The sequence below is a fragment of the Ewingella sp. S1.OA.A_B6 genome (genome assembly GCF_049889095.1).
In the GTDB taxonomy this organism is placed as follows: Bacteria; Pseudomonadota; Gammaproteobacteria; order Enterobacterales; family Enterobacteriaceae; genus Ewingella.
Genome location: NZ_JBLJFK010000001.1, coordinates 516,847 through 573,682, shown reverse-complemented (window position 1 = coordinate 573,682; position 56,836 = coordinate 516,847). Strand labels below are relative to the sequence as shown.

Genomic DNA, 56,836 nt, shown 5'->3' with positions numbered 1-56,836 from the left:
TCTTGCGTATCGATACCGGCAGTGATAGCGGCCACACCATCTGGTACCTCCGCTGCATAGACCTCACAGCGCTCAATGAGTTTTCGTTCACTCAGCGCTTTTTCACCACGGTCCTCATAGACTTCCCCCAGCACCAGGTTGATAAACGTCTGCCGCATCAGCGCATCGTCTTTGACCCTTAACCATTCGGCCACCAGATATTTCCACGCGGCATTGGGGAAAAGGCTATAACCCGCCCAGATATGAAAACCAGCATGCCCCTTGAAAGGTCTGGTCGCTCGCCACTCACCGCGTTTCACCATCACCGACAGATCGTTATGATGGATCACACAGCCTGTATGTCGACACACGTAATAGGCCGTTTCCGGCAAACCGTTACCCTCTTCGTCCTTCTCCCATTTAATGCCATAAGGCGTATCCGGGCCACCCCACTCAAGAACCTGAAATTCAGCACAATGTGGGCAGGGAACGTAAAAACGTCGCTGGTCACTTTCGCCATACGCTTTCTCAATACGCGAAATGCCTTTCACGGTGGGGGTGGAGCCCAGCACAATCTTGCGGTTCCAGAATGTTTCGGAACGCTTGATACCCAGGGCGATCTGGTCGCCCTCGGTACCAGCACCGCCGGATGGATAACCATCGACTTCATCAAATAAAATGACACGACAGGTGATACGGCGGAAACCGCCAGGGCTATTCGCCCCAACCAACGTGAGGTTTGCCCCATTGAGAAACTGTTTTTTGAGAATGGTTTGATTGCTGTCCTTTGCTTTACTATCCCCGGCAATCGCCGCCAGTACCGGTGTATCACGCAGCATGGGGGCAATTTCTGTTTTACTGTAATCCTCGGCATCTTCAACGCGGGGCTGAACAACCAGGATAGGGGATGGGTCGTGCTGAAGGTAATAACCAACAACATGATCGAGAATTTTGGTATAGCCCACGCGGGCTGATTTCATCACTGAAACCTGAGTCACCAACGGGTCGGTGATGGCGTCCATCATGCCATCCTGATATCCAAAGGAGCGGAATCGACCAGTCTGTGCGCTGGTTTCTTTTGACAGTACGGCGTAAGTATTCGCCCACTGACTCAAAGAAAGCGGTTCTGGTGGAGCAATATCAGTGCGACGCTGTTTTAGTTCACGAACAAAGTTGCCCCATGCTGTGGAATTAGTCGGCACCCCGTTTGTTATCTGCATCAAGGCTCAATTCCTCCATTGCCTCATGAACCACCTCCTGCAGTGCCGACACGAATTCCGCATCACTGGTGGTTGAGGCAAGCACCCGCAGGCGAGGTCCATGTTCAGGAGCAATCGCAATAAGACGGGTGCGCATGCGGGAATATTCCTGCCCAACGGCGGAGATCATATCTTTGTAGGGCAGCACCTGGCCTGACTTGATCTCGAACTCAAGCTGAGTTAGTAACGCCAGAAAGTTTTCTTTCAGCGTTCTGGCCTCGTCGAGTGTCATTGTGGCGCCACTGTCAGCGATCATGCGCTCTACAACTTTCGTCGGTGAATCTTCCGGATCACTCGCAGGTTTGTTACCCAAGTTGTTACCCTTGGACTTGTTACCTGCTTTGTTACCCTGTTTGTTACCTACCGCACTTTTATCGTTTTTTTTCTCTGCACGGGTAACAGTTTTTCGGTAGCGATCAATGTTGGCATTTGATGCTTCAACATTGATGTCATCACCATCAAGAATCAGCCAGCCACGGGCCTTCCAGGTGGTAGCCGTCTTTCGACTGACGCCATGAAGTTTTGCAAAATCTGACTGATTCATCTGTTACCTCAGTTGTTACCTGTTACCCAAATTTCAAAATTTCATAGCTAGACGCAGAACGCGGCGCGCAATGCCCGTGCAATAGAAAGGACCGGGGAAGGACCCATTTTTTTATTGATAACTATTCTCAACTGATTGCCTGCATTGCTCTTTCGATCGCCTGCAGATGTTCTTCCCTTAGTCGCTTATACTGAAAGCGAAACCGTCGCAGTGGAGATATGCAACTAGAATACCCGATAGGCAGCCATACCGGTGCGTTCAGATCAATTATATCCGCAACTTTTAGATGGTTGTTGTTCCCTGTTTTAGCAGGGATATACATACAGGACTCGAGGATAATTTTACCGGGATAGGATTCAGAATCTCGGTATAACCTCATCTTTAATTTGCTATTAATCACTTTATCTTCCCCTTATTTAGCTGTCTTCAATGCCTCATCGATCGCCTTGCTGATAGCGCCAGGCATCAGACCTGCGGCCATCTTCTCGGCCCTCTCCATGTAACCAAGTGTGGGTTTAACGGGCAGTGCATCCCCGAACCTGATTAGCAGCTTAGGCATGGGGTTCTTATCGCGGGCACGCCGTGTGCCATTGGCTGACCGCTTCTGGCGCTTCTTACCTTTACGTCCCTTCTTCGGCTTAACCCGCTGCCATACGCCGTTGATGCCATCAACATCACCAATGAAGACGTTTGACTTAGCTTTGAGTTGGGAGAGTTTATTGCGTGACAGGTTGCCGTACTTGTTCAGCTTAATGTCTTTGGGGTTAAGCAGCGCCTGGCCATTGAGCTTGTGCACACCGCCAAACTCGAACGGTTCGAGATAACCGGCAGCAATGTCACGAACATAAACTTTCGCTGTCAGGCTATCCCTGCGTGCCCCAATAGAGCCCACGGAATTAACCGTAAATGGTGTGGGATTTTCCAGTTTGCGCTGAAAGGCTATTTTCTCCGCCGCTGCTATTTTCCTCGCCACACTGGTTAAGGCCTGCGACGCTGCGTATGGGATTTGTTTTTTAAGCGATTGGAGTTGTAATGAAAGCTCTTTTAATCCGACCATCGCCATTCCTCATAATGAAGCCGTCAGATATTTAATTCTGTTTATTTTTAAATTCCCTTCAAGTTTTTATGTTATTTGCCGATGAAAGTAAAAAATACCCAAAAGGATAAGTATGAATTTAACTAATGCATTTTTTATTTTATCAATAACGCTGTGTTTCGTTGCGCTCTACTTAGTCAAAACTTTCACCTACAAGATGAATCTATACTCCGTGTCACCCAAATTGATAGGGCCACCAACACTTCATATGCGATTCAAAAAATGTCCAATAGGACCTGGTGCATATAAAGAAATGTACTCAGACCTTTGTGCATCTCTGATTGACTTACAGAGCAAGGGATACGATAAAATCTCATTCAAATCCCATCTGATCCGCAGAGGAGGGGTGAAAGAACTTTTAAAATTTATTGAGGAAAACGCAATGTTTTGTGAAAAACTGATTTTTCAAAAAACACCGCTGTACCATAGAATATCGAACAAACGATTAATGCTTGTACATAAAAATACTAAAATTAAGGTACATCATGAATCTGCGTACATGACGATCAGGTTATCTAAGGCATGAACTTATGTAAGGGTGCATAAAAAACCGCCCGTAGGCGGCTTAGCTTTATCAGAAAGATTTGGCCTTATTGTCCAATCTCCAGCGATGAAGTTCATCAAAAGGAACCCATTCAGTAGCCACAATGTTTATTTTTCCTTGACATGCTTTACTTACAGACTCTGCTGTAACTAAGCTAGGCCAAAGCATCCAAACTACTGTCTCTGCTCCCACATGAGAAGGTATCTTTGAGGTTCGGCTTATTGTGATTCCCTGGATATCGAATGGTGCTGTTTTCTTGAGCTGTTTAGCAAAGGCATCGCCAAGTGCGCTGAGGACATGGCCATTTTCCAAATGCTGGATGTTAGGAACAATAACTAAGATTTCTCCACCAATTTCCTTAGCAAGTTGATGGGACATTGCAAGGCCTTTTTTTACAGCAAGGTCACGATTTTGGACTGTATCCTCGCCGTTTATAACGGAGTGTGTAACAAAGCACGGCATATCAAATTCCTTGTATATTATTGAATACACAGGTTACCGTGTTAGCAACGCTCAAAACAGCGTAATCCCTTATTTTTTAGAGGGACTTCAAAAATTAATTGTTTATATGATTTTTTATCTTTCTGATCCTCGATTTGTCTATATTTCACTGCCCCGCAAGTATCACACCTAGCTGTTTAAGGTGATCCGGCTTGGCCTGAATACGCTTATTGAGCTCGGCTAATTCGTGAGGGCGAATAGCATTGACAAATTCATTGTCCTGATACTGCGACTGAACCGTTACCTCTAACCCGCCGCCAGCAGCAACAATGTCTTGCTCACGCTTAAGTTCGCCTATCTTCTGCAACAAACCGTGCGCCTGGCTTAAATTCTTAACGTCCATCGCTCCACCTATTTGAGTTTGCACTGCTTCACAACATCCGTGATGTAGCCTTGAAGGTATTGGATCACTTGGTCGTCTTTGATGGCGCTGGCTCGGAGATCGAGAACAGCCCGTCCACCAGCGCCAGAGAGTTCGACTTGTGCTGCATCGCCCACGCCGCCGGTACCGGAAGTGCTGTTCCTGATAAGCTGGCTGGTGGCAATGTTTGCGGCGGCGATTTGCACCCGGCGATTACCAGCAGCAACATCAACGCGCAACCTCTCATTCTTAGCAAGTTCATCTGCCATTTCCTTCGTGTGCTTAGCATCCAGCGCAGCAATTGCAATCTGAGCTGCCTCTGCGCGCTTCTTCTGGTTATTCAGGTCAATCACAGCCTGATCGCTTTGTTTCTTCAGCTCTGCTGTGTGCGATTCATTCAACTTGGAAACATCAGCATCCCAGCGTAGCCCTTCAATCCACCAAACCAGCGCGGCGGACATTACGACCGCAACCGCTGTTTTCCAGTAAGCCTTCAACACTTGAGCGAACAACGATGCTCCCATAGTGCGCCTCTCAGTTGCACAATGCTTTTTTGGCTACAACCAAACGTGCACGGCGATCAGCCAGTCCGTTATCGCCGCCGTTTATCTGCTTGGTCAGGCCCGTAAAGTCACCAGAATCAGCAAAACTGTTGCAGTTATTGGCTTTCCAGAACCAGCCCGCCGACCGCGCCGCGTATTCATCTTTCAGCAGCAAGTCCGGATCAGTGATTAGGTCAATGCCCAACGCGCGGCCACAAGCCAAATAGTTATCGAGGAACGTGATTTGTTTCAAACCACGACCTCGGAATTTATAGCCATCACCTGCCGCTTTGTTGCCGTAGCGGCCACCGTAGGCCAGATTGGCGATGGCGCGCTGGCGCTCAATAGGAAGCGGACCTTCGCCATTGCGACGGCCAAGCTGTTCACGCTGTGAAGCCGTGAGTCGGTTACCGAAGATGGAGAGGCCAGCGATCGAATAGTTGAACGACTCGGACAGAGTTTTAAAGCCGCCTGACTCCGTACCTACTTGCGCTATGAATGCTGCCTGACGCACAGTTGTGCAAATATCGGATTCAACCATCGCGGCCACTACATGTGGATACCAGCGCGCGGCTAAGTCGGCGCTCAGTGAAGCCGCCCGTTGAAATTGGTCTTTTGTCATTGCTGATGCCTCAGGACACTGAATAGTTTGGCGACGTTACCGCCGGCGCGAAATACAGCGACGCAGATAATGGCGTTGAGGGCGAACGCCGCCCAATGCGTGTGGTGGTAGTGATCAAACCAGAACCGCAGCGGGACACTGCCGTAAGCTAAAATAAGCAGGTAAGCCAGCCATGCCGCCCAGCGCCGATGAACAGAACCGTTCTTTCGAAAAAAGCAGAGCCGCACAACAACCAGGCTGCACAACACCACGTTCGAGATAACTAGCGGGTCATTTATTACCACTTTGCCCCCTCCACCGATCAATCAGTGATGTTGGGTTTTTTGCCCGGTTGCTGGCAAACGTCAGCAGTTGCACCGCCAGTGCGGAGATGATCACCGCTCCCAGGGCATCCAATGGTTTATCAGGGTAACTGAGCCAGGCCGCCAATTTAGCGCCAGCAACACCGGCACCGAGCAAGCCACACATGAATGAAACACCGAAGTACGAGATGCGCCGCCATGCTGACAAATCAACAGCTGACGTGACATAGAAGACAGCGCCAGCAAACGCGCCAAACACTACGCCATAATCCAGACCGGTAAACCAGCCGAACAGGCCAACCGTGGCGAGTGCAGTTGAAGCCGCTGTAGCTGATACCGGCTCAGACATTGATAAACCCCTTATCGCTGTTGTTGTCCTCCGTCAAATTGAGGGCATAAAAAAACCACTTCAGTGGTTTGATAATGAATAAGTGTAATTTTTGTGATAAATAACGGTCCACAATGCGAAAAATCTTAAAAGGGAATAATATGCATATTAAGTGGATTCTTAGCGCCGCCTTGATTAGCAACGCGTTCGGCGTACAGGCACAAACCCCTCCTGAATATCAAGGATGGACGTACTTTGCGAAAACCGACGTCTCAAATTTTTATTTCAAGAATGGTTCCGGCAGATTCGAAAATGGAATACGAACGTTGTTCATTCAGCAAGTACCAACTGAAAAATCCAGCGACACTGTAGTCGATTACAAAAAAGTAGCTATTTCAGAGAAAGATTGCAAAAACGGCTACGGTTCTGTCTTGCTCTATACGCCATCTGGGAAGTTAACGGACACAGTGGATTATGTAAAAGGTGGAGTTAGTATCGCCTCAGGTCTGGTAGACCATCTTTGTATTCTGGACTTTTCTAAATAATATTTTATCGCCTCTTTTAATAGGGGCTTTACCACACTCTCGCAGTGGCCGCGCTCATGCACTTGAGCCTTGTTTTGGGCTCGTCTTTGCTCGCCTTCAGCAATCAACGGCGCATAGTTGGCTTCTAAACTGCTTTGCCGCCATAATCTTTTTTCATGATCCTAAGCAGCGTGCATACATCCTGTACCTTGCCCCCTCTTGGGGAATCGGGAGCATCATTACTGTTGCATAATCTTTCGCTGGCGGTCTATTTGATGAATGATGCATTGCGTAGCACCCAAATATTTTGTTTAAAACCCGTATAAAGAAGACCTCTGAATAATAATATGTAAGTCTAAGGCCGGGTTTACAGAGATTCATCTAAATTTTCATAATATTAGGGACATTGAAATGACTTATAGAATTCACCGACGAGATGAAATTAATAAAGGAGATTGGTACTTTACTGTTGAGTGTAAAGGATGCGCGCAAGCTATCTATGTATTAGATGATAATTCAAAGGGAGCGATTAAACTTCCTATCATAGATGATGGTACTTTGAGCATACCTTGCATGAAATGCCTTCATGAAGGTATTTATTCCTTTGATGATTTGAAAGGGCAGCAAGCACATGAATCTCGTTCTGCTTCATATCCAGCAAGAACACCAATTTCGAACTCATCAAGAAAACCGATTAAAAAATTCTATCCAGGTGTGCGAGTTACAATGGGTGTCGGTTTTATTGAAGATAGGCCGAAAGCCTCTATGTTAGTAGGGAGAATTGTCACCTCATGGGCGGATATTGAAATTCAATATGCGCGCTTACTCGCTGAACTTATGCAAACTAATGTTCCAGCAGTTTTAGCTGTGTTTAGCACTTTAAGAACAAGTCAAGCTCAGTCAAATGCTGTCACGGCCGTAGGAGAAATTGTCCTAGAAAAAAATGATCTTAAACTTTTACATGCCTACAACAATAGGAAAGCTGCATTAGCTAAAGAACGAAATGACTTAGCTCACGGATGCTTTGGAATATCTGTGGCAATACCTGACCATATCATATGGATATCTCAAGCAGACTTTATTGCATGCAATGCAGCAATTGCGAATGGAGAGGATTTGGATCTTTCTAATAAACAATACGTTTATGAACTTGGCACATTAGAACGCATAGCCCAAGAAATCATTGAGTTTCATCATCAAGTTAGCTTTTATATAGGTTACTTAAGTAGCCGTAGTCGTGGGACTGAAAGCCAAGCATTTAGAAAAACTCGGTATCCTCAGCTTTGCGATCAGCCACATATAAAACAAGAAATACAAAAAATAAACAAAAAAAATAAATTAATTTGAAAAGTCATGCTTAAGCGTATTTTGTAAGCTTTGTGGCTACGTGACCACTCTTAACAGGTTACAAGAGTTTTCGCGTAGCGCACTAGAGTTATTTTACGCAACTTTCGCCACTCGAATTTTCTGGGTGTAAGCGTCCATCTCAAGCACAGCACCGGTCATCGCCAGACAACCATCAACGAATCCTTCAGCCACCTGCAGCTGCTGGCGGATAAGTCCCTCACTTACCTTGTGTATCTTCGCTATTTTCCGTTTCGACAGACCCATACGGTAATGCAACATAATGAGCGTAACCTCTTCCGGTTTGCGTACAGCAGCCAAGCGGCCGACGGCGGCGTCAACGATCAGCCCATCATCGTCACAGCAGGTTTCCACTTTACTGGATTCGGTAGGCAACAGCCCTTTAAACCCTGCTGCGATTGGTGGCCAACTCACGCCGGAATTATCTCGAGCCCAAACACCGTAGCGGGCCAGTACCAGTTGAATATCTCGCATTATTCTCTCCACACTTATTTTTGCCTGCCGGTAGCGATAACACCCATCGCCAGCGCGCTATCGATTGTCTTCAGCACCAATAAAATCTGGTTGCCGTTCTCTTCTTCCCAGCCCTTCGTATTCGCATGTAGTGCGTCATGGCACCGCCTGCACAGCGGGATAACAAACAGGTCATGCGCTTTTGTCGCCATACCGCCCAGCCCGTTTCCGGTTATATGATGCGGATCATCAGCCTGATCACCACAACCGCAACATGGCTGACGCTTTACCCATTGGGTATATTTGGCGCTTTCCCAGCGTCGGCGCTTCGGTCGAAGCATCAATGATTCAGGTGTTTCCGGGTCAACGGCTATATATAAGACGGCTTTAACTGGTTCAGTACGCTCGGCCAGGACTTTAGCTGGTGGATCTTCTGGCACTATGTCGGACTCGCGGCCCACTGACTTAATGGGCTCTGCTGGCTTCCAGCGCAGGGCATGGCGCGCTGCTGAGTCGGGCATCACGTCTATTACCCCAATGGTTACAGCCCACCAGCAGAGTTCAAAGAAACTTAGCTGGTGGCCCTGCGGTAACTTCAATCGGTGCAGCGCCGTATGCACTACCCACATGGCAAGATTCTGGTAAGCCAGCCGGTCAAGCTCAGGCAGGATCATTTGTCCAAGTTTGTGCTCATGATGCCAGCACAGGCGAACGGCGCTGTTGTCGTAGTCCAGTACCCCCAAATTGTTATCATGATAGCCGTCTGGCGCGTTCTTCCACTGACAGCACGGCATAGCTTCCAACCAGCTTTTCATGCCCCAGATACCACCAGCTGCATTGATCACCCGATCATTGGTGAAGAAACCGTGAAGCCGCTGATCGTCCACCAGCGACTGAGTTACTGCGGGGATCTCACCAATCGGAAAATCCTTCAGTTCTTCTGGCACTGTCGAGATCAGCAGTCGTTTATGCGCAAACAATCCCATCAATGCGGTACCAGGCTTGAATATCACAATGCTTGCGTCGCGCTGCGGGTATGGCGTTAATAATGCTCTCACGCGACCTCCTGTTTCTGTCGCAGATAATCAGCCCATAGGCCCGCAATCCACTGCACACCTTTCGGCGTAAATCTTGCCTGACGGAAAGCATGCTGATTGATCTGACTGGTGCCGGTTTTCATCTCAAACCGTCCGGCATCAGTGTGAGTGCTGTATGGCGTGAATTGACCGTCCTGACGGTACACAATCCCTTTATCAAGCAGGAATAAACGAAACTCCGGCTCTTTGGCCTGAAGTAATTTGCAGACCGACCGGAAGCCCATCGAACCTTTTGCAGTGACATACTGATCGACAAATTCTACCTTCGGGGCCGCTAGCGCTAGTTGGCATTCAAGAACCTGCTTCTCTTCGGCCAGATCTGCCGCCAACCGCAAAGCCTCTGGTAACGACTGAGGGACCACGCTCTTTGCTTCCAGTTCTTGCCACCGGTCAATAACTGCGGCGGTGAACTGAGGTGATAGCTGCGCCACCAGCACCAGCGAATCACGCTTATTGAACCAGTATTCCTGATATTCCTGACCGTTCTGTTCATGCAGATAGGGGGTGTGCGCCAATGGCGCGCTTAAAACTTCACCAATTACCAGCCTTTCCGCCGACCGCTTCACGTCGCTGTGCTTGCTCTGCACCAGCTTCGCAATTTCACGGCTCGACATCGTTACCACTTTTCCTGACAGCAAACTGTTCGACATAAATACCCCACACATTAAGCCGGCTGCACACCGGCTGGTTTGAAATCAATGATTCTTATTTCTGCTTTCCCTTCTTTCGTTAAGTCTCCCCACTCAACGGTCATTCGCTTCACCTGGCTGTCGTCGGCCCACACTCCGGCATGCGTCAGGCTGTCGAACAACGCTTTTTGGAAGTTATCCAGATCACGGCGTGCACGGGTCGGCGGGAACAGAACAACATGCACTTCGAGTTCAGTGGTCAGTGGCTGCGGCTTGCGCTTCAGTTGCTCATACACTGCGGCGATAGCGTTTGACCGGTAAACCCGACCGCGTGCGCTGATCAGCATGCCTTTGCTGGTGGCGCGCCAGTAGCCGTTTACACTCGGTGGGAATGGCAGGGTCAGTTGCATACCGCACCACCGTTTAAATCAAGCAGGCTTTTGAGGACGCTATCAGCGAATTCCTTCGCTTCGGTGTAATCACTTGGGGAAAGCTCCCCCAATGGGGAAGCTGCCTGAAGCCAATTGCGGTATGAAGATAACCAAAGGTTTTGTAATTCGTTCACGCTGCCACCTCATTCCGATCGACACACATCTCTGGCAGGTTTGCCCGGACAAGCGCTTCGGCGAAGGGTGGAGGTACAGCATTGCCACAGCGCGCCACTTGCTTGTCTTTTGCATATTTCGTTCCACGGTAGTCCTGATCGATGATGTACCAGGAAGGGAAACCCTGCGCCGCGTAGAGCTCATGCGGTTGAAGCATGCGCATGCCGATGTCCACTATTTGATAATCCACACCCTCAACAGTGACCAGGCCAAACCGGTCATTCGTGGTGACGGTATGCAGGGACTCGTCTAGGCTGACTCCCTCTTTCTCGTTGCCGTAGTACTTGAGTAGGAAAGCGCGAACCTCACCGATGTGCAGGCCGCCGGCCGTAATAGTCGGCGCTGGTTGCGTGACAGGCTGACCATCTTTGCAGGTACCGCGCAGTTTGATCAGGTTGGAAGTGACCAGTGCATGGTGATCGGTTGTCGTGACGGTGTGCGCCGGTGTATCCATCGCAGCGCCAGCGCCGGTGTAATTTCCGCCAAAATGCTTCGCGAGGAACGCAGCGCATAACTGGCTTTTACCGCCGCCGCCCGCCGTAATTGTCCCGTTTGGCTCGTCGGCAGCATGGCCTACGCTATTACCAAACTGACGAGCGATCACCGGTGCAACTAATAAATGCTCGGCTTTGCTTGTGATTGTTGTCAGCGGCTTGCCCGCTTCATACGCCATCCGATCACCGCCAAAACCGGTCTGGCCGATCCGGGCAATGATTGGCGCAATAAGTGCCGAATGTGATTCTTTCATGACAGTGTGAAGCGGGACATCAGCAGCACGCGGTTTACCCTGATATTCAGAGCCACCAGCGCCAGCAATGAAAGGCGACAGAGTTGCTTCAACCATGCCGAGAGCATGACCATTCCCGCCTGGGCGCTCAGAACTTCCAGCGGTGATCGTCGGTAATGGCTCATTGCATTCTTGCCCAGTTGCGCCTGTGCGGAATTTTGTGATGTGCGGCGTAACGACCGCGTAACCGTGGGTTTTAGTGATCGTCTGCAGAGGCTCATCCAATGGCTGGCCACGGAAGCAGTCGTAACTGGTTTTGGTGCTGGTGTGATTGCACTTCACGATAAACGGCGTCGGGTTATCGATCACAAAACGCTGAATTCCTCGAGCAATACGCTTTAGCGTGTTCTCTGCCAGAGGCTTTTTACGCTCGAAGATACTCGGGCATGGGATAGACCAGTCAATGCACTCGGCGGCGGTGCGGTATGGCGCCAGCTTGCCGCTCTGCACATCGAGAGACTTGGGATCGCCGTGGCTGGCCACTGGCCACTGAACCGGCTGGCCATCGCAGCGCATGACCATAAAGAAGCGTTTTCTGATAGTCGGCGCGCCGTAGTCGCACGCCCGCAACTCGCGGTGATCAACAACGTAGCCCAGACCGGCGATCAGTCGACGGACGTCGTCGCTGCTCACATCGATGTTTAGCACTTCGCAGCATTCAGCGATAGCCGGATGATCAGCGGCAATGCCGGTTGTCAGCATCGCAATGAAAGCAGCGAAGGTTTCCCCTGCCCGCTCCCGATCCGGATGTTCGGTGCCGTCTTCAGCAGTTAGCAGCGGACCCCACGTTTTAAACTCTTCGACGTTTTCCAGCATCATTACACGCGGACGTTTGGCCAGCGCCCAGCGGATCACAATCCACGCCAGACCACGGATTTCTTTCTTAACGGGTTTGCTGCCCTTAGCTTTGCTGAAGTGACGGCAATCCGGGCTGAACCATGCAAGACCAACAGGACGGCCGGCGGTCGCAGCTATAGGGTCAACATCAAACACGGACTCGCAGTAATGCAAGGTTTCAGGATGATTGGTGCTGTGCATGGCAATAGCGTTCTCGTCGTGGTTGATCGCGATATCAACGCTGCGGCCCGTTGCCATCTCAATACCTGTACTCGCACCGCCGCCGCCAGCAAAATTATCTACGATGATTTCTTTCATGCTTTAGCTCCCATGACAGCAGCTAGCGTGCTGGCAGTGTTGATAATTGCGGCCATTGGATAGCCTTCGATTTTTAAACGGTTGATGTGATTGCGCAGCTTGTTTTGAAGATGGTTGGCAAGGTCACCAGCAGATGGAACCTGATCGAAAATCTGATTAACTTCAAATGGCCACACAGTGTTGCTTGTGTCTGCCAAAAGCGGCGTGGGGGTGAGTTTTTCAACTTCGCGGCGGATCTGCGCAAGGAATGCTTCCCCATGCGCTAACAGCCGCTGGCGATCAATATAGCTGAAAGCACTGCCAGACCAAGATTTATCAAACACAACAATAGCCGCACCGAAACCCGCTGATGATGCTACTGGCTGCCCTTCTTCTGGCCGGTACCATGTCGGCAGGTCAAAACCGATACGCCCACGGATAAATGCAATGTGATCCGCATGCTCTGGCCACCATGTTTCGCCTGTTGCCGCTTTAAGCAGGAAGACATACCGCCCACCTTTCTCACGCATTTCGCCCAAGTGGCGGATAATATGAGTCATCCCAGTGATGTACTGGCCTTCATGTTGAGTGGCGCGGGAATACGGTGGGTTGCCGAATGCGGCACCGTGTAATTCAGCGAGCCGCGCCGACCAGTCCTGATTCAACGCATTATCTTCAGCTGTATAAAATGCCTGGCACTTACTGTTTTCACCGTCAGTGAACAGATCCAGAACAAATGGGCCAAACATTGCGTTGATACCCCAGAAAAGTGAGTCAGGCGTGCGCCACTGATCACCCACCTCTTTCAGCTTGTGAGTTGATAATTCTTTTTGCTCAGAGAGTGCCAGACAATATGGATTACTCATGCTGTTGCCCCTTGCTGCTGGCGCTGTGCGCACTCTTTCCAGATTTGGTTCCAACGCGGCTGCGAATACGCTGGACCCATGTTTCTCACGTTTGCTTTGCCGGCTTCGGCACAGACTGCTTTCTCCAGTTCGCTTGGCTTCTTCGTTGCGCCTACACCAGAGGTAAAACGGCGATAAGCAGCATCGCGCTCAGCGGTATCTTCCAAAGCCGGATTATCAGCTTTGGCTTCACTGGAACACGCTGGGCGTCCAGCGGTATCCCAGGCTTTCGCCGCCAGAAGATTTGAAGAGAATTTGTCGGATGAGAAGATGGTCGACGGGTTCAGCCCGCGAGCGTACTTCGTACCCAGCCAGCAAGCAACGAGGTGATCAACAACAACCAGCATTTCAGCTTTGGTGGCCGTTACGTTCCGTAGACGGGCGCGAATATGTTGCAAATTGCCGTCGGTCAATTCGAACGTCACGCTGGTCAGCTTCGATAAGTGCTGCACGACTTCAATGGCTTCTCTCGTCAACCGTTCAGAAATAAATTCCTCCCCGTCTGTCGGCGCAGCCGGCGGACAAGAGGGTTTAATGATCTGTTTGTGTTGATCTGTGTAGTGATCTGTATAGAGAATAGGTTCGGCAATATTGCCGTTCCCTGTCGGCAATACTGCCGTTCCCGTTTGGCTTATTTGCCGTTCCGGTTTGGCAATATCGCCATTCCCATTCGGCAATACTGCCGAACCCATAGCCGGTGCGGGTTGAGGCGGGAAAATCTTTATAATTAACGCGTCACCATCAACGCGATAATGCTTCTTCACTGTGCCGTTAACTTGGCGTTTTGCTTCCTCAATGATGCCAGGCAAGTACTTGGTGATCAGCTTGTCGACGGCCTTACGAACCTGATCGGGTTTAACGCCACGAATCTCTGCGGCAAGCTCTTCGTGTGTCTTATAGAACCAGCCATTGTCCTGAGACGATGGCTTACCTGACCAGAACACAAGCTGGTTCAGAATAGCGCCCAGCAGGTGCGCCTGAGGGTCACCGAAAACAAAGTCCAGATATGGGGTAGGAATGGTGATGCAATTCCCCTGCCCTGACATGGCCTGAACAATTTCAAATATCCGGCTCATAAATCAACCTTCCCTTTCTGACTTAGCCTTGAGTGCCGCGCGGCGGCACCAATTCCAATACCGATCAACCACAGCGTTAGGCTTGGGGATGTGGTTGATGGCTTTTCCGGGCTCCCGTACTATCTGGACATACCTGCACGGGCACTGCGATATACATTGAAATTGCACTGCTGGTCGAACACGGTTTACACTGTTCATGCGTTTAATTACTCCACACGTTTAATTGATGCGCACGACGCCCCAGGCTGCACACTTGGGGCGTCACCCTCTCCGAATAGCATCTCAGTCACGACCATGATCTCCGCCACCAAACTCTGAACCCTATAACCCTTGATCCGCATACGCTTACTTTCATCGCGATCCAGCACACCATCCGCGGTGAATTCGTTGTGCACCTGAGCGAACTGTCCAAGAGCAGTCAAAAGTTCATTGAACTTGATCAGAAGTTCTTCATTTCCCATTTCCGCAATTTCTGGAAATTTGACGAATGTTCCGCCGTTTCTCTTGCACATTGCTTCGGTGATATCCGAACGGCCGGAAATTGACTCCATATCGATAGCCATGCCGAATGGCACCATCTGGCCTCCAACTTGGCGAACGCGGTTACTTAAGGCGTTATGAGTGCCGTCATGTGCCAAACGCTCAGCCATCGCGCTATATCCACCAGCAAAAGACGTGATCATCTTGTGCATTGCTGTGGTTATGTCGTCCGGAACTGGAAAGTTTTTGTTGTCCACAATGTGTTACCTCGCTTTGTGGTTACGCTTATGCCGCAGGGGCTATAGAATTCAATTCAGGCCAGATTCCCTGCCAGTCATCAGGATGCAGATCCTTACGACTCACAGCCCCGTCAGAGCTTGTTTCGATCAATACTGATAAAGCGGGTCCTAATTTTTGTTTCTTACTGATTGCCTTGCGAAGGTACTCAACGGAGGTGCTGCATTTGGCTGCAAAGTCACGTTGCTCACCGATGCTCAGGGCATTGAGATAAATTCTAAGTGTGTCCATGTTTCCTCCTGAGGTAGTCAATCAAAGTATACTTACAAGTAAACTTTAATCAATACTCACAGGTCATTTACCTGTGAGTAATTTTTAGTAAGATGCGGGTATGAAAGAAGACAATAATTCTCAAGTATTTGAGTGCCGCCGACTAAAGCTGAAGGAGTTGGTAGAGCGATTTGAAACGCAGAGAGCTTTTTCTGAGGCTACTGGTATTGATGTAACTGTTATTTCACGAATGCTTTACCCTGAAGGTAAAGCTGGTAAGAGAAATATCGGGGAAAAATCCGTACGACAAATCGAGGATGCTTTAAAACTAAATCGGGGCTGGATGGATGGAATTTCACAGGAAAACAACAACGTATCATTTGTTGGATTTAATGAACCTGCCGGCAGTTATCCTGTAATCAGCTGGGTCAGTGCAGGTGCATGGTCTGAAGCTGTTGAGCCCTATCATCGCAAAAGCATTGATCGTTGGCTTGAGACGACTGTGGAGTGTTCTGAAAACTCATTTTGGCTTGATGTGAAAGGTGACTCAATGACCGCGCCAGCAGGGCTGAGTATCCCAGAAGGTATGGTTATTTTAGTTGACCCAGAAGTTGAAGCTACGAACGGAAAGTTGATTGTTGCAAAGCTTGAATCTGATAATGAAGCTACATTTAAAAAATACGTTGTAGATGCCGGACGGAAATTTTTGAAGGCTCTCAACCCTCACTGGCCAATGACTGAAATTAACGGTAACTGCAAAATTATTGGTGTTGTGGTAGATGCGAAAATCGCAAACTTACCATAACTTAACCCATTGATTTTAAGGTTTATAGTGGATTATTTAATTAATGACGTTATTCTTTGCAGCAGCACTACTTGGATTAATACCTGCCTTTATTGCTCAAAGCAAAGGTAGATCTTTCGGAGCCTGGTGGCTCTATGGCTTTCTACTATTTATAGTAGCGATTATCCACGCTTTGGTAATACCTTCAGATAACACCTCTTCTGTGAACTCTTCTAATAGTCCTCCATGCCCATTCTGCGCTGAGCCAATAATGCGGCAGGCTATTAAATGTAAGCACTGCGGTAGTGATGTTATGTCAGCCCCTGCATTGGAAGAGAGTGATGGTACTCAAATCTCCTGGAGAAGGCTTGCAGCATTTGCATTAGCCATTTCCATAACTGGCCTTATCATTCATGTCCTTGGTTTGAGGTAACTGCCATACCTTCCAGAGTTTCTGCCCTTTTCGTCCCTCTCTATTTTCTTCAAAAAACCTCCATAGTCATCTTATTTTAAATTCAACACCCCACATATCTATCGATTTATTAAAAAATATAATAATTAAATTCATCAACTTAAAATCAAATCCGATAAAATTTACTCTGGAGTATTTACTTGCTGATTACTTGTAAGTATATTTTATTCCATCAGGGCAACACAACGATAAGAACACAACAGCTTAGAGGTGACAGGATGGGTACGCAGGAGCAGAAAGAAGCCTGGCTTATAGTGGTTGAGTCAGCGCGAAATGCCCTAGATTCTATTGAAAGTGAAAACTACAAAACGATAGAACAAATGGCTCTCGGTTCCATAATTTTCGCATTTGACATATTGGATTTTAACCTGAGTTCAGCACGTCACAATATAAGCACAAGCGAAAACTTGTCACGTGAAGAAGCTGCAAAGCATATAGGGGTTAAAACACAAACCCTCGCTAATTGGGCACATTCAGGAAGAGAAAAAATCCCATTCCGGAAGATCAGAGGAAAAGCGACGTATCTCCGGAGCGATTTAGATGCGTATTTAATTTCCATAGGAATGAGTGAAGCGCAGTAAACCCTACAACAGCTTAATGAGGTCTCAAAATGGATAAGCCACCTAAAGAAGCCGGGCCGATGTCTCTTGAGCAATTCAGATTTCGTGTGAATAACCCTCCTAATAAATGCCCGCTTGAGGGTTTTAGGAAATCTGAAACTGAAAGACTTAACCTTCTTTTGCAGATCCAAGAAGAGCAATTGTCTTCTCAGAAATCGCCCTCCCTCTTGCCAAAAGTAGGTCGTTGTTTTGTGGAATGGTGGACTCGGCTAGTTGGTTAAGTTCAAAGATGGTGTCAGTAAGTGTAAGGCGCTGCTCTGGCGTTAAAGTTCGAACTAACCCGATTAAAAATCTTTTTGTTGCTGAGTTTTCTACTTCGAGTTGGTTGATCAATTCACTGAGCCCTAATGGGAGTTGATTTCCTGACATTTGTTTTGCTCTTGGTTGTGTGATAACGCCCAAGATACCACCGCCGCCTGAGGTGGAGAAGTAACCAGGCACACAACGATAAGGGCACTGGTTGTTGAGAGTCTCACTAACAATCAACTTTCTAACCACAGAATCAGTGCTCTTAACGTTGTGGTGAATGCGTAGGCTGATGCGCGGCGGACTTCTAACCCGTGCGGGACACTGGCAACACCAGACTGAAAGCCGGAAAGAAAGCAGTACCGGCCACCGCAACCGCGAGTTGATCCAGCGCGTTATCTGGTCAGTGACCTGCCTGCACTCTCATGGCAGTGACCGCTGGGAAAGACCAGCACGCAACGCGAAGGGCACTGACGAGCAAGGCATAGAGCTTGGTTCAATTCCGAGCGACAAACTTCAGTGTTTGGCGGTGGGCAACGAAAAGGTCCGTTCAATTCGGACACCGGTAGTGCTCTTCGCGTTGTGGCAAGCATCAGGGGATGGCCGGGTTCCCTACCCGGTTGCGGGTTCGACTCCCGCCGCCCTACTTCATCACTCTGGAAAAGTGGTAATTGCTGTGTGTAGTTCTTTGCGACTGACCAGGCTCTTCAATCAACCAACATCAGGGGGAGCGAGGATAATGTTCAACCTGGTTCAGTCGCACTTTTTAACGCAGACATAGACAAGGGTTCGCTGGCACCCACCAGCACGCCATGTGCATTACCGGCGGCCCTTTTCTATGTGTGTGAGTAATTGACGCAGCACCCGCTGCGATAAATGAGGGCTGGTGAATGGCTGAAAATCGTATGACCAACGTCCCGGAGTTCCTTTCTGAACTCGATGCCGGGATTTTCGAAAACAAGATTGCCGCTGCGCTGAATGCTGTTGCGTTTGGTGTTCTGAATAACGGCGGCAAAGGCAAAGTCGTGATCGAAATCGACGTTGACCGCATGAGCAACACGATGGAAGAGAAGCGCGTGATGCTGAGCCACAAACTGAAATTTGTTTCACCAACACCGCGCGGTAAGTCTTCAGAAGAAGATAAGACCGAGACACCGATGTATGTCGGCAAAGGCGGGAAGCTCACAATCATGCAAGAAGATCAGGGCCAACTCTTCTCTATCGCTGGCGAACCAGACGGCAAGCTCCGCGACAAGCGATAACCATCGTATTAACCCTTCCGAAAAAAGGAAATTGTTATGTCTCAAGTTTTAGATGCATCAGCAATCAAAGAAGTCCGGGATATGTCCCTTTCGGCTCTGCTAGAAGAGCGCCTGTCCTCAGCTGACTGCCCTGCTGTTGCTTTGCCTGAATCCGTGCGGATCCACTCCCTTGAAAACCTGCAAGATGGTCGGTTCCGCTTTCGCGGCAAAATGGAAACTGCCAGCATTCTGGACTTCTCCCGATACTGCAAAGAGTTTGCAGATGTAGGGGTTCGCTGTTTCATCAATGCCGACAGCATGGCCGCAGTTACCGTTTTCAACCTCGGCACACTGGCCACACCAGGACACGCTGATAACACAGCCGTTCTAAAATTGAAGCGCACAGCACCATTTCAGGCATTGCTGGGCATCAACGGCTGCAAAAACTCGCAGAAAGATTTGGCTGAGTGGCTGGAAGACTGGTCTGAATTCCTGATTGCTTTCACGGCTGACGGGGAAGTGCTGGACATCAAGAAAGCGATCGGAGGAGTTCGCAAGATCACCATCGAAGCATCCAGTTCTGCGGATCATGAAGACAGTGATTTCGGTGCCAAGCGGTCAGTGATGGAAAGCGTGGAAGCAAAAAGCAAAGAAGTCATGCCAGCGGCTTTCGAATTTAAGTGCGTGCCGTATGAAGGTCTGGGTGATCGCCGCTTCCGCCTACGCTACAGCGTCTTGACCGGCGGCAATGCTCCGGTGCTGGTTCTGCGCATTGTCCAGCTGGAAACCGAAGAAGAGCATATGGCGACCGAGTTCCGCGAGCTGCTCGAAACCAACTTCACCGACGTAGAAGTTGAAACGTTTATCGGTGAATTCAAAGCCTGATAGCGCAGCCTTAAATGCCCTAACCCATCGGGGCATTTAGTGAATCGTTATTACTGAAATTTAATTGCCATCACTGGCAAGGGACTCTTTCAACCCAAAAACAGCGTGCTGCTTATTTTTCTCTTAATGTGTGGAGTAATTTTATGACCTGGTTAACCACCTTCTCCGGCCAGCATCTGGATTTCTCAAATCCAAACCTACTGGCTTTCAATATCAACGATATCGCACAGGGGCTCTCACACGAATGCCGCTTTGCTGGGCAAATTGCCGAGTTCTACAGTGTGGCTCAGCACTCTGTTCTGTGCAGTCTGATCGTGCCGCCACAGTGCCAGCGCGAAGCGCTCTTACACGATGCAACTGAAGCGTATATGAAAGATATCCCCTCACCTCTTAAGTGCCTGCTGCCGGATTACGCGCGCATTGAAAAGAGCATTGATACCCTGATCCGCGAAAAGTACGAGCTGCCCCCTGAAATGAGCGCCCTCGTAAAAACCGCTGACCTGATCATGCTAGCCACCGAACGCCGGGATCTGGAAGTGGACCTCGAAAATCACTGGCCGGTGCTTGAAGGTATCAATCCTGCGGACTTTCTAATTTCACCTCTCAACCCAGTTCAGGCCAGAGCTTTATTCATGCGCCGCTGGGAAGAACTGATGTTCTGATCTGGAGTCCGTCATGACAGCAAAAACTAATAGCTATTCAGCAGCAATGTTTATGTCGTGGGTGCTGAGCCAGGGGATCTTAACTTGCCCGTTCCCTAATGTTCATCCGACCAACGCCAGAGAATTCAGTAACTGCTACAGCATGCTGAAAGACTTCCCTTTGTTAGCTACTGAACTGAAGCGAATGGCCATGTATTCCCGCGAATGGCGTGTCGTTGTTCAGAACTGGGAGGTGTGGAAGGAGTTCATGCTCGATGGACGACATGTTCAGTTATCAGAACTTATGACTGTGGCATTTGTCCGCCTCGCCGCGCCGACTGCAACCCTGGCTGCTAATTTATCGACTCGAGTAACTGGCCCCAAACGCCGAAATAATCGAAGTGGCCACGGACATAGCCATCTGTCAGAAGATGATAAGAAATTTATCCATACATCACGAGGACGCCTGTCGCTTAAGCGCATTGCCGGAGTTTTAGACCGGCCTTACTCCACGATCATGAGAAATGCAAAGCTGCTGCAAGGAGATCATCCATGAAAGAGCGCCCTATTTTATTCAACGCTGAGATGATTCAGGCCATTCTCAGCGGTCGCAAGACGCAGACGCGCCGGGTTATCAAACTGCCGCTCATCGATAAGAACATGGAATGTGAGCTCGCGGGAAATGAACTGGCCGGAGAGGTTAAAGCTGGCGATTACCGCAACTGCCTACTCGGACAGCCTGGCGATCAGTTCTGGGTGCGTGAGGCTTTCCGAGTTCACAGTCGTGCTACTGACGTTGCCACGCTGGTTTATAAGGCCAGTGAGCGCAATTCATGGACCGAACAAACCCACCGTGTTCCGGTATCGGCATGCGATAAACCTGTTTCACCAGAGAGATGGACGCCTTCAATCCACATGCCGCGCTGGGCCAGCCGTATTCAGTTGGAAATAACCAATGTCGGCGTACAGCGACTTCAGGACATCAGTTCAGATGATGCCGTCCGCGAGGGTATTTGCCAACTTCCGGCTTCTGGTCGCTACTGCATCAATCCCGGTGACCAATATTTCGGTGGTGCCAGCCACAGCGCCAAAGAAGTTTATTCCTGGTTGTGGGAGTCGATTTACGGCGAAGGAAGTTGGCAGGCTAACACATGGGTTTGGGTGATCGAATTCAAACATTTAGCGCCAGCGGGGAACAGCCATGACTGAGACAACCAAACAAAGCATTTCCAGCGGCGATAAATTGACGCCTGAAACTTTCGCTGATTTCGTCCAGCGCCTGAAATACCACTGTCAGGGCGAAGGGGTTGACGAGCATTGCACTGCTGACGCAATTTTCATTGTTGAAAGAAAGCGGCTGGTCACCGGCATTGATCTGGACTATGCGCCAGAGAAATTGGTTTACCTTGACGACCACCAGTGGTTTTCCCCGAAAGAGTATTGGGATGACTGCGACCGCGAGCAGAAAGCCGAACTGAATAAGGCTTCTCAAGCGTGGTGCGATGCGAAGTTCATGCAGGCGGACGAGGACGACCAGTGGTATGTCTTGGGCGAACTGGATGACCATACCGTTACCGGTTACAGCGAAGAATGGGAATACGTTAACAGCCATTTCACCAAGGAAGGTGCTGAAGCTTTCATTAAGCGCAAAAAGCACGACTACCCCAAAGGGCTGCGGGTTTACGTGGACGCGAATATCTACTGCTGGGAATTCAATGCCATCAAAGAAGCTTTTTTGGATGGCCGTCTGGTGCTGAAGGAGTCGGTATGACTGACAAAACTGATATTGCAGCACAGCTCTCAAAGCGCATTTTACATTACGCAGATATGGCCTCCTGCACATCTGAAGGAACCAGCGTTTTGGGCGCTGACCTTCTCAAGCTTATTGGCGACACGATTAACGACCTGAGCGGCAAGCTGGAAGCAGAACGCCAGCGGGCTGATAAGGCAGAGCTTGCACTGATAAAGCCGTTACCGATTGGTGAGCTTATTCAGAGACTCGAGGGTCAAACGTATGAAAAGTGGTTCTCCCAGTCCGAGTTAAGAGTCGATCAGGTGCCGGTCGGCGAAATCGTCACATGGAGCGGCACGAACCGCGAGAAGGGAATTACGCGAGATGTTGATTTCCGGTTCCTGCGCTTTGATGTGCAACCAGGACAACAACTATTCACCGCAGCGCAGGCGCAAAAGCCGGTCGCGTTTCCTGACATTAACGAAGATTTAGTTGAGATTCTTGGTCGCCCTAACTTCACATGCTCTGGAATCGCAGAGATTTTCCGGGGAAATGGAGCGGATATAAAACGCAAATCTGAGAATGAGCAAGCGTTTATCATTCATTGGCTTATTGGGGTATATCTGACGCATGGCAGCGACTGGCGATTGGTCGCAGAGGCGTCATTGCAGATAAGTAAAGGCTGCTGGCTGCATCGTGTCGGATAAGTAGTGGGTGCTATGACATCACCTTATTTTTGCAATCACTAAGCAATGAGTGAAATATGTTTCACAACAAAGAAAAATACCAGACATGTGGCAATTCAGATTCCGCCGTCCAATAAAATTTTCAAATCTGTAAGCCGGTGTGCAGTCGGCTATAACTAAACGTGTGGAGTGATTTATGGCGAGAACATTAACGTTAGATGCATGGGCTCTTGATGAGTTTACCGCGCCTATTCCAAGCAGGCCTACCCTGATGAAGTATGCGAAGAGCGGCATGATATCTCCCCCACCCTTCAAGGCTGGGCGGTGCTGGCGTGTTGAAGCGTCAGCGCGCTTTGTCGGCATGACCGATAAACCAGCGATCATGAAGGATGATGATCCACGTTTAATGAGGATTCTCGAAGATGGCGCGCCCACGTAAATACAACGTGAACATTCCTGGCCTTTCCTGCTACACCGACGCCAGAACAAAAAAAGTGTACTGGCGTTATAAGCACCCCATTACCGGTAAATTTCATGGTTTAGGCGACAACGAGGGAGAGGCGAAGCAAATAGCGGTCGATGCTAATACACGTCTAGCCGAACAGAAAATGAAGCACATGTTCACCATCCGAGAAAAAATCAGCGCGAAGCTGGGCATGTCTATTGTTGTCTCCAGTTGGCTCGACAAATACATAAAGATTCAGGATGAGCGACTTAAAGCCGGTGAAATTAAACTGAATACTTTGAAGCAAAAAATAGCACCCGTTGAAGCCTTCCGGCGCGAATGCGGATCTATGGAGTTGCAGTCGATTGGGGCAAAGGATATTGCGGCCATCATTGAACAATACAAGGAACGTGGCCAGCGCCGGATGGCTCAGGTGGTTCGCATGGTGTTGGTTGATGTCTATAAGGAAGCTCAGCATGCGGGTGAAGTTGAGCCAGGCTACAACCCGGCAATGGCCACAAGGAAACCGGTAAACCGGGTACAGCGTGAGCGCTTTGATATAGAAGAGTGGCGGGTAATTTTTAAAGCAGCTGAGACAGCTCAAAACTATGTACAGAACTCAATGCTACTGGCGGTTGTAACCGGCCAGCGCCTAGGTGATATCTCACGTATGAAATTTTCCGACGTATGGGATGATCACCTGCATATAGAACAGGAGAAAACCGGCATGAAGTTGGCGATCCCACTATCACTGCGCTGCAATGAGTTGGACACCTCACTACGAGAAGTTGTGACTAGGTGCCGAGACATGATTATCAGTCCCTATATTTTACACATCCACCATACGACAGGAAAAGCAAAGCGAGGCGGGCAAGTTTCCAGCGCATCCATCACAGCCTCGTTCTCTCAAGTCCGAGATCGCAGTGGTTTAAAATGGACAGAGGGAACGCCGCCATCTTTTCACGAACAGCGCTCATTATCGGAAAGGTTATATCGAGCTCAGGGCATCGATACCCAGAAATTATTAGGTCACAAAAACCAAATAATGACTGACAGATACAACGATGACCGCGGGAAAGATTGGGTGATTTTGGCTATTTAAACAGTACGTTTTTCGTTCAGTTTTGCAGAAGAGTTTTGCAGGGGTTTTGCAGAAGAATTTTTGAAGGGGCAAAAAACAAAGGGAGCGTGATGCCCCCGATGTTTATTTTAACAATGCCGCAATTACATATTTGCGATCATTGCATCACCAAACTCTGAACATTTCAGTAGTTTAGCGCCTTCCATCTGGCGTTCGAAATCGTAAGTCACGGTTTTAGCCGCGATAGCGCCTTGCATACCTTTAACGATCAGGTCTGCCGCTTCGAACCATTCCATATGACGCAGCATCATTTCTGCAGAAAGAATAATTGAACCTGGGTTCACTTTATCCTGGCCTGCATATTTTGGTGCCGTACCGTGCGTTGCTTCGAACAGTGCACAATCAGAACCGATGTTTGCACCCGGTGCGATACCGATACCACCAACCTGCGCCGCCAGGGCATCGGAGATGTAGTCACCATTCAGGTTCATACAGGCGATAACGTCGTATTCGGCTGGACGCAACAGGATCTGTTGCAGGAAGGCATCCGCAATCACATCTTTAATGATGATGTCTTTGCCATTGCCTGGGTTCTTGATTTTCACCCATGGGCCGCCGTCGATAAGCTCACCGCCGAACTCTTCAAGAGCCAACTGGTAACCCCAATCTTTGAACGCACCTTCGGTGAACTTCATGATGTTGCCTTTGTGAACCAAAGTCAGGGAATCACGATCGTTAGTAATGGTGTATTCGAGGGCCGCACGAACCAAACGCTTGGTGCCTTCTTCTGAGCAGGGCTTGATACCAATACCGCATTCCTGTGGGAAACGGATTTTCTTCACGCCCATTTCTTCTTGCAGGAATTTGATCACTTTGTCTGCTTCAGCAGAACCCGCTTTCCATTCGATCCCCGCATAGATATCTTCGGAGTTCTCGCGAAAAATCACCATGTCGGTGTCTTCAGGACGTTTAACCGGGCTTGGTGTGCCGGTGTAATAACGAACCGGACGCAGGCAGATATAGAGATCGAGCTGTTGGCGCAGGGCAACGTTCAGAGAACGGATACCGCCACCGACTGGCGTCGTCAGCGGGCCTTTGATGGCAACGCGATAATCGCGGATCAGGTCCAGCGTCTCTTCTGGCAACCATACGTCTTGACCGTACAGCTCTACCGATTTCTCACCGGTATAGATTTCCATCCAGGAAATTTTACGTTCGCCGTTGTAGGCTTTTTTAATCGCTGCATCCACAACTTTGATCATAGCAGGGGTAACGTCAACGCCAATACCGTCACCTTCGATGAACGGGATAATAGGATTATTTGGAACGATCAGTTTACCCTGGGCATCAACTGTAATCTTTTTACCTTCCGCCGGAACAACTACTTTGCTTTCCATTAACCTCTCCTTCGAGCGCATTTTTGTTAAAAATTTGTAAGATGCGGATCGATATTACTTGAATAATGTCCGCACGCCAATCTGAAACCGTTTTCACGTATAATGCGCTAATTCTCTCTGACTTCAATGCCTATGAAACCAATCTCTTTTAAAAATCACCACGTTAACCGTTTCAGCAAGCGGCTTGCTCGGGCGGGTGCAGCACAAAATGCTCCACGTAAACTGGTGCTGTTCAATAAGCCGTTTGACGTCCTGCCGCAGTTTACCGACGAAGCGGGCCGCGCTACGCTCAAAGACTACATCTCATTAACAGACATCTACGCCGCAGGCCGCCTTGACCGGGACAGTGAAGGTTTACTGGTGCTGACCAACGATGGCAAACTGCAGGCAGCCTTAACTCAACCCGGCAAACGCACCGGCAAAGTTTATTTTGTGCAGGTGGAGGGATTGCCGAATGACGCTTCAATCAACGCGCTGCGTGCCGGGGTTGAGTTAAAGGATGGCAAAACCTTACCAACAGACGTGGAGATGGTTGAAGAACCACAGTGGCTGTGGCCGCGAAACCCGCCTATCCGCGAGAGAAAAGCCATACCTACCACCTGGCTGAAAATCACATTGTATGAAGGCCGTAACCGGCAGGTTCGCCGCATGACAGCCCACGTTGGCTTCCCGACCTTACGCCTAATCCGCTTCAGCATGGGTGAGTTTACCCTCGGTGATTTACAACCCGGTCAATGGAAGGAGATCTCAGATGTTTAAACCGCATGTTACCGTCGCCTGCGTTGTGCAGTCGCAGGGGCAATTTCTGATTGTAGAAGAGACCGTTAATGGCAAAGTGACCTGGAATCAGCCAGCGGGTCATCTTGAAGCCAATGAAACCCTAAACAGCGCCGCGAAGCGCGAACTGTATGAAGAAACCGGCATTCGTGCCGAGCCGCAGTCCTTCCTGAAATTGCATCAGTGGCAAGCACCGGACGGCACCCCTTTCCTGCGCTTCGCGTTTGTGATCGACCTGGACGAACAACCGGCCACTGAGCCTCAGGACAGCGATATAGATAGCTGCATCTGGGCCAGCGCCGAAGAGATCATCGGCTCGACAAAGCTGCGTTCACCGCTGGTAGCCGAGAGCATTCGCTGTTATCAGCAAGATCCGCGTTACCCACTCGATCTGCTGGCCAACTTCAACTTACCGGAATAGCCTGCCCTATTATTGGCTGCGCCAATCAACGGTGCAGCCCATCGCCTGACGTGATAAAATTCCGCGATTACTTCTCTTCCTATTTATTAATGCGAAGTAAAGTTATACGAAAATAAAGCACTAACAACCGCTGTCCGGTCCGGAGTGACTTTTTTGTTGCGCGCGGCCTTCATCCTCGTGTGACTTTCTGGTATTGAAATACCAGTCAAAAGCGCTACCTGCCGGGCAATTTATTTATGTTTTTCGGGACTATTATGTCTGACAACAGCCAGAAAAAAGTGATCGTCGGGATGTCCGGCGGTGTCGACTCCTCCGTATCGGCCTATTTGCTGCAACAGCAAGGCTATCAGGTGGAGGGCCTCTTCATGAAAAATTGGGAAGAGGACGACAACGAAGAGTACTGCACCGCAGCCACCGATCTCGCCGATGCGCAGGCGGTGTGTGACAAGCTGAACATAAAATTGCACACCGTGAACTTTGCGGCGGAATATTGGGACAACGTGTTCGAATTATTCCTCGAAGAGTACAAAGCCGGACGTACGCCAAACCCGGATATCCTGTGCAACAAAGAAATTAAATTCAAAGCATTCCTCGAGTTTGCCGCCGAAGACCTGGGCGCAGACTTTATTGCCACCGGGCACTATGTGCGTCGTAAGGATTTTGACGGCATCAGCCACTTACTGCGTGGTACTGACAGCAATAAAGATCAGAGCTACTTCCTCTATACGCTGGGGAGCGATCAAATTGCACAAAGCCTATTTCCGGTAGGTGAGTTGGAAAAACCCGAAGTGCGCCGTATTGCCGAAGAGTTGGATTTAATCACTGCCAAAAAGAAAGATTCCACCGGCATCTGTTTTATCGGTGAGCGCAAATTCAAAGACTTCCTAAGCCGTTACCTTCCGGCGCAACCCGGCGCGATCAAAAGTGTCGATGGTCAGGACATGGGCCAGCATCAGGGCCTGATGTATCACACGCTAGGGCAGCGCAAAGGTCTGGGTATCGGTGGGCAAAAAGATGGCGGCGAAGATCCTTGGTACGTAGTCGATAAGGACGTGGTAAATAACATCCTTTACGTTGCCCAGGGCGGTGAACATCCTCGCCTGATGTCCGTCGGTCTGATAGCCCAGCAATTAGACTGGGTGGACCGCAAACCCATCACTGAACCGTTTAAATGCGTAGTGAAGACACGTTATCGCCAGCAGGATATTGCGTGCACAATCACACCGCTGGGTGCAGACCGCATCGACGTGCGCTTCGACGCGCCGGTCGCAGCGGTCACACCGGGACAATCTGCGGTGTTTTACATCGGTGAGATTTGCCTCGGTGGCGGTATTATCGAACAGCGGCATCCACTGATTTAAGATGAGTGGCACGCATCCCAAAAGTCAGTGGGGATGCAGCAAGGCAGCAATCGAAAGTGTCCCGATGATCTGACACACGTCAGTGATTCGGGCAACCGAGTGCAGCTAATGCATAGTACGAGGGGGATCTGGGTTTAGTCTGTGGTTTATGGCATTATCTGTCGCCTCAGATTCGTCCGGCGATTCTTGATTTGTTACCCCTGTGACTTGTTACCCGTGTCGCTTGCTGTCCGAATAACGCTTAATGGAGTAAACGTGGCTAAAAATTATTATGACATTACGCTGGCATTGGCCGGCATGTGCCAATCGGCACGCCTGGTTCAGCAACTGGCCCATGACGGCCATTGCGCGCAGGAAGAAATGTCAGTGTCGTTACGCAGTCTGCTGGTGATGAATCCGGAGTCCACACTGGCGGTTTACGGCAATAATGAAGCCAACCTGAAAATGGGCCTCGAAACCCTGCTTGGCGTATTGAATGCCAACCGTGAGGGGCTGGGTGCTGAATTAACGCGCTACACATTGAGTCTGATGGTGCTGGAGCGCAAGCTTAACGGCAATAAGGTTGCAATGAACAAGCTCGGCGAACGTCTTGACCAGCTTGACCGACAGCTTGCACATTTTGAGCTTGAGTCAGAAACTATGCTCAGTTCACTGGCCGCAATTTATGTTGATATTGTCAGCCCGGTCGGCCCGCGTATTCAGGTCACCGGATCGCCAGAGATTTTGCAAAACTCTCAAGTGCAGGCCAAAGTCCGGGCCGTGCTGCTAGCGGGTATCCGTTCAGCAGTTTTGTGGCAGCAGGTAGGCGGCGGACGCTTACAGCTTATGTTTTCTCGTAATCGTCTGCATGAGCAGGCGAAAAATATTTTGGCTCATTGTTAAGATCCCAGGAGTTGCTACCGATGGAATTATCCTCACTGACCGCCGTTTCCCCCGTTGATGGACGCTATGGTGATAAAGTCAGCGCGCTGCGCACTATTTTCAGTGAATTTGGACTGCTGAAATTCCGTGTACAGGTTGAAGTACGTTGGCTGCAAAAACTGGCAGCTTGTGCAAATATCAAAGAAGTCCCTGCTTTTGATGCCGACGCAAACGCTTTCCTTGACCAGTTAGTAACGAATTTCGATGAAAAAGACGCCCAGCGTATTAAAGACATTGAGAAGACCACCAACCATGACGTCAAAGCGGTTGAGTATTTCCTGAAAGAAAAAGTGGCGACGGTCCCTGCCCTGCACGCGGTTTCCGAATTTATTCATTTCGCCTGTACATCAGAAGACATTAACAACCTGTCTCACGCCCTGATGCTGCAAACCGCACGTCAGGAAGTTGTTGCGCCTTACTGGCTGAAAATTATCGACTCCATCAAAAGTCTGGCCCATCAGTTCCGGGACATTCCGCTGTTGTCGCGCACCCACGGTCAGCCTGCTACGCCGTCTACTATTGGCAAAGAGTTTGCTAACGTAGCCTACCGGATGGACCGTCAGTATAAGCAGCTCCAGCAGGTTGAAATTCTGGGTAAAATCAACGGTGCGGTCGGTAACTACAACGCTCACATCGTGGCTTATCCGGAAGTGGATTGGCACAAATTTAGCGAAGAGTTCGTGACCTCGCTTGGGATAACGTGGAACCCATACACGACACAGATTGAACCACATGACTACATCGCAGAACTGTTCGACTGCGTGGCGCGTTTCAACACCATTCTGATCGACTTTGATCGCGATATCTGGGGCTACGTTGCCCTCAATCATTTCAAACAGCGCACCATCGCTGGCGAAATCGGTTCTTCGACCATGCCGCACAAAGTTAACCCGATTGACTTCGAAAACTCCGAAGGTAACCTCGGTTTGTCGAACGCCGTGTTGCAGCATCTGGCCAGCAAACTTCCGGTTTCCCGCTGGCAGCGTGATCTGACAGACTCCACCGTGCTGCGTAATCTCGGCGTAGGACTGGGTTATGCGCTGATCGCCTATCAAGCCACCATGAAAGGCATCAGCAAGTTGGAAGTTAACGAAGCCAACCTGGCGTTCGAACTCGACCACAACTGGGAAGTCCTGGCAGAGCCAATCCAAACCGTGATGCGCCGTTATGGTATCGAGAAGCCTTACGAGAAATTGAAAGAGCTGACCCGTGGTAAGCGTGTTGATGCAGCGGGCATGCAAACATTTATCGATTCTCTGGAATTACCGGAAGAAGAGAAAGTGCGCCTGAAAGCCATGACGCCGGGTAACTATATTGGTCGTGCAGCTAAAATGGTTGACGAGCTGAAATAAGCTTTACCTGTCACAGACACGCCTCAGAAACGGGGCGCGTCTGTGTATGCTTTACGCCTTGCTGGTTAGCTCTGAGTCTGGAATTTGCTCTGACGCAAATCGCCGATAATGTCGTTCATCCGGTCTTCAGTTAAACGATAATAGCGGATAGAGAACGCCGTAATCAGATAGAAAATAGCAGGCAACACGGTAAACAGAATCAGTACACCACGTACCGCTTCAGCCGATTGCTGCTCCACACCGGCCTGATAACCAAACCACGCCAGCCCCCATCCTGTCAGTGCGCCACCAATTGCCACGCCGAGTTTAATAACAAAAATATTGGCAGCAATATTCATACCCGTAATACGGCGCTGCGTTTTCCATTCACCATAGTTATTGGCGTCAGTAATCATCGACCACTGTAGAGGGGCATTAATTCCCTGTAATAAGTTAAGGATTATATGCACGATAAACGCAGGCATCCAATATTCCGTTGGCAGAACAAAGAATAATAACCCAATCAGTGCACTTAATACGTTGACCCATACTGAAGCGCGGATTTTACACATCCACGCCCCCAGAAACTTCGCGAATAAACTGCCAATGACGGCAGCTACTGTAGTCGCCATCATGAAGATGGAAATAATGCCGCTGCCCTGATGCAGGACATATTGCACGAAATACACCAGCAAACTTCCGCGAATGACCACACCACAAAGCATGGCGAGGTTATACACGGACAGAATACGCCATTGATCGTTTTTCATCAAAATACGCACATCGCGCAGGATATTCATATTCTCTTCCTTGATCGGTGTAATACGCTCACGGGTCGTCAGGAAGCAGGTCAGGAACATCAGGCAACCAATAACGCCGAAAATCCCCATCGCCCACTGCATGCCTGTTGCACGGTCACCCGGTGCGATAAAGTCAGCCAGCGGCAGGATTAATGCCGTCCCCATAGCACCGCCAATGGGTGCAATCGCAAAGCGCCAGGACTGCAATGAAAGATTATCCTGCGGGTCAACCGTAATCGCCGCACCTAATGAACAGTAAGGAATATTGATTGCCGTATACATGATGGTCATGAAGATATAGGCAAGAACTGCGTAAACAATTTTCGCTGTTTGCCCGAAATCTGGCGTGGAATACACCAGTACACAGCTCACAGCAAACGGCACGCAAATAATCAGTAACCATGGACGGAAACGACCCCAGCGGCTTTTCGTCTGATCGGCAATAGCCCCCATAATCGGATCGGTAATCGCATCAAGTATTCGAACGAGTAAAAACAATGTCCCCATAACCGCAGGGGAAAGCCCATAAATATTGGTATAGAAGTAAGCCAGAATGGCAATAGAGGAATCAAAAACGATGTGACTTGCCGCATCGCCTAATCCAAAACCCAGTTTTTCTTTGTTGGTGATCCGTTCAGTTAACGCCGACATGCATTCACCTTCATTTTTAAATTAGAATCCCACAGCCTTTATAATTGCTGGCGTTTTTGCGGGATATTCTAATTTTTCATTTATGCCTTATGCTTTTAATTAAATGTGACGCAGATACGGCTTATTTTTTCCGCTTGTTATGTGCAATATGTATATATTCGAGCTGCATCACATTTAGCAGAGAAAACAAAAAAACATAAGGTGACTGGGCATTTTGGCAATTGTTGTGTTGGCTGTCTGCTACCAGTATTGATAATCAGAAAACAACTCCGCGCCGTCGTGCGGAAGGTCAAACTTAAAGGGGAAAGTATGTCTGCCATTTATAAGGATGCCCGCCGACCGACACACGAACGCGTCGCTGATTTGCTGGAGAGGATGACACAAGAAGAGAAATTCGCACAGATGCACGCCTTCTGGCTCATTTTGTCTGCCGATGGAGATCATCGCGAACGCACCGATCTGAGCGACGAGTTTGCCGGCGTCACGAAACAGGCGGCGCTGAGCGAGCAAATCAAATTGGGCATCGGGCAGATAACCCGCCCGCTGGGGACGCACATTGTGGACGCCAAGGAAGGTGTCCGCGCACTCAATCGCCTGCAAAAAACCCTCATGGAAGAGACGCGCCTGGGAATCCCGGCACTGTTTCATGAGGAGTGTCTGGTGGGTCTGCTGTGCAAAGACGCCACGCTGTTTCCGTCATCGCTGAACTACGCCTCCACCTGGGATCCAAATTTAATGCAGCGCGTCGCAGCCGCCATTGGCGATGAAGCGCGCAGCACAGGCTGTCGTCAGGGATTAGCGCCAGTGCTGGATGTCTCGCGTGATGTGCGCTGGGGGCGGACTGAAGAAACCTTCGGCGAAGATCCTTATCTGGTGGGCGTGATGGCGACCCGCTTTGTACTGGGTTTGCAGGGCGAAAAACGTGATGTACTGGCCACGCTGAAACATTACGTCGGCCATTCGTTCAGCGAAGGCGCCCGCAACCATGCGCCGGTGCATCTGGGCTTTAGCGAGCTGAATGATACATTTCTGCTGCCGTTTGAAATGGCGGTCAAACTGGCGAACGCCGGCTCTGTGATGCCCGCATATCACGACATTGACAACCAGCCAAGCCATTCTGATAAGTTCCTTATGACCACGCTTTTGCGTGAACAATGGGGCTTTGATGGCCTGATTGTGGCGGATTACGGCGGTATCAGCCTGTTGCACCAGCATCACGGTGTCAGCCGCAACGCCACGGAATCGGCGGCGCTGGCCTTTAATGCCGGGTTGGATATCGAGTTACCTAAAGATGACTGCGCACGCCATCTGGCCGAAGCCGTTGAGCAGGGCCTGCTCTCAATGGCGAAAATCGACGAAATTGTCGGGCGTGTGTTACTGGAAAAATTCCGTCTGGGGTTGTTCGAACAACCGTATACCGATGAAAACACCCTCGCGCTGCAAACTCCGGCAACGCGCGCGCTTGCATATGAGGCGGCAGTTAACTCCATTACGATGCTGGAAAATAACGGTGTATTGCCGTTACAAAGTCAGCTACGGCTGGCAGTTATCGGTCCGACGGCAGACGATCCGCTGGCGCTGCTGAGCGGCTACAGCTTCCCGGTACATTTGATCATCAGCGATATGCAGGATAGCGCCTCACAGGTCGTGACACCGTTACAAGCATTGCAGCAGCGCATGGGTGCACAATCCCTGCGTTATGCTAAGGGCTGCCATATCATTGAGCAGCGCGTCGCGGGCACGCCAGTCTTTCCCGGTGATGCAGGAAAAACCATGCAGTCTTCTCCCGTTTCACAGGATAGCCGCCTGATTGCGGCAGCCGTTGAAGCCACCGAACAAAGTGATGTTGCACTGGTTTTTGTCGGCGATTTGGCCGGGCTGTTCCAGAGTGGCACGGTGGGCGAAGGCTCGGATACCGACAGCCTGCAACTGCCCGGCGTACAGCAACAACTGCTGGCTGCCGTGGTCGAAACCGGCAAGCCGGTCGTGGTAGTAATAACCGGCGGACGCCCGTACAACCTTGGCGGGCTGGAGGATCGTGTCGCGGCGCTGGTCATGGCGTGGGCGCCAGGTCAGGAAGGCGGTAATGCGATTGCTGATGTGCTGACCGGCGTGCGTGAACCCGCCGGGCGCTTAGTGGTTTCGGTCCCTCACAGCGCGGGCGCGATGCCGTATTACTACAACCACAAACTGAAGAGCGGCGGCACACCTTATGCTTTCCACTTTGGCTCACGTTACCCGTTCGGGTACGGCAAAACGTGGACCACCTTCAGTTATGGTGATCTGACTCTTGTGCGGCCTCAGGTGCAGTCTCTCAACGGCAGCGTAATAGCGAAGATTACCGTCACCAATATCGGCGACCGGGCCGGAAGTGAGGTCGTACAGTTGTATGTCCGGGACCGGGTTGCCTCGCAGGTTCGCCCCGTTCAGGAGCTGAAAGCTTTTCAGCGCATACAGCTAGCAGCTGGCGAAAGCGCCGACCTGACCTTCACAATCCCGACCGATATGCTGAACTTCACTCAGCGCAACGGCAAGCGGATAGTCGAGCCGGGCGAGTTTGAAATTCGTATTGGCGCGTCCAGCGGCGATATCCGCAGTCAGGGCGTGGTGGAAGTGACAGGCGAGGTGCGCGAACTGGAAAAAATGTGGCGGATGGAAAGCCATTGCCACGTCACGCATTAATCCTTCGGGACGTTTAAGCCTGCCTTAAACGTCCCCCTTATCTCCATTGGCGCACCTTATGTGAGCCTGACGCGTAAAGTGTCACTGCAAAAATTCTCCGTCCTTCTAAAATCGAGGCCATTACCGCGATCCATCACGCATCTTCTATCTCTTGCCAAAATCGTCGCTTATACTTGGTTTATGTTTCGTTTAAAGTGTCTCACAACATGTTTATCTGGCGTTGAAGCAAACAATTTTGAATACGTTACAGTTGTCTTGGGATTAATTATAAAAAGGCTGGGATTCCGGTCTACTTAAACAAGGAGTTGCTATGCGAATTCTGGTTGTCGAAGACAATGCCCTGTTACGCCATCACCTGTCGGTACAAATGCGCGAGATGGGCCATCAGGTTGATGCAGCAGAAGACGCCAAGGAAGCTGACTATTTTTTGCGCGAGTATTCACCCGATATTGCTATTGTTGACCTTGGATTACCGGGCGAAGATGGCTTGAGTTTGATCCAGCGCTGGCGCAGCCATCAGGAAAAACTGCCAATACTGGTTCTGACCGCTCGCGAAAGCTGGCAGGACAAAGTCGCAGTACTTGAAGCGGGTGCAGATGATTACGTGACTAAGCCTTTCCACCTGGAAGAGGTACTGGCACGTATGCAGGCACTGATGCGACGTAACAGTGGTTTGGCTTCACAGATTATCGTTATGGCACCTTTCCAGATTGACCTCTCTCGCCGTGAGCTTACCGTTAACGAACAGCCGCTGAAACTCACCGCTTTTGAATACACCATCATCGAAACGTTGATCCGCAATGCCGGCAAAGTCGTCAGTAAAGATTCACTCATGCTGCAACTCTATCCTGATGCCGAACTGCGTGAGAGCCACACCGTTGATGTACTCATGGGGCGGTTGCGCAAGAAATTGCAGGCTGAGTATCCGGCTGATGTAATAACGACCGTACGCGGCCAAGGTTATCGTTTTGATATCCGACCGTAACGTTTTCTGACGTCTGGCCGATGATATTTCGCAACAGTCAACCCTTCTCGCTGCGTTCGCGCTTTCTGGTGGCGACTGCAGCCGTGGTTCTTGCACTTTCACTGGCTTACGGGCTGGTGGCCGTTGTTGGCTATATGGTCAGTTTTGACAAAACGGCTTACCGTCTGCTACGCGGTGAAAGTAACCTGTTTTTCAGCCTCGCCCAGTGGCGTGATGACAAGCTGACTATCAACGTTCCACCGGAACTGGATCTCAACTCTCCCACGCTGGTTTTTATCTATGACGATAAGGGCAATCTGTTATGGGCAGAGCGACACGTAACTGAACTTGAAGCGCGGATCAACAAGTCATGGATGAATAAGCCCGGTTTTTATGAGCTGGACACTGATACTCAAATCAGTAGTGAGGTGGTCGGTGATAACCCCAAAGCTCAGGATCAGATAAAAACCTATGATGGAACGGATGCCAATGCGATGACTCACTCCATTGCCGTCAATACTTATGCAGCGACCAAGCGTCTGCCGGCACTTAATATTGTGGTGGTCGATACTATTCCACAAGAACTGCAACGCTCGGATCTGGTATGGGAGTGGTTTAGCTATGTCCTGCTCGCCAATCTTTTGCTGGTGTTGCCGCTGTTATGGCTCGCGGCATACTGGAGCCTGCGCCCCATCAAAGCTCTGATCCGTCAATTGGCTGAACTGGAAACACACGAACGTGAAGAGCTGGACGAGAACCCGCCGCGCGAGCTTAAAGGGCTGATTCGCAACCTTAATAGTCTGCTGCACGGCGAGCGTGAACGCTATGATCGCTACCGCACGACGCTTGCCGATCTGACCCATAGTCTGAAAACACCGCTCGCGGTATTGCAGTCAACGCTGCGGTCCCTGCGTAACAGCAAACAGATGACCATCGAGGAAGCTGAGCCGGTGATGCTTGAACAGATCAGCCGGATCTCGCAGCAAATTGGCTACTATCTGCATCGTGCCACGCTGCGATCTGAACACACTATTCAGATCCGAGAAGTACACTCCGTTCCTCCTCTGCTCGACAGCCTGTGCTTTGCAATGAATAAAGTGTATCAGCGCAAAGGCGTAGTCCTGACTCTGGATATATCGCCGGAAATTACTTTTATTGGCGAGAAAAACGACTTCATCGAGGTGATGGGAAACGTTATCGACAACGCCTGCAAATACTGTCTGGAGTTCGTTGAGATCAGCGCAGTGTACGCCGAAAAACAGCTGGTGATCCTGATAGAGGATGACGGTCCGGGCATTCCGGAAAGCAAGCGCACCGTGATTTTCCAGCGCGGACAACGGGCAGATACCCTGCGCCCCGGTCAGGGTTTGGGCCTCTCGTTAGCCAGTGAAATTATCGAGCAGTATGACGGCGAAATCATCATCGATGACAGCCAGCTGGGGGGGGCCAGTATGCGAGTGTGCTTCGGCCAACAGCACGATGCAGACATCGATTGATGTAAAACTCGTTTCGCTGCAACGGTTCACATTAGCAATAAATAAAATTTACTGCTGATTGCCCAATGCAGCGACGACGCCTTCCGTTATAATTCTTCCCAGACATCTCTTTCACGCCATGGAATATATTTATGGATTATCAACTCGACTTAGACTGGACTGACTTTTTACAGCGTTACTGGCAAAAACGTCCCGTCGTTCTTAAGCGTGGCTTCAAAAATTTTGTCGATCCGCTCTCTCCGGATGAACTGGCAGGTCTGGCGATGGAAAACGAAGTCGACAGCCGCCTGGTTAGCCATCAGGACGGACGCTGGCAGGTCAGCCATGGTCCCTTCGAGAGCTATGACCACCTTGGTGAAAATAACTGGTCGATTCTGGTCCAGGCCGTTGACCACTGGCACGAGCCTTCTTCTCACCTGATGCGCCCTTTCCGCCATATTCCTGACTGGCGCATGGACGATCTGATGATCTCCTACTCAGTACCGGGCGGCGGCGTTGGCCCGCATTTCGATCAGTACGACGTGTTCATCATTCAGGGTACCGGCCGCCGTCGCTGGCGCGTGGGTGAAAAAGTCCCAATGAAACAGCACAGTCCGCACCCGGATTTACTGCAAGTTCCGCCGTTCGATGCCATCATTGACGAAGAGCTGGAGCCTGGAGACATCATCTATATTCCACCGGGTTTCCCGCACGAAGGCTATTCGCTGGAAAGCTCGTTGAATTATTCGGTTGGTTTCCGTGCGCCCAATACGCGTGAGATGGTGAGCGGCTACGCGGATTACATTTTGGCCCGCGAACTCGGCAGCAAACGTTATAGTGACCCGGAACTGGTCGAACGTGAACATCCGGCGCTGGTGCTACCGAATGAAATCGACAACATGCGTAACATGATGCTCGAGTTAGTTGGCAACCCGGAACACTTCAACAGCTGGTTTGGCGAATTTATTTCACAGTCACGTCATGAACTCGATTTGGCCCCGCCGGAGCCGCCGTATCAGGCGGGTGAAATCTATGAGTTGATGGAGTCCGGCGAATCACTGCAGCGTCTTTGTGGTTTGCGCGTGTTGCGCGTTGGCGATGTTTGCTATGTCAATGGCGAAGCAATGACTACCGATCATCTGGTCGCAGCCGATGCACTGACCCGTCATATGACGGTGACCCGCGAAATGCTGGGTGATGCGCTGGAAGATCCGTCCTTCCTGGCACTGCTGTCTGCGCTGGTCAACAGTGGTTACTGGTACTTCAACGACTAATCCCATTGCCGCAATACAATAAAAGGGTGCACTTTACTTATAACATGCACCCTTTTGAGTTTGTTCAATTGTTCATTTGCCTAAAGTAGCATCAGTGCTTAACCGCACGTTGAGCGGTCAATTCAGCAATATGCATGATCACCTCTGCCGCTTTTTCCATTCCCTCGAGGGTGACAAATTCGTGCTTACCGTGGAAGTTGTAGCCTCCGGTAAAAATGTTCGGGCACGGCAGACCACGAAATGAGAGCTGTGCGCCATCCGTGCCACCGCGGATCGGCTTCATCACCGGTTCTATATCACACGCTAGCATCGCCTGCCTGGCAATCTCAATGATGTGTGGGTGCTGTGCGACTTTGTCATGCATATTGTAATAATGGTCGTCGAGCGTGACTTCGATATAACAATCTCGATGTAATCCCTTGCCGACTATATGGGCAACATCAATAATTTTTTGCTTACGCGCTTCGAAATTAATTTTATCGAAATCACGGATGATGTAGTGCATTTCCGCCCGCTCAACCGAACCTTTCATTGAGGTCAGATGATAAAAACCTTCATGACCTTCGGTGGCTTCAGGGGTTTCATCCGCTGGTAATTCACTATGGAAACGGGCTGCCAGCGACAGCGCATTAACCATCACACCTTTAGCACTGCCGGGATGCACATTGTTTCCGACAATCTTGATCGTCGCCGAAGCGGCGTTGAAGTTCTCAAACTCCAGCTCACCCACGCCACCGCCATCAACGGTGTAGGCCCATTCAGCGCCAAACGCCGGGATATCAAAAGATTGAGCTCCTTTGCCTATCTCTTCGTCCGGGGTAAATGCTACCCGTAATGGGCCGTGCGGCCGGTTGCTGTTTTTGAGTCTAACCATCGCAGTGACAATCGCAGCGATGCCTGCTTTGTCATCAGCACCGAGCAGCGTCTTGCCATCGGTAGTGATTAGCGTCTGGCCTAACAGCTGATGCAGTACCGGAAACATAACGGGGGATAATACTTCGTCGCCGTTACCCAGCGCGATATCACCACCGCGGTAATTCTCGACGATCTGCGGGTTGACGTGCTTGGCGGTAAAGTCGGGCGCCGTATCCAGATGGGAAATGAAACCAATAGTCGGAACGTGCCAGGCGACGTTACCAGGCAATGTGCCCATTACGCAGCCCTTGTCGTTAAGCGTAACCTGGTCGAACCCCAGCTCAATAAGTTCGTTACGTAATTCACGTGCCAACTTCATTTGCCCTTCTGTGCTGGGTGTTTGCCTGACATTGGCTTTCGATTGGGTATCAAATGAAACGTAGTAGAAGAAACGATCGAGCAACTTATCCATAATGGGTTATCCTCTGGCAACTGACTTTTATTATGCGCAGCATGAATCCCGCACATATTGCGTCAGGTCAGTTTTCTCCAAGTTTAGTTCCCGAAGTGTTCTGCACAGACGCAATTTTTACGGAATGTTGCCAAAAGAGGGGAGTAGACGAAAAACAGCCCGGCTAGCGCCAGGCATTATCTTCTTTGGTCAAAAAAGCGTGAATAAAGTCGGGGACCACCTTACTGGCAAGACCGTACATCTTCTCGTCGAATTCACTTTCGACCTGGCTTGGTTCGAGATTCAGCTCAATCGTAAAAGCCCCCCCCAGACGTGCTTCATGCACAAAACCGGCGGCCGGATAGACATGCCCCGAGGTGCCGATAGCAATAAAGAAATCGGCTTTCGCCAACGCCTGATAAATTTCTTCCATGCCAATTGGCATTTCACCAAACCACACAATATGCGGGCGCAGCGCCGCCGGGAACTGGCAGCAGTGGCATTTATCGTTAACGCTCAGATCGCCCGGCCAGTCAAATACCTGGCCGGACTGAGTGCAGCGCACTTTCAGCAATTCGCCATGCATATGCATCACGCGCTTATTACCTGCACGCTCATGCAGATTATCGATATTTTGCGTTACCAGCATAAAGTTGTCGCCCAGCGCATCCTCCAGCATAGCCAGCGCCTCATGGGCCGGATTCGGCTGGATCTCCGGCTGTTGCAACTGCTGACGGCGGGCGTTGTAAAACGCCTGTACCAGCTCAGGATCGCGACGATACCCTTCCGGCGTCGCTACATCTTCAACGTTATGCTCTTCCCACAATCCATCAGCGGCGCGAAAGGTGCGGATGCCGGACTCAGCAGAAATCCCGGCACCGGTAAGCACCACCACAAAAGGTCGTTTTAGTGATGCCGCGGCCATATTGTCGCGATGAAAAATGCTCGAGCGAAAACGTTGATGTCGTATGCGCTTGTTTTTGCGAAACCGACACAAACGATGGCGTGTGCGCATAAGTGCTCCTGCTTTTTTACAAGTCTGTTAAAGGTTTTACTGCCCGCCGCTCAACACTCGGGCCGGATCGATACGACTGGCGCGCCGCGCCGGATACCAGCTGGCAAGCAAACTCAGCACCAGCGCGGTAAACAACACACCTGCCACATCCAGCCAGTGAAGCTCCGACGGTAAAAAGTCGATGAAATAAATATCACCCGAGAGGAACTGATGCCCGGTGAATTTTTGCAACGCATTAATAATATTAGTCAGTTGATAGGAGGCTATCACGCCCACCACTACTCCACAGACGCTCCCCACCAGTCCAGCCAGTAAACCGTACCAGATGAACACCGCGCGAATAAGCCCGTCTTTGGCCCCGAGCGTGCGCAGAATCGCAATATCACTGCTTTTATCTTTCACGGCCATGACCAGCGTCGAAACGATATTGAAGCAGGCGACGCCTATCACCAGCACCATTGCCATGTACATGATCGCGCGCACCATCTGGATATCGCGGTACATATAACCATAGGTACCGATCCAACTGCTGATGTAAACATAGGCCTGTGTCACTTCACCGGCATCCCGCACCAGTTTCTGCGCGGCAAAAACATCGTTCACTTTAATATCAATGCCGGTGACACTGCCGCCCATATCTTGATATTGCTGGGCATCTGCCAACGGAACCATGGCTAAACTGTGGTCCAACTGACCACTTAATTGCAAGATTCCGGTGACGTGCAAGCGAATACGTTTAGGCTGTAACAGTTTCATTTCCGGATCGCTGTTTGGGATCATCACCGTGACCCAGTCACCTTGTTTGACCCCGATAGCATCGGCCACACCTTTACCCAAAATGACCTGCTGCTCGCCCGCTTTGAAACTTTTCCAGGCATCACCGAGAACAAAACTCGGCGCGGCGCTGACACGGGGTTCCTGCTGCGGATCCACCCCTTTGAGTTTGATGGCTCGCAGTTTGGCACCGTGTTCAATCAGGCCGTTGAATTCTACATAGGGCGCAGCAGCGGCAATACCCGGCACTTTTTCGACGCGATCCAGTACGCCCTGCCAACCCTCAAAAGGCTGATTGACCGGGCGTATTTCGCCGTGCGGCACCACGGCCAGTACGCGATCTTTTAGCTCGCGCTCAAAACCGTTCATGGCGCTAAGGCCCACAATCAGCACTGCGACACCCAGCGCGATACCCAGCGTGGAGATAATCGAAATCAGCGACACCATGCCGCTGCGACGGCGTCCACGGCTAAACCGTAGGCCGATTAAAAGGGAGAATGGAATGGCAGACATCACTTCGCTCCCAGTAGGGTCGAGTCCTGTTGCAATTTACCGTCGCGCATCTCCAACTGACGGTTCATGCGGCTAGCTAACTGCAAGGCATGCGTGACCACCAGGAATGCGGTGCCCTGGCGGACATTCAGCTCACCAAGTAAGTCGAAAATGCTGTCGGCATTTTTCTGATCAAGATTCCCGGTCGGTTCATCAGCCAGCACCAACGACGGGTTATTCACCAGCGCACGGGCAATCGCTACGCGCTGGCGCTCACCACCGGAGAGTTCAGACGGACGGTGTTTACTACGGTGTTGCAGGCCTACTGCCGCCAGCATCGCCATAGATTTTTCTTCTACTTCAGCCGCTTTACTTTTACCGATTAACAACGGCATACCCACGTTTTCCAGCGCAGTGAAATCCGGCAGCAGATGGTGGAACTGGTAAATAAAGCCCAGTTCACGGTTGCGCAGCTCGGCCTTGGCGGTGGAAGACATCGTGTTGAGCGAGGTGCCTTTAAACACCACGTCGCCAGAAGTCGGGGAATCAAGGCCGCCCAACAGATGCAACAGAGTACTTTTACCGGAACCGGAGCTGCCGACGATTGCCATCATTTCGCCCGGCTGAATGCCAAAGGTGACATCGCGCAGCACGTCGGTGTGCATTTTACCTTCCGTGTAAGTCTTACAGAGGTTTTCGCACTGCAATAATAATTCGCCCTGCGATGATATTAAGTTACTCATAACGTAAAGCCTCTGCGGGTTGGGCGGCAGCTGCGCGCCACGAAGGGTAAAGCGTAGACAATAAAGCGATCGCCATGGCGATCAGCGCAATAATCACTACCTGTGTGGCTTCGATATCCACCGGCAGCGACGCGCCATCGAGCATCAGACCAACGGCAGGCATGATGTGATTAAGTTGAGTCGCCAGGACAACGCCGAGCACCGCACCAAGTAGTGCGCCGATGATACCGGCACTCGCGCCCTGCACCATAAACACCGCCATGATCTGGCGGCGGGTCAGCCCCTGCGTTTGCAGGATCGCCACTTCGCCCTGCTTTTCCATCACTAACAAACCGAGGGAGGTGATGATGTTAAACGCCGCCACGGCAACGATCAGGCTCAGCAACAGGCCCATCATATTTTTTTCCATGCGCACCGCCTGGAACAGCTCACCACGACGTTCGCGCCAATCTTTCCACTCGGTGCCTTTCGGCAGGGTTTGCATACTCAGGCTGTCGACATCCAGCGGTTTGTCGAGGAACAGACGCCAGCCGGTGACATTACCTTTCGGGTAGAGCATCAGCCGAGATGCATCCTGCTGATTGACCAGCATCTGGTAGCCATCCACCTCACTGTTAGCGGCAAATGTCCCTGCAACAGTGAACAATCGCTGGCTGGGAATACGACCCATCGGGGTGAACTGGCTGACGCTGGTGACCATCAGCCGCAGCTGGTCACCACGTTTCACCTTTAGCTGTTGTGCCAACTGGTCGCCGAGAATGACATTGTACTGGCCGGGTTGCAGCACCTGTTGACTGACCGCAACCATATAGTTAGAAAGCGGGTCTTTTTCATCAGGATTGACGCCCAGCATCACGCCGACCGCCACGCTGCCGGGGCTTTGTAACACCACATCGCCGGTCGTCAGCGGTACAGCACGCGTAACGCCCTTGAGCGCAGCGACATTATCATGGGTGATTTTTTTAGGATCCAGCGAACCCTGTGCCGTTGTCACCAACGCCTGAGGCATCAGACCCAGAATGTTACTTTCCAGATCCTTCTCAAAACCGTTCATGACTGATAACACAGTCACCAGCGCCATCACCCCGAGAGTAATGCCTATGGTAGAAAGCCAGGAGACAAACCGCCCAAAGCGGTCTGAAGCACGCCCGCGCATGTAGCGCAGGCCTATAAATAACGCAACAGGTTGATACATGACATCCGTTTTACGTGCTTGGCCGTGTTAAGTGCATGGCGCAGACTAAAGTGATCAAGGATAATAAAGGCTAGTCCCGCTTTATGGAACCACTAACGGCCTCACTCCCCGGCTTTATTATCCTTTTTATCTTTTATAATAAGGGGATCTGGGTTGACCCCGGTTAGGCCTCATCGCAAGATACGCTCTGCAATCAGGTCCAGATGGACGCCGACAACGAGATAACATTACAGCCTATGCCTCAAGATCATCGTTATTCTTTGCCTGAACGCCCCGGCGATACCCGCGTACTGGGGCAGCTCACCGGTTCTGCCTGCGCACTGGAGTGTGCCGAAATCAGCGAGCGCCACGCAGGCCCGATCGTGCTCATCGCGCCCGACATGCAAAACGCCCTGCGTTTGCGCGATGAAATTCAGCAATTTACCGAACTGAAGGTTCTCAACATTGCTGACTGGGAAACGCTGCCTTACGACAGTTTCTCACCGCATCAGGAGATCATCTCCTCCCGCCTGTCGAGCCTTTATCAATTACCTATGCTGGAGCGCGGCATCATTATTTTGCCGGTCAACACGTTGATGCAGCGGGTGTGTCCGCATGAGTTCCTGCACGGCCACGCGCTGGTAATGAAAAAAGGGCAATTGCTGTCGCGCGATAAACTGCGTGCTCAGCTCGAACAGGCCGGTTATCGCAGCGTTGATCAAGTCATGGAGCACGGTGAGTTTGCCACCCGTGGTGCCCTGCTCGACCTCTACCCGATGGGTAGCGATGAGCCTTACCGCATCGACTTTTTCGATGATGAGATCGACAGTTTACGGGTGTTTGACGTTGACACCCAGCGCACACTAAGTGAAGTCGCCCAAATTAACTTACTGCCCGCGCACGAGTTCCCGACCGACAAGACTGCCATAGAACTGTTTCGCAGCCAGTGGCGTGAAAAATTCGAAGTACGTCGGGATGCTGAACATATTTATCAGCAGGTGAGCAAAGGGACTTTTCCAGCGGGGATCGAATACTGGCAGCCGCTGTTCTTTAGCCAACCGCTGACCACCCTGTTCAGCTATTTGCCGAAAAATACCCTGCTGCTCAATACCGGCGATCTGGAAAGCGCCGCCGACCGTTTTTGGCTCGACGCTAACCAGCGTTATGAAAACCGCCGCGTCGATCCGATGCGCCCACTGCTGGAACCTGAAACCCTTTGGCTGCGGGTAGATTCCCTGTTTAGCGAGCTGAAACAGTGGCCGCGTATTCAGTTGAAAACCGACATACTGCCACAGAAAACCGCCAATACTAACTTGAGTTACCAGGCGTTGCCGGACCTTTCAGTTCAGCCACAAAACAAAGCGCCAATGGACAACCTGCGCCGCTTTAATGAATCCTTCGCGGGCAGTCTGGTGTTCTCGGTAGAAAGCGAGGGACGCCGCGAAACCCTACAGGACCTGCTGGGCCGCATTAAGCTAAACCCGACGCTGATCACCCGCATTGAACAAGCGCAGAGCGCAGGCCGTTACATTATGATCGGCGCCTGCGAGCGCGGTTTTCTCGACATCGATAAACAACTGGCGCTGGTGTGTGAAAGCGATCTGCTTGGCGAACGCGTCGCGCGTCGCCGCCAGGACAGCCGCCGCACCATCAATACCGATACGCTGATCCGCAATTTAGCAGAACTGCGCACCGGCCAGCCAGTCGTGCATATGGAGCACGGCGTCGGGCGCTATCTCGGCCTGACGACATTGGAAACCGGTGGCATCAAAGCGGAGTACCTGATCCTCACCTACGCCGGTGAAGACAAACTTTATGTGCCAGTTTCTTCGCTGCATCTGATCAGCCGTTATGCCGGAGGCGCCGATGAAAGCGCACCGCTGCATAAGCTTGGCGGTGAAGCCTGGTCCAAAGCCCGGCAGAAAGCGGCCGAAAAGGTCCGCGACGTGGCAGCAGAATTGCTGGACATTTATGCCCAGCGCGAAGCCAAAAAGGGTTTCGCCTTCAAACATGACAAACAACAATATCAATTGTTCTGTCAGGCATTCCCGTTTGAAACTACACCGGATCAGGCTCAGGCCATCAACGCCGTTCTGACCGACATGACACAGCCGCTGGCAATGGACCGTCTGGTGTGTGGCGACGTGGGCTTTGGTAAAACTGAAGTGGCAATGCGTGCGGCGTTTCTTGCCGTCTCGAACAATAAACAGGTCGCCGTGCTGGTGCCCACCACGCTGCTTGCACAACAGCACTTCGACAACTTCCGTGACCGTTTCGCCAGTTGGCCGATACGCATCGAGATGATGTCGCGTTTTCGCAGTGCAAAAGAGCAAAACGTCGTGCTGGAACAGGCGATCGACGGCAAGGTGGATATCATCATCGGCACCCATAAGCTTCTGCAGAGTAATCTGCACTGGAAGGATCTGGGTCTGCTGATTGTCGATGAAGAACACCGCTTCGGCGTACGCCATAAAGAAAGGATCAAAGCGATGCGTGCCGATGTGGACATCCTGACCCTAACCGCCACCCCCATTCCGCGCACGCTGAACATGGCGATGAGCGGCATGCGTGACTTATCGATTATTGCTACGCCACCGGCTCGTCGTCTGGCGGTCAAAACCTTCGTGCGTGAATACGACAGCCTGGTGATCCGTGAAGCCATTCTGCGTGAAATACTGCGCGGTGGGCAGGTCTATTACCTGTTCAACGACGTAGAGAACATCGAGAAGGCTGCAGACAAACTGGCCGAACTGGTCCCGGAAGCGCGCATTGCCATCGGCCACGGCCAGATGCGTGAACGCGATCTGGAACGCGTCATGAACGATTTCCACCACCAACGTTTTAACGTGCTGGTATGTACCACCATTATTGAAACCGGTATCGACATTCCGAGCGCAAACACCATCGTCATCGAACGCGCCGACCATCTCGGTCTGGCACAGTTGCATCAGTTGCGTGGCCGCGTGGGGCGCTCACATCATCAGGCCTATGCTTACCTGCTGACACCACCGCCGAAAGCCATGTCCAAAGATGCCCTTAAGCGTCTGGAAGCCATCGCATCGCTGGAAGATTTAGGTGCAGGGTTTGCGCTGGCGACGCACGATCTTGAGATTCGCGGTGCGGGCGAACTGCTTGGCGAAGGCCAGAGCGGACAGATGACCAGTATCGGTTTCACACTGTATATGGAACTACTGGAAAATGCGGTAGAAGCGCTGAAAGAGGGACGCGAACCGTCTCTGGAAGATTTGACCACCAGCCAGACCGAAGTGGAAATGCGTATGCCAGCTCTGTTGCCGGAGGAGTATATTCCTGACGTCAATACCCGCCTGTCTCTGTATAAACGCATTGCCAGTTCAGGCAGCGAAAACGAACTCGATGAACTGCGCGTAGAGTTGATTGATCGCTTCGGCACCTTGCCGGATGCCGCACGAAACCTGCTGCACATTGCCGTATTGCGTCTGAAAGCCAAAGCGCTGGGCATCAAGCGTCTCGAAGGCAATGAGCGCGGTGGTTTTGTCGAATTCAGTGAGAAAAATCGTGTGGATCCGGGCTATCTGATTGGCCTGTTACAGAAACAACCTCAGATTTACCGTCTCGACGGGCCGACCAAGCTGAAGTTTATGATTGATCTGACTGACCGGCCGAAACGTCTTAAGTTTGTAGACGAGCTACTCGCTGCTTTCTCGGGACACCTGATTTAGCAGGTGACGTTTTTGCATCACTAGTCCTAACATAGGTTGACAGTTTTTTGCCTCCAAAATGCCTGATGCAACGCATCGGGCATTTTGTATTTTAGCAATAGGTGGGGTTGCTCGTTATTATATATCTTTACCGACTCCTTCAGCATTTTTGCGCATCCTTAATATTAGCCGGACGATTAACTATAAATTCGTTCTTTAGGATGCCGTTGACCCTTTCTGCTGACGCATTCTGGTAACCGTCATATCCGTCCGTCATCGAGCACCTTATTCCATATTTTTCATGTACTGATTGATTAACGCTGCTGGGCTTGTTTATAGGTAAGTTCGCCTTTTTCAACTTGCTCGACAACAGCTATTTTAAAAGACAGGATGTGATCACATTGAGTGCGTTTGAACTCAGTCATTGTCACAATCTCCAAAAAAATCAAAAATGTGTCAATGCTATTTAGGATGGATTATTGAAAACAAAAAAGCCTGAGGATTGCGCCTCAGGCTTTTTGTACAAATTGTACGCGTATCAGGTGCGTGTAAGTTGCAACTGCCCGCTTTTATCCAACGGTATCTGGGTGCCTGGATCATGATCCATACGCACTTTGCCCTGCTGGTCACCGATTTTGTAGGTCACATCGTAACCCAGATTTTTTTCCGACTTCTCATACACCGTGCTGCAACGCTGTTGCTGTGAGGTGTAGGTATCGCCTTCCTGCATGCTGCTCTGTACACGGTTGCCGGCATAACCACCGCCCAATGCACCTGCAACAGTGGCGACATCACGACCTCGGCCACCACCAAATTGGTGGCCGAGTACGCCACCGGCAACAGCACCCAGAACGGAACCAGCTATCTGATGCTCATCTTGTACGGGACGTCTGTGGGTAACCGTCACGTTACGGCACTCCTGACGTGGCGTTTTAATCGTTTCTTTAATAGGCGTCGCGCTGAGTACTTGAGCGTACTCTGGGCCTGAAGAAAAGACATTGATACTTGCTACTGCTGCAACGCCGAGCGCCGCAGCGACTCCGATACCGACACCCGCTAACATTGACTTGTTCACAGGACATCCTCCTGAAATGTTACCACGCATTCTGTGGCCTTTTAATGCCGCGTTCCCCTGCTGTGTGAACATGAGGATATCGCGTCGGCAACAGGTCCTCAAACGGAATAGCCGTATATTGAGGGATCGGCGTGCGTGAATCGCCGTCTGTAAACAAGCTAAAGTTTGCACACAATTTGACATTCCCGCAATAAGACTCATGGACGAAAAAAGCTTATTTGACCGGTAATATTAGGGCTTTAGGAGGATTCTTAGCGAACGAAGTTATTTATACGAAATCTTAGGTTGAATTTGGGTATATTAACGGAAAGTTCAAAAGCCTGTTAATACAGGCTTTTGATAAGAATCGATGGCGTAATGAAGAAAAAGAAATTAATGCAGTTTAAGGCGCGGGCGAATAACCTTGTTAATCCCACCAACCAACATCATTAACCCTGTTTTGGTATAGCCATGCAACGCAATCTGGTGCATGCGATATAGCGAGACATACGCAATGCGCGCAATGCGCCCTTCCACCATCATCGAGCCTTTCATCAGATTCCCCATCAGGCTGCCTACCGTGCTGAAGCGCGACAGGGAAACCAGCGAGCCGTGATCTTTATAAATATACTCTTTCAGGTTCTGCCCTTTACGCTGCGCCATGATGTTGTCAAAACAGCGTGATGCCATTTGGTGCGCTGACTGTGCACGTGGAGGCACGAAACCGCCGCTCTTCTGTGGGCAGGAGGCACAGTCGCCAATGGCAAAAATGTTCGGGTCGCGAGTGGTTTGCAACGTCGGTTCAACCACTAATTGATTGATGCGGTTGGTTTCCAGTCCTGCAATATCCTTCATTAAATCAGGTGCTTTTATCCCCGCAGCCCACACCATCAGGTCAGCTTCAATGATCTCTCCATCTTTGGTGCTCAGACCATTCTTATCTGCACTGGTGACCATAGTCTTAGTCAGTACACGCACACCGAGCTTGGTCAACTCATGATGTGCAGCACCGGAGATACGCGGAGGCAAAGCGGGAAGAATACGTTCACCGGCTTCTATCAGCGTCACGTTCAATGCCTGGCTGTCGAGGCCTTCAAAACCGTAGCTATGCAACTGTTTTACGGCATTATGCAATTCAGCAGAGAGCTCAACACCGGTAGCGCCGCCGCCCACAATCGCAATGTTCACTTTCTTTTGCTTATCCGGATTAGCGGAGAATTTCAGGAAAAGATTGAGCATCTCGTTGTGGAAACGGTGTGCCTGATGCGGGTTATCAAGGAAGATACAGTTCTCCTTCACGCCCGGCGTGCCAAAATCATTTGACGCACTGCCGAGTGCCATCACCAACTGGTCATAGGCGATATCACGCGCGGGAACCAGCACTTCACCGTTTTTCTCATCAAGGATCTCTGCCAACTGGATGGTCTGCGTCTCACGGTTAATGTTGACCAGTGATCCTATCTGGAAGATAAAGCCGTGGTTGCGGGCATGCGCCAGATAGCTCAGCGCATCCACACCATCGTCAAGACTGCCAGTGGCAACTTCGTGCAATAGCGGTTTCCACAAATGACTGTGGTTGCGGTCCACTAACACAATTTCGGCGCGTTTCTTGCGACCCAGTTTGTGACCCAGGCTGGTAGCGAGTTCCAGACCACCGGCACCACCGCCGATAATGACAATTTTCTTCATGGTTGTAGTCAACATGACCCCCTAAAATGTGAACCAATTGTTATCTAAGGGTGAAATTTATTATCCTTAGAATACATAGGGTTGGCTTAAGTTAAATCGGTATCTGATGCGAGAATAACATGCGTGGTGATTTGGTCATACCAAAATTGATGCACATCAATTTAAATCTATTCAGTCAGATTCACTTACTGAACTGGCACGGTTTTTGCGCTTTCCGAATCAGATGGTTAGGTGTTAAATGAAAAAAACTCATCCTGATGAGAAATCAGCACATATAAATTGCCGAAAAAAAACGACCACAGACGTTTTGCCTGTGGCCGTTTTATCGCCCTCATACCAGAATGATCAGGCGTGATTTTTAAAAGCTTTAATCCGTTGCAGATGGGTCGAGATATCTTTGAATTTGTGGCTCTGCTTCTCATCCCACACTATCGGGTAGAAATGATGCAGCGCATCTGCCGTGTTCTGGCTGTCGAGCACGCCGTCTTCACGCGACAACATCACCAGACAGCGATCGCGATTTCTTTCACGGAAATCACTGATGCACTTGGTGGCAATATCAAGATACTCCTCAGGGCGGTCGATTTTGCCGGTCATGTTATCCTGCGGGGCGAGGTTAGGGTTGAACATCACCTGACGGATACCGCACAGATAACCAATGCGCTCAGCCCAAAAACCGCCCAGACCGACACCGCAAATGAGTACTCTGTCGTCGCCGGATTGTTGAATCGCTTTATCGACTTCCTTGAGCAGATGCTGCATATCGTGACGCGGATGCAGCGTGCTGTAACTGATAAACCGGACGTCCGGATCAATAAATTGCAGCTGCAGCACCTTTTCATGGTTACCGGGACTGGTTGAGTCAAAGCCGTGCAGATAAATAATCATCGTTTTCCTGGTCCTGATTGTACGTTGAGAACATCAAGGTTAATGACGATAGGTTGCCATTTAGCGTGCTGAGTTTTTGTGCTCCTGCCAGCGAGCATCCAGTGCCGATAGCTCCCGGTTGGCAAGCTGCCAGCGGCTGGATTTCAACAAGTCCCGTCGCGCATCTTTACCCGTATATTTACCCCGATGGTACAACCCAGCAACGTTGTCTGCTTTGACCGGAGACAGGTTATCCAGCACGCTGACTGCCCCTGCGCGGTGGTTACAGATTAAAACCATATCGCAACCGGCATCCAGCGACGCCTGCCCGCGTTCGGCATAGCTTCCCATGATCGCCGCACCTTCCATCGATAAATCATCGGAGAAAATCACCCCTTTAAAGCCGAGCTCCTGACGCAGGATTTTCTGCAGCCAATAAGAGGAACCGCTCGCGGGACGGGAGTCTGCTTGAGTATAGATAACATGCGCAGGCATCACCGCGTCGAGCAGTTTTTTGTCAATCAGCTGACGGAAGATATTCATGTCATGTTCGCGGATAATCGGCAGCGGACGCTCGTCACGCGGGGTCTCTTTATGCGAGTCAGCAGTCACGGCACCGTGACCAGGGAAGTGTTTCCCGGTGGTTTTCATACCCGCGTCATGCATGCCGAGAATGAACTGCTCAGCCATGCCAAGGGCTTTTTCCGGTTCAGCATGAAAAGATCGTTCACCAATAGCAGCGCTGATATGGCCGATGTCGAGGACCGGCGCGAAGCTGATGTCAATATCCATGGCGATCATCTCTGACGCCATTAGCCAACCGGCTTCCTTAGCCAGACGAAAACCCTCATGCCGTGCATTAATCGCAGCAAAAGACTGAGCAGCGGGAATACAGGTAAAGCCTTCACGTAATCGCTGTACGCGCCCCCCTTCCTGGTCGACGGCCAAAACCAGACGCTCATGTGACGCTGCGCGGATCTGACGAATGAGCTCGTGCAACTGATCGACATCATGGTAGTTACGGGTAAACAAAATAAGGCCGCCCACCAGCGGATGTTGCAAAATCTCGCGCTCTTCGGCATCCAGCTCATAGCTGGCAACGTCTAGCATTACTGGACCCACGTCAGTGCTCTCCTTAATTCATTTTATTTTATTGCTGGTGCGCACAGTGGCGAAAAGTCGCTCACGCAAGGGTTGCGCCCAGTCTGAATACGTTTTATCCCCGGTTTGATGCCAGCGGACTTCGAACCACATCAGCATCATGTAATCTACCCACGGCAGCCAACGGTGAATCTGACGCTGTAACACGGACACATCCCGGTAGCCACCTGCGGCGCAATAGCCAGCGAGGAAGCGCTGTTGTTGCTCAGCGAGCCAGTTATTCCCCCGGAACAGAGTGGCCAGCTCAAGAGCAATATCGCCACCAGCGGCGTATTCCCAGTCAATCAGCTGTAACCCCTGTTCACTGGTGATCAGATTACCAGGATGAACATCCATATGGATCACTGCCATTTTCAGCGGCACCGGCAAGGACTGTCGCATGAAACGGTGTTGCAACCGCAGCCAGCGGGGAGATAACCGCCTGCGGTCAATCTGCTGCCAGTGCAGCGAAAACTGCTGTTTTAACTGTAATAAATAACCATGGGGGGGAACCTGATGAAGCCGTGCCAGCAGTTCAGCCAACGGTACTATTTCAACCGGATGCCCTTCACAGCTGTGCCCCTCCAGCCATTCAACCACCAACCAGGGCGGCGAATACAGCTTGACCCTCGGTGCAATATTTAGATGAGCGACGCGTTGTAAAATCTCTTTTTCACGCTGCCGCTCAACGCCCAGCGCCGTTCTCGCCGGAGACTGGATCCGCGCAAGCCAGTTGCGCTCACGGGTTTCAATTTTCCAGCTTTCACCGCTAAGCCCGGCGACCTGACTTAAACAAAAACCGGCGGAAAAGGCCGCCGGGAATTTTTGTGCAATAAGTTGCTCCAGTGCGCCCTTAATGTTGAACGGCACCGTTGCCGGACCAGACAATTTCACCGCTCGGCACGGTCATCATTTGCATCTTGAGCGTTGGCGATTTCACGTCACCGGTAACGGTGCTGTAAAGCACGTACTGTGCGTTGACGTAGCGCGCAAGCCCGATGGCTTTAGTCCGCGAACCCAGGCTGTCATCCACAGATAAGCCCAGAGCCTGCTTGGCGGTGGCCAGTTGGGAGTCAGGTACAACCTGAAACTTATTGTTGGTTGCCAGCGCATCATGCAGGGCCGCAGTGGCTTTGCTCACCGGCAGCGAACCGTTGGTACTATTTTTCACGCTGTCGAGCAGCAGCACGCTGCCCGCCTGCACGCCATCAGCCTGCAGCATTTTCGCCACCATGGGCTGAACGCTGGCGCTCCAGTCGATAGTTTGTACTTTCGGCGGCTGAGGAACCGTTTCAACCACCGGCGGTTGCCCGGAGGTTTCAGGAGTCCCAGGCTCAACCGTCACGGGCGCAGTAGGTTGCTGCGGCTCTGCAGGTTGCTCTTTGGTTGACAAGGTACAACCGCCAAGGATCAGGGCAGCCATCGCCACCATGAGTAAATACTTTTTCATCAACCTTCTCCGTACATAAAATTAGAGATAAAGGTAAACACGCACACTGTACGCATCAAGATTGCCATTCAGGGAAGATATGTTGATATCCGTATTGGCCGGAACGGTGATAGTCCGCGCTTCAGCAATCGGCAGTAAATCTAGCCCCTGTTGGTCATACCAGAAAAAACGATAATGTAGAGTGACTGCGTGCGGCTGGTTGTTGCTCAACACGCTGGTAGCCTGCTTACGGCCTTCCACTTCTGAAATTGACGGCGCGCTGGGGATAATGCCCGCCGTCAGCACCGGTGATTCCATGATGACTGTTTGCTGGCTGTTCAGCGCAATACGTGGCGTACTGCTGCTACAGCCCATCAATAATATAATTGGTAACAATGCCAGCAAAAATCGCATGGTATTTCCTTTTAGACGAGAAAGTCTTACTGACGCGAAAGCAGTGGGCCTAACGCGCGGCCACCAACCAGATGCATATGGATGTGATAAACCTCCTGCCCACCGTCGCGATTGCAATTCACGATCAGTCGATAGCCGCTTTCAGCAATGCCTTCCTGTTCAGCGATCTTAGCAGCAACAGTCATCATACGTCCCAACGTCGCTTCATGCTCTTGGGTCACATCGTTCATGGTTGGAATAAGAATATTAGGAATGATCAAAATGTGGCTCGGCGCCTGAGGGGAAATATCGCGGAAAGCCGTTACCAGTTCATCCTGGTAAACCACGTCAGCGGGGATCTCCCGGCGGATAATTTTGCTGAAAATAGTCTCTTCGGCCATCTTGGCACTCCTTTTATAGGTCTAAAGCGGTGTACGCAGTATGAGTGACAATTTCCATTCCTTTCAACCTGCTTTCGCATTTTAGGAATCAAATGGCGCAGAAACAGACATCCCCTAAATGGCAGGCATATAAAAAGGAGGCCGAAGCCTCCTTTTTTGGGACAGGTAACGGCTGATCTTAGGATCAGTGGTTACGCATATACTCGTCCATATCCGTTTTCAGGTTGTCAGACTTGGTACCAAAGATTGCCTGAACACCAGAACCTGCGACCACAACACCTGCTGCACCCAGTTTTTTCAGGCCAGCCTGATCCACTTTAGAGATGTCAGCCACGCTAACACGCAGACGGGTGATGCAGGCATCAAGATTGGTAATGTTCTCTTTGCCACCAAACGCTTGCACCAGAGAAGCAGACATTTCTGAACCGCCCTGAGTCGTTTGCTCGCTGGCATTCTCTTCACGACCCGGTGTTTTCAGGTCCAGTTTGGCAATCAGGAAACGGAAGATGCTGTAGTAAACCACCGCGTAAACCATACCAACAATTGGGAACAGCCAGATACGGCTACTGTTACCGCTCAACACGATGAAATCGATCAGACCGTGTGAGAAACTGGTACCGTCGCGCATCCCCAACAAAATACAGATTGGGAAAGCCAGACCGGCCAGGATAGCGTGGATCACATACAGGATTGGCGCCACGAACATGAAGGAGAATTCGATTGGCTCAGTGATACCGGTCAGGAACGCAGTCAACGCAGCTGAGATCATGATCCCGCCGACTTTGGCACGGTTTTCAGGTTTCGCTGAGTGCCAGATAGCTACTGCTGCCGCAGGCAGACCGTACATTTTGAACAGGAAGCCGCCTGACAGTTTACCTGCAGTTGGGTCACCCGCCATATAACGTGGAATATCACCGTGGAACACTTGACCCGCAGAGTTCACATATTCGCCGATTTGCATCTGGAATGGAACGTTCCAGATATGATGCAGACCGAAAGGTACCAACGCACGCTCAACCACGCCGTAGATACCAAATGCAACCACCGGGTTTTGATAGGCAGCCCATTGAGAGAAAGTTTGGATTGCACTGCCGATAGGTGGCCAGATGAAGGAGAGCGCCACACCCAGAACGATTGCCGCCAGACCAGAGATGATCGGTACGAAACGTTTGCCAGCAAAGAAACCCAGATATTCTGGCAGCTTAATGCGGTAGAAGCGGTTGAACATATAAGCCGCAATGGAGCCGGCGATAATGCCACCCAGCACACCCGTATCAGCAAGGTGCTTTGTAGCAATCTCTTCTGCCGGTAAGTGCAGAACCAGTGGTGCGACCACCGCCATGGTTTTCACCATGATGCCATACGCAACGACGGCGGCCAGCGCAGAAACACCGTCATTATTGGTGAAGCCAAGTGCCACGCCGATAGCAAAAATCAACGGCATATTGGCGAAGACCGAACCGCCTGCTTCTGCCATGACGTGGGAAACAATCATTGGCAGCCAACTGAAGTTTGCAGAACCGACGCCAAGCAGGATACCTGCGATTGGCAGTACGGATACTGGCAACATCAGCGATTTACCGACCTTTTGAAGGTTTGCAAACGCGTTCTTAAACATAATTGAGTGTGCTCCTGAGTAATGATATTTTTGATACTTCTCACAGCGCCCGATTGATTAAATCACCGAACTGCCGCGTTGCCAGGTTATAAAAACCTGTCATTCAGGGTGTCTGAGCACCCCTTTTGAATTTTTACGAAGGGTAAAATAATTCGGTTTGTTAATGTTTGATGGCAGTCACGTTTTTCTTAAAAATCGGCGTCAAACAGTACGTAAAGGTGATTTATGTTAGAAGTGTTGGCTAAATCACCCAATTTATCCGCCAAAACGGGTGTGCACATTACCCGTTAAGACGATTAATTACGAGTTGTAAAATAAACCCTGTAGATACGTTGGGTTTAAGAGGACATCTGGGGAAAAGTATCGAGGTGAAATAATCGTGAGAAGTTCGCGGTAGTCGCTTCAGCTAACTGTTCCAGGCTTACCCCTTTCAGCACTGCCATGTATTCCGCAATATCACGTACATAGGCCGGTTGATTCTCTTTACCACGGTGCGGAACCGGTGCCAGATACGGTGAGTCCGTCTCAATCAGC

At 50.6% G+C, this 56,836-nt stretch carries 60 protein-coding genes and 1 pseudogene (2 of these 61 running past the window's edge); 23 read left to right on the top strand and 38 right to left on the bottom strand.

Annotated elements, in window-relative coordinates:
• The 9 genes from ACMV8I_RS02720 to ACMV8I_RS02680 all read right to left on the bottom strand — a co-directional run.
• Positions 1-1,199, bottom strand: partial view of a phage terminase large subunit family protein gene (locus tag ACMV8I_RS02720; protein ID WP_498863676.1) — the 5' portion only. Its footprint begins 778 nt before the window's first position; the window shows 1,199 of its 1,977 coding nt (coding positions 1-1,199); it begins with the start codon at positions 1,197-1,199; the stop codon falls past the left edge of the window.
• Positions 1,171-1,782, bottom strand: coding sequence for an RNA polymerase subunit sigma-70 (locus ACMV8I_RS02715; RefSeq protein ID WP_498863675.1), 612 nt, complete (start codon positions 1,780-1,782; stop codon positions 1,171-1,173). The genes ACMV8I_RS02720 and ACMV8I_RS02715 overlap by 29 nt, the downstream gene beginning before the upstream one ends.
• Before the next feature lie 412 nt (positions 1,783-2,194).
• A complete protein-coding gene (locus ACMV8I_RS02710) occupies positions 2,195-2,839 on the bottom strand; it encodes a hypothetical protein (RefSeq protein ID WP_498863674.1) in 645 nt (214 codons plus the stop codon).
• Between the two features lie 613 nt (positions 2,840-3,452).
• Positions 3,453-3,884: a hypothetical protein gene (locus tag ACMV8I_RS02705; RefSeq protein WP_498863673.1), complete on the bottom strand. Its 432-nt coding sequence runs from the start codon at positions 3,882-3,884 to the stop codon at positions 3,453-3,455.
• 145 nt (positions 3,885-4,029) lie between these two features.
• Positions 4,030-4,266 carry a hypothetical protein gene (locus ACMV8I_RS02700; protein ID WP_498863672.1) on the bottom strand — a complete coding sequence of 79 codons (237 nt, stop codon included), beginning with the start codon at positions 4,264-4,266 and terminating at the stop codon, positions 4,030-4,032.
• 8 nt (positions 4,267-4,274) lie between these two features.
• The gene (locus ACMV8I_RS02695; RefSeq protein ID WP_498863671.1) at positions 4,275-4,808 is read right to left on the bottom strand and encodes a lysis system i-spanin subunit Rz; all 534 of its coding nucleotides are present in this window, start codon (positions 4,806-4,808) and stop codon (positions 4,275-4,277) included.
• A 10-nt stretch (positions 4,809-4,818) separates the two neighbouring features.
• Positions 4,819-5,448, bottom strand: coding sequence for a glycoside hydrolase family 19 protein (locus ACMV8I_RS02690; protein WP_498863670.1), 630 nt, complete (start codon positions 5,446-5,448; stop codon positions 4,819-4,821).
• On the bottom strand, positions 5,445-5,732 hold the full coding sequence (locus tag ACMV8I_RS02685; protein ID WP_498863669.1) for a phage holin family protein: 288 nt from the start codon (positions 5,730-5,732) through the stop codon (positions 5,445-5,447). The genes ACMV8I_RS02690 and ACMV8I_RS02685 overlap by 4 nt, the downstream gene beginning before the upstream one ends.
• The gene (locus ACMV8I_RS02680; RefSeq protein ID WP_314722365.1) at positions 5,719-6,099 is read right to left on the bottom strand and encodes a phage holin family protein; all 381 of its coding nucleotides are present in this window, start codon (positions 6,097-6,099) and stop codon (positions 5,719-5,721) included. The genes ACMV8I_RS02685 and ACMV8I_RS02680 overlap by 14 nt, the downstream gene beginning before the upstream one ends.
• Before the next feature lie 140 nt (positions 6,100-6,239).
• On the opposite strand from ACMV8I_RS02680, the gene ACMV8I_RS02675 reads away from it, so the two are divergent.
• Both ACMV8I_RS02675 and ACMV8I_RS02670 read left to right on the top strand, forming a co-directional pair.
• The gene (locus ACMV8I_RS02675; RefSeq protein ID WP_498863668.1) at positions 6,240-6,623 is read left to right on the top strand and encodes a hypothetical protein; all 384 of its coding nucleotides are present in this window, start codon (positions 6,240-6,242) and stop codon (positions 6,621-6,623) included.
• 390 nt (positions 6,624-7,013) lie between these two features.
• Complete coding sequence (locus ACMV8I_RS02670; protein ID WP_498863667.1) at positions 7,014-7,949, top strand: hypothetical protein; 936 nt, start codon at positions 7,014-7,016, stop codon at positions 7,947-7,949.
• 93 nt (positions 7,950-8,042) lie between these two features.
• Here ACMV8I_RS02670 and ACMV8I_RS02665 read toward each other — a convergent pair whose 3' ends face one another.
• The 10 genes from ACMV8I_RS02665 to ACMV8I_RS02620 all read right to left on the bottom strand — a co-directional run bounded on the left by ACMV8I_RS02665 (position 8,043) and on the right by ACMV8I_RS02620 (position 15,661).
• Positions 8,043-8,441, bottom strand: coding sequence for an antiterminator Q family protein (locus tag ACMV8I_RS02665; protein WP_498863666.1), 399 nt, complete (start codon positions 8,439-8,441; stop codon positions 8,043-8,045).
• Positions 8,442-8,455: 14 nt separating this feature from the next.
• Positions 8,456-9,478: a DUF968 domain-containing protein gene (locus ACMV8I_RS02660; RefSeq protein ID WP_498863665.1), complete on the bottom strand. Its 1,023-nt coding sequence runs from the start codon at positions 9,476-9,478 to the stop codon at positions 8,456-8,458.
• Positions 9,475-10,167 carry a phage antirepressor KilAC domain-containing protein gene (locus ACMV8I_RS02655; protein WP_498863664.1) on the bottom strand — a complete coding sequence of 231 codons (693 nt, stop codon included), beginning with the start codon at positions 10,165-10,167 and terminating at the stop codon, positions 9,475-9,477. Before ACMV8I_RS02655 ends, ACMV8I_RS02660 begins: the two co-directional genes overlap by 4 nt.
• A 14-nt stretch (positions 10,168-10,181) precedes the next feature.
• Positions 10,182-10,556 (bottom strand): RusA family crossover junction endodeoxyribonuclease, encoded by a 375-nt coding sequence (locus tag ACMV8I_RS02650; RefSeq protein WP_498863663.1) that lies wholly within the window; start codon positions 10,554-10,556, stop codon positions 10,182-10,184.
• A complete protein-coding gene (locus ACMV8I_RS02645) occupies positions 10,547-10,711 on the bottom strand; it encodes a hypothetical protein (protein ID WP_498863662.1) in 165 nt (54 codons plus the stop codon). The genes ACMV8I_RS02650 and ACMV8I_RS02645 overlap by 10 nt, the downstream gene beginning before the upstream one ends.
• A complete protein-coding gene (locus tag ACMV8I_RS02640; protein WP_498863661.1) occupies positions 10,708-12,693 on the bottom strand; it encodes a DNA cytosine methyltransferase in 1,986 nt (661 codons plus the stop codon). Before ACMV8I_RS02640 ends, ACMV8I_RS02645 begins: the two co-directional genes overlap by 4 nt.
• Positions 12,690-13,538: a phage N-6-adenine-methyltransferase gene (locus ACMV8I_RS02635; protein ID WP_498863660.1), complete on the bottom strand. Its 849-nt coding sequence runs from the start codon at positions 13,536-13,538 to the stop codon at positions 12,690-12,692. Before ACMV8I_RS02635 ends, ACMV8I_RS02640 begins: the two co-directional genes overlap by 4 nt.
• Positions 13,535-14,653: a conserved phage C-terminal domain-containing protein gene (locus ACMV8I_RS02630; protein WP_498863659.1), complete on the bottom strand. Its 1,119-nt coding sequence runs from the start codon at positions 14,651-14,653 to the stop codon at positions 13,535-13,537. The genes ACMV8I_RS02635 and ACMV8I_RS02630 overlap by 4 nt, the downstream gene beginning before the upstream one ends.
• A 206-nt stretch (positions 14,654-14,859) precedes the next feature.
• A complete protein-coding gene (locus ACMV8I_RS02625; protein ID WP_498863658.1) occupies positions 14,860-15,390 on the bottom strand; it encodes a YmfL family putative regulatory protein in 531 nt (176 codons plus the stop codon).
• A gap of 28 nt (positions 15,391-15,418) precedes the next feature.
• Positions 15,419-15,661 (bottom strand): transcriptional regulator, encoded by a 243-nt coding sequence (locus ACMV8I_RS02620; RefSeq protein WP_498863657.1) that lies wholly within the window; start codon positions 15,659-15,661, stop codon positions 15,419-15,421.
• 100 nt (positions 15,662-15,761) lie between these two features.
• Here ACMV8I_RS02620 and ACMV8I_RS02615 point away from each other — a divergent pair, with 100 nt between their 5' ends.
• Together ACMV8I_RS02615 and ACMV8I_RS02610 are read left to right on the top strand one after the other, a co-directional pair.
• Positions 15,762-16,445, top strand: coding sequence for a LexA family protein (locus tag ACMV8I_RS02615; protein WP_498863656.1), 684 nt, complete (start codon positions 15,762-15,764; stop codon positions 16,443-16,445).
• 669 nt (positions 16,446-17,114) lie between these two features.
• Entirely contained in the window at positions 17,115-17,477 is a 363-nt protein-coding gene (locus tag ACMV8I_RS02610; protein WP_498863655.1) for a helix-turn-helix domain-containing protein, read from the top strand.
• A 147-nt stretch (positions 17,478-17,624) separates the two neighbouring features.
• On the opposite strand, the gene ACMV8I_RS02605 is transcribed toward ACMV8I_RS02610, so the two are convergent.
• Complete coding sequence (locus ACMV8I_RS02605; protein ID WP_498863654.1) at positions 17,625-17,885, bottom strand: hypothetical protein; 261 nt, start codon at positions 17,883-17,885, stop codon at positions 17,625-17,627.
• Positions 17,886-18,652: 767 nt separating this feature from the next.
• On the opposite strand from ACMV8I_RS02605, the gene ACMV8I_RS02600 reads away from it, so the two are divergent.
• From ACMV8I_RS02600 to ACMV8I_RS02560, 9 genes are all read left to right on the top strand, one after another.
• Positions 18,653-19,024: a YfdP family phage-associated protein gene (locus ACMV8I_RS02600; RefSeq protein WP_498863653.1), complete on the top strand. Its 372-nt coding sequence runs from the start codon at positions 18,653-18,655 to the stop codon at positions 19,022-19,024.
• Between the two features lie 36 nt (positions 19,025-19,060).
• Positions 19,061-19,888 (top strand): YfdQ family protein, encoded by an 828-nt coding sequence (locus ACMV8I_RS02595; protein WP_498863652.1) that lies wholly within the window; start codon positions 19,061-19,063, stop codon positions 19,886-19,888.
• Between the two features lie 143 nt (positions 19,889-20,031).
• A complete protein-coding gene (locus ACMV8I_RS02590) occupies positions 20,032-20,550 on the top strand; it encodes an HD family hydrolase (protein ID WP_498863651.1) in 519 nt (172 codons plus the stop codon).
• Positions 20,551-20,563: 13 nt separating this feature from the next.
• Positions 20,564-21,085, top strand: a complete 522-nt coding sequence (locus ACMV8I_RS02585; protein ID WP_498863650.1) for a hypothetical protein — start codon at positions 20,564-20,566, stop codon at positions 21,083-21,085.
• Positions 21,082-21,738 carry an ASCH domain-containing protein gene (locus tag ACMV8I_RS02580; RefSeq protein ID WP_498863649.1) on the top strand — a complete coding sequence of 219 codons (657 nt, stop codon included), beginning with the start codon at positions 21,082-21,084 and terminating at the stop codon, positions 21,736-21,738. Before ACMV8I_RS02585 ends, ACMV8I_RS02580 begins: the two co-directional genes overlap by 4 nt.
• Complete coding sequence (locus tag ACMV8I_RS02575; RefSeq protein WP_498863648.1) at positions 21,731-22,300, top strand: hypothetical protein; 570 nt, start codon at positions 21,731-21,733, stop codon at positions 22,298-22,300. The genes ACMV8I_RS02580 and ACMV8I_RS02575 overlap by 8 nt, the downstream gene beginning before the upstream one ends.
• A complete protein-coding gene (locus ACMV8I_RS02570; protein WP_498863647.1) occupies positions 22,297-22,968 on the top strand; it encodes a hypothetical protein in 672 nt (223 codons plus the stop codon). Before ACMV8I_RS02575 ends, ACMV8I_RS02570 begins: the two co-directional genes overlap by 4 nt.
• 175 nt (positions 22,969-23,143) lie before the next feature.
• A complete protein-coding gene (locus tag ACMV8I_RS02565) occupies positions 23,144-23,386 on the top strand; it encodes an excisionase (protein WP_498863646.1) in 243 nt (80 codons plus the stop codon).
• Entirely contained in the window at positions 23,370-24,494 is a 1,125-nt protein-coding gene (locus ACMV8I_RS02560) for a phage integrase Arm DNA-binding domain-containing protein (RefSeq protein ID WP_498863645.1), read from the top strand. The genes ACMV8I_RS02565 and ACMV8I_RS02560 overlap by 17 nt, the downstream gene beginning before the upstream one ends.
• A gap of 122 nt (positions 24,495-24,616) precedes the next feature.
• Here the strand turns inward: ACMV8I_RS02560 and icd are convergent, their stop codons facing one another.
• Positions 24,617-25,870 (bottom strand): NADP-dependent isocitrate dehydrogenase, encoded by a 1,254-nt coding sequence (icd, locus tag ACMV8I_RS02555; RefSeq protein ID WP_498863644.1) that lies wholly within the window; start codon positions 25,868-25,870, stop codon positions 24,617-24,619.
• Between the two features lie 132 nt (positions 25,871-26,002).
• Between icd and rluE the strand changes: the two genes are divergently transcribed.
• The 5 genes from rluE to purB all read left to right on the top strand — a co-directional run bounded on the left by rluE (position 26,003) and on the right by purB (position 30,702).
• On the top strand, positions 26,003-26,629 hold the full coding sequence (gene rluE / locus ACMV8I_RS02550; protein WP_498863643.1) for a 23S rRNA pseudouridine(2457) synthase RluE: 627 nt from the start codon (positions 26,003-26,005) through the stop codon (positions 26,627-26,629).
• A complete protein-coding gene (locus ACMV8I_RS02545; protein WP_498863642.1) occupies positions 26,622-27,068 on the top strand; it encodes an NUDIX hydrolase in 447 nt (148 codons plus the stop codon). Before rluE ends, ACMV8I_RS02545 begins: the two co-directional genes overlap by 8 nt.
• 236 nt (positions 27,069-27,304) lie before the next feature.
• Positions 27,305-28,429 carry a tRNA 2-thiouridine(34) synthase MnmA gene (gene mnmA, locus ACMV8I_RS02540; RefSeq protein ID WP_498863641.1) on the top strand — a complete coding sequence of 375 codons (1,125 nt, stop codon included), beginning with the start codon at positions 27,305-27,307 and terminating at the stop codon, positions 28,427-28,429.
• Positions 28,430-28,684: 255 nt separating this feature from the next.
• Positions 28,685-29,311 carry a high frequency lysogenization protein HflD gene (gene hflD / locus ACMV8I_RS02535; RefSeq protein ID WP_498863640.1) on the top strand — a complete coding sequence of 209 codons (627 nt, stop codon included), beginning with the start codon at positions 28,685-28,687 and terminating at the stop codon, positions 29,309-29,311.
• 20 nt (positions 29,312-29,331) lie between these two features.
• Positions 29,332-30,702, top strand: a complete 1,371-nt coding sequence (gene purB / locus ACMV8I_RS02530) for an adenylosuccinate lyase (RefSeq protein WP_498863639.1) — start codon at positions 29,332-29,334, stop codon at positions 30,700-30,702.
• 65 nt (positions 30,703-30,767) lie between these two features.
• On the opposite strand, the gene ACMV8I_RS02525 is transcribed toward purB, so the two are convergent.
• Complete coding sequence (locus ACMV8I_RS02525) at positions 30,768-32,132, bottom strand: glycoside-pentoside-hexuronide (GPH):cation symporter (RefSeq protein WP_498863638.1); 1,365 nt, start codon at positions 32,130-32,132, stop codon at positions 30,768-30,770.
• Between the two features lie 309 nt (positions 32,133-32,441).
• Between ACMV8I_RS02525 and ACMV8I_RS02520 the strand changes: the two genes are divergently transcribed.
• The 4 genes from ACMV8I_RS02520 (at position 32,442) to ACMV8I_RS02505 (ending at position 38,527) form a co-directional block, all read left to right on the top strand.
• Positions 32,442-34,814 carry a glycoside hydrolase family 3 N-terminal domain-containing protein gene (locus ACMV8I_RS02520; protein ID WP_498863637.1) on the top strand — a complete coding sequence of 791 codons (2,373 nt, stop codon included), beginning with the start codon at positions 32,442-32,444 and terminating at the stop codon, positions 34,812-34,814.
• A gap of 310 nt (positions 34,815-35,124) precedes the next feature.
• Positions 35,125-35,799, top strand: coding sequence for a two-component system response regulator PhoP (phoP, locus tag ACMV8I_RS02515; RefSeq protein ID WP_498863636.1), 675 nt, complete (start codon positions 35,125-35,127; stop codon positions 35,797-35,799).
• Between the two features lie 20 nt (positions 35,800-35,819).
• A complete protein-coding gene (gene phoQ / locus ACMV8I_RS02510; RefSeq protein ID WP_498863635.1) occupies positions 35,820-37,274 on the top strand; it encodes a two-component system sensor histidine kinase PhoQ in 1,455 nt (484 codons plus the stop codon).
• Positions 37,275-37,405: 131 nt separating this feature from the next.
• Positions 37,406-38,527: a ribosomal protein uL16 3-hydroxylase gene (locus ACMV8I_RS02505; protein ID WP_498863634.1), complete on the top strand. Its 1,122-nt coding sequence runs from the start codon at positions 37,406-37,408 to the stop codon at positions 38,525-38,527.
• A 91-nt stretch (positions 38,528-38,618) separates the two neighbouring features.
• Here ACMV8I_RS02505 and pepT read toward each other — a convergent pair whose 3' ends face one another.
• From pepT to lolC, 5 genes are all read right to left on the bottom strand, one after another.
• The gene (gene pepT, locus ACMV8I_RS02500) at positions 38,619-39,854 is read right to left on the bottom strand and encodes a peptidase T (protein ID WP_498863633.1); all 1,236 of its coding nucleotides are present in this window, start codon (positions 39,852-39,854) and stop codon (positions 38,619-38,621) included.
• A gap of 163 nt (positions 39,855-40,017) precedes the next feature.
• Positions 40,018-40,848: a Sir2 family NAD+-dependent deacetylase gene (gene cobB / locus ACMV8I_RS02495; protein WP_498863632.1), complete on the bottom strand. Its 831-nt coding sequence runs from the start codon at positions 40,846-40,848 to the stop codon at positions 40,018-40,020.
• A gap of 36 nt (positions 40,849-40,884) precedes the next feature.
• Entirely contained in the window at positions 40,885-42,135 is a 1,251-nt protein-coding gene (gene lolE, locus ACMV8I_RS02490) for a lipoprotein-releasing ABC transporter permease subunit LolE (protein WP_498863631.1), read from the bottom strand.
• Positions 42,135-42,857 carry a lipoprotein-releasing ABC transporter ATP-binding protein LolD gene (gene lolD, locus ACMV8I_RS02485; protein ID WP_498863630.1) on the bottom strand — a complete coding sequence of 241 codons (723 nt, stop codon included), beginning with the start codon at positions 42,855-42,857 and terminating at the stop codon, positions 42,135-42,137. The genes lolE and lolD overlap by 1 nt, the downstream gene beginning before the upstream one ends.
• Positions 42,850-44,052 (bottom strand): lipoprotein-releasing ABC transporter permease subunit LolC, encoded by a 1,203-nt coding sequence (lolC, locus tag ACMV8I_RS02480; protein WP_498863629.1) that lies wholly within the window; start codon positions 44,050-44,052, stop codon positions 42,850-42,852. The genes lolD and lolC overlap by 8 nt, the downstream gene beginning before the upstream one ends.
• 236 nt (positions 44,053-44,288) lie before the next feature.
• On the opposite strand from lolC, the gene mfd reads away from it, so the two are divergent.
• A complete protein-coding gene (gene mfd, locus ACMV8I_RS02475) occupies positions 44,289-47,732 on the top strand; it encodes a transcription-repair coupling factor (protein WP_498864700.1) in 3,444 nt (1,147 codons plus the stop codon).
• A gap of 26 nt (positions 47,733-47,758) precedes the next feature.
• Here the strand turns inward: mfd and ACMV8I_RS02470 are convergent.
• The 11 genes and pseudogenes from ACMV8I_RS02470 to ACMV8I_RS02420 all read right to left on the bottom strand — a co-directional run.
• Positions 47,759-48,024: pseudogene (locus ACMV8I_RS02470) on the bottom strand (integrase core domain-containing protein); the annotation flags it as partial.
• Positions 48,025-48,249: 225 nt separating this feature from the next.
• Entirely contained in the window at positions 48,250-48,786 is a 537-nt protein-coding gene (locus ACMV8I_RS02465; protein WP_498863628.1) for a glycine zipper 2TM domain-containing protein, read from the bottom strand.
• Positions 48,787-49,158: 372 nt separating this feature from the next.
• Complete coding sequence (locus ACMV8I_RS02460) at positions 49,159-50,466, bottom strand: NAD(P)/FAD-dependent oxidoreductase (protein WP_498864699.1); 1,308 nt, start codon at positions 50,464-50,466, stop codon at positions 49,159-49,161.
• Positions 50,467-50,799: 333 nt separating this feature from the next.
• The gene (gene ycfP, locus ACMV8I_RS02455) at positions 50,800-51,342 is read right to left on the bottom strand and encodes an alpha/beta hydrolase YcfP (RefSeq protein WP_498863627.1); all 543 of its coding nucleotides are present in this window, start codon (positions 51,340-51,342) and stop codon (positions 50,800-50,802) included.
• A 60-nt stretch (positions 51,343-51,402) separates the two neighbouring features.
• The gene (nagZ, locus tag ACMV8I_RS02450) at positions 51,403-52,443 is read right to left on the bottom strand and encodes a beta-N-acetylhexosaminidase (protein ID WP_498863626.1); all 1,041 of its coding nucleotides are present in this window, start codon (positions 52,441-52,443) and stop codon (positions 51,403-51,405) included.
• A gap of 18 nt (positions 52,444-52,461) precedes the next feature.
• The gene (locus tag ACMV8I_RS02445) at positions 52,462-53,307 is read right to left on the bottom strand and encodes a phosphotransferase (protein ID WP_498864698.1); all 846 of its coding nucleotides are present in this window, start codon (positions 53,305-53,307) and stop codon (positions 52,462-52,464) included.
• A gap of 7 nt (positions 53,308-53,314) precedes the next feature.
• Positions 53,315-53,911, bottom strand: coding sequence for a penicillin-binding protein activator LpoB (lpoB, locus tag ACMV8I_RS02440; RefSeq protein WP_498863625.1), 597 nt, complete (start codon positions 53,909-53,911; stop codon positions 53,315-53,317).
• Between the two features lie 21 nt (positions 53,912-53,932).
• Positions 53,933-54,304 carry a YcfL family putative periplasmic lipoprotein gene (locus ACMV8I_RS02435; RefSeq protein ID WP_498863624.1) on the bottom strand — a complete coding sequence of 124 codons (372 nt, stop codon included), beginning with the start codon at positions 54,302-54,304 and terminating at the stop codon, positions 53,933-53,935.
• A 26-nt stretch (positions 54,305-54,330) separates the two neighbouring features.
• Positions 54,331-54,684: a purine nucleoside phosphoramidase gene (gene hinT, locus ACMV8I_RS02430; RefSeq protein ID WP_498863623.1), complete on the bottom strand. Its 354-nt coding sequence runs from the start codon at positions 54,682-54,684 to the stop codon at positions 54,331-54,333.
• 184 nt (positions 54,685-54,868) lie between these two features.
• The gene (gene ptsG, locus ACMV8I_RS02425; protein ID WP_498863622.1) at positions 54,869-56,302 is read right to left on the bottom strand and encodes a PTS glucose transporter subunit IIBC; all 1,434 of its coding nucleotides are present in this window, start codon (positions 56,300-56,302) and stop codon (positions 54,869-54,871) included.
• A 338-nt stretch (positions 56,303-56,640) separates the two neighbouring features.
• Positions 56,641-56,836: the 3' portion of a metal-dependent hydrolase gene (locus ACMV8I_RS02420; RefSeq protein ID WP_498863621.1), read on the bottom strand. The gene runs 605 nt beyond the window's last position; 196 of the gene's 801 nt are visible here — the last part of the coding sequence; the start codon falls outside the window, past its right edge — the gene reads right to left on this strand; it ends in the stop codon at positions 56,641-56,643.

Excerpts from the sequence above, each read along its gene's own strand:
- ACMV8I_RS02695 (WP_498863671.1), bottom strand. The coding sequence starts at position 4,808 with ATGGGAGCATCGTTGTTCGCTCAAGTGTTGAAGGCTTACTGGAAAACA.
- ACMV8I_RS02630 (WP_498863659.1), bottom strand. The coding sequence starts at position 14,653 with ATGAGCCGGATATTTGAAATTGTTCAGGCCATGTCAGGGCAGGGGAAT.
- ACMV8I_RS02655 (WP_498863664.1), bottom strand. The coding sequence starts at position 10,167 with ATGTCGAACAGTTTGCTGTCAGGAAAAGTGGTAACGATGTCGAGCCGT.
- ACMV8I_RS02435 (WP_498863624.1), bottom strand. The coding sequence starts at position 54,304 with ATGCGATTTTTGCTGGCATTGTTACCAATTATATTATTGATGGGCTGT.
- ACMV8I_RS02680 (WP_314722365.1), bottom strand. The coding sequence starts at position 6,099 with ATGTCTGAGCCGGTATCAGCTACAGCGGCTTCAACTGCACTCGCCACG.
- ACMV8I_RS02650 (WP_498863663.1), bottom strand. The coding sequence starts at position 10,556 with ATGCAACTGACCCTGCCATTCCCACCGAGTGTAAACGGCTACTGGCGC.
- ACMV8I_RS02690 (WP_498863670.1), bottom strand. The coding sequence starts at position 5,448 with ATGACAAAAGACCAATTTCAACGGGCGGCTTCACTGAGCGCCGACTTA.
- ACMV8I_RS02610 (WP_498863655.1), top strand. The coding sequence starts at position 17,115 with ATGGGTACGCAGGAGCAGAAAGAAGCCTGGCTTATAGTGGTTGAGTCA.
- hinT (WP_498863623.1), bottom strand. The coding sequence starts at position 54,684 with ATGGCCGAAGAGACTATTTTCAGCAAAATTATCCGCCGGGAGATCCCC.
- lolC (WP_498863629.1), bottom strand. The coding sequence starts at position 44,052 with ATGTATCAACCTGTTGCGTTATTTATAGGCCTGCGCTACATGCGCGGG.
- icd (WP_498863644.1), bottom strand. The coding sequence starts at position 25,870 with ATGGAAAGCAAAGTAGTTGTTCCGGCGGAAGGTAAAAAGATTACAGTT.
- ACMV8I_RS02715 (WP_498863675.1), bottom strand. The coding sequence starts at position 1,782 with ATGAATCAGTCAGATTTTGCAAAACTTCATGGCGTCAGTCGAAAGACG.
- ACMV8I_RS02565 (WP_498863646.1), top strand. The coding sequence starts at position 23,144 with ATGGCGAGAACATTAACGTTAGATGCATGGGCTCTTGATGAGTTTACC.
- cobB (WP_498863632.1), bottom strand. The coding sequence starts at position 40,848 with ATGCGCACACGCCATCGTTTGTGTCGGTTTCGCAAAAACAAGCGCATA.
- ACMV8I_RS02505 (WP_498863634.1), top strand. The coding sequence starts at position 37,406 with ATGGATTATCAACTCGACTTAGACTGGACTGACTTTTTACAGCGTTAC.
- ACMV8I_RS02525 (WP_498863638.1), bottom strand. The coding sequence starts at position 32,132 with ATGTCGGCGTTAACTGAACGGATCACCAACAAAGAAAAACTGGGTTTT.
- ACMV8I_RS02600 (WP_498863653.1), top strand. The coding sequence starts at position 18,653 with ATGGCTGAAAATCGTATGACCAACGTCCCGGAGTTCCTTTCTGAACTC.
- ACMV8I_RS02545 (WP_498863642.1), top strand. The coding sequence starts at position 26,622 with ATGTTTAAACCGCATGTTACCGTCGCCTGCGTTGTGCAGTCGCAGGGG.
- lolE (WP_498863631.1), bottom strand. The coding sequence starts at position 42,135 with ATGTCTGCCATTCCATTCTCCCTTTTAATCGGCCTACGGTTTAGCCGT.
- ACMV8I_RS02640 (WP_498863661.1), bottom strand. The coding sequence starts at position 12,693 with ATGAAAGAAATCATCGTAGATAATTTTGCTGGCGGCGGCGGTGCGAGT.
- ACMV8I_RS02595 (WP_498863652.1), top strand. The coding sequence starts at position 19,061 with ATGTCTCAAGTTTTAGATGCATCAGCAATCAAAGAAGTCCGGGATATG.
- ACMV8I_RS02620 (WP_498863657.1), bottom strand. The coding sequence starts at position 15,661 with ATGGACACACTTAGAATTTATCTCAATGCCCTGAGCATCGGTGAGCAA.
- ACMV8I_RS02520 (WP_498863637.1), top strand. The coding sequence starts at position 32,442 with ATGTCTGCCATTTATAAGGATGCCCGCCGACCGACACACGAACGCGTC.
- lolD (WP_498863630.1), bottom strand. The coding sequence starts at position 42,857 with ATGAGTAACTTAATATCATCGCAGGGCGAATTATTATTGCAGTGCGAA.
- phoP (WP_498863636.1), top strand. The coding sequence starts at position 35,125 with ATGCGAATTCTGGTTGTCGAAGACAATGCCCTGTTACGCCATCACCTG.
- lpoB (WP_498863625.1), bottom strand. The coding sequence starts at position 53,911 with ATGAAAAAGTATTTACTCATGGTGGCGATGGCTGCCCTGATCCTTGGC.
- ACMV8I_RS02575 (WP_498863648.1), top strand. The coding sequence starts at position 21,731 with ATGACTGAGACAACCAAACAAAGCATTTCCAGCGGCGATAAATTGACG.
- ACMV8I_RS02560 (WP_498863645.1), top strand. The coding sequence starts at position 23,370 with ATGGCGCGCCCACGTAAATACAACGTGAACATTCCTGGCCTTTCCTGC.
- ACMV8I_RS02570 (WP_498863647.1), top strand. The coding sequence starts at position 22,297 with ATGACTGACAAAACTGATATTGCAGCACAGCTCTCAAAGCGCATTTTA.
- ACMV8I_RS02700 (WP_498863672.1), bottom strand. The coding sequence starts at position 4,266 with ATGGACGTTAAGAATTTAAGCCAGGCGCACGGTTTGTTGCAGAAGATA.
- ACMV8I_RS02665 (WP_498863666.1), bottom strand. The coding sequence starts at position 8,441 with ATGCGAGATATTCAACTGGTACTGGCCCGCTACGGTGTTTGGGCTCGA.
- ACMV8I_RS02605 (WP_498863654.1), bottom strand. The coding sequence starts at position 17,885 with ATGTCAGGAAATCAACTCCCATTAGGGCTCAGTGAATTGATCAACCAA.
- purB (WP_498863639.1), top strand. The coding sequence starts at position 29,332 with ATGGAATTATCCTCACTGACCGCCGTTTCCCCCGTTGATGGACGCTAT.
- ACMV8I_RS02670 (WP_498863667.1), top strand. The coding sequence starts at position 7,014 with ATGACTTATAGAATTCACCGACGAGATGAAATTAATAAAGGAGATTGG.
- ACMV8I_RS02585 (WP_498863650.1), top strand. The coding sequence starts at position 20,564 with ATGACAGCAAAAACTAATAGCTATTCAGCAGCAATGTTTATGTCGTGG.
- ycfP (WP_498863627.1), bottom strand. The coding sequence starts at position 51,342 with ATGATTATTTATCTGCACGGCTTTGACTCAACCAGTCCCGGTAACCAT.
- ACMV8I_RS02615 (WP_498863656.1), top strand. The coding sequence starts at position 15,762 with ATGAAAGAAGACAATAATTCTCAAGTATTTGAGTGCCGCCGACTAAAG.
- ACMV8I_RS02705 (WP_498863673.1), bottom strand. The coding sequence starts at position 3,884 with ATGCCGTGCTTTGTTACACACTCCGTTATAAACGGCGAGGATACAGTC.
- ACMV8I_RS02635 (WP_498863660.1), bottom strand. The coding sequence starts at position 13,538 with ATGAGTAATCCATATTGTCTGGCACTCTCTGAGCAAAAAGAATTATCA.
- pepT (WP_498863633.1), bottom strand. The coding sequence starts at position 39,854 with ATGGATAAGTTGCTCGATCGTTTCTTCTACTACGTTTCATTTGATACC.
- ACMV8I_RS02580 (WP_498863649.1), top strand. The coding sequence starts at position 21,082 with ATGAAAGAGCGCCCTATTTTATTCAACGCTGAGATGATTCAGGCCATT.
- rluE (WP_498863643.1), top strand. The coding sequence starts at position 26,003 with ATGAAACCAATCTCTTTTAAAAATCACCACGTTAACCGTTTCAGCAAG.
- ACMV8I_RS02675 (WP_498863668.1), top strand. The coding sequence starts at position 6,240 with ATGCATATTAAGTGGATTCTTAGCGCCGCCTTGATTAGCAACGCGTTC.
- mfd (WP_498864700.1), top strand. The coding sequence starts at position 44,289 with ATGCCTCAAGATCATCGTTATTCTTTGCCTGAACGCCCCGGCGATACC.
- phoQ (WP_498863635.1), top strand. The coding sequence starts at position 35,820 with ATGATATTTCGCAACAGTCAACCCTTCTCGCTGCGTTCGCGCTTTCTG.
- mnmA (WP_498863641.1), top strand. The coding sequence starts at position 27,305 with ATGTTTTTCGGGACTATTATGTCTGACAACAGCCAGAAAAAAGTGATC.
- ACMV8I_RS02710 (WP_498863674.1), bottom strand. The coding sequence starts at position 2,839 with ATGGTCGGATTAAAAGAGCTTTCATTACAACTCCAATCGCTTAAAAAA.
- ptsG (WP_498863622.1), bottom strand. The coding sequence starts at position 56,302 with ATGTTTAAGAACGCGTTTGCAAACCTTCAAAAGGTCGGTAAATCGCTG.
- ACMV8I_RS02590 (WP_498863651.1), top strand. The coding sequence starts at position 20,032 with ATGACCTGGTTAACCACCTTCTCCGGCCAGCATCTGGATTTCTCAAAT.